The organism is Aquibium sp. ELW1220 (assembly GCF_030398385.1).
Lineage (GTDB): Bacteria > Pseudomonadota > Alphaproteobacteria > Rhizobiales > Rhizobiaceae > Aquibium.
Genome location: NZ_JAOAOQ010000014.1, coordinates 1 through 57,671 on the forward strand (window position 1 = coordinate 1; position 57,671 = coordinate 57,671).

The following is a 57,671-nucleotide window of genomic DNA, read 5'->3' on the forward strand; positions in this document are numbered from 1 at the left end:
TCCCAACATGCCGGAGCCAGACTTATGCGCCCTGATCCAGCGCTTCCAGGCGTTGATCCGCCAAAACAACCTCACCGCCGCCGTCCTCGCCGTCGGATAATAAATGAGGGGATACTTGAGGGTTGACCCAAGCAGCCTGCTCCAAAGCTCATGGGCAGAACTTTGAAGAACCGCGAAGAAATGCCAACTCTCACCTGATATTGCGATGATCTTGTGTGAAAACCTCATTCCAGCAGGGAGCATCGCAAAGCAAAAATGCGTCGATGTCTGGCCAGTTATCAGAACATTATTGTTGTTTCTTATCGCGTTGTAGAGATCGGCTGCTGAACGCGCATGCATCCACCATCTCTCTGGGTTTACAATCGATCCTTGGGTCAAACGAGAGGGCTTCACGCGCCTCTCAACAATTTCGATCAGATCAGGCCAATCAGAGGCGACTGATTCTGGGTAGTCGGCCGGCACGACGAACCGTGAGAGTGCGGCTTCGCGCTCTCGAACATTCATTGTCATCCAACTCTTGAGAGTGGGGTCGCGGCGATGTGGAAACGACCTAAAGTCAATTACGTAGCGGTGGTGCGCATGCGTGGGATCAGTATTGACCTCCTCACCACCAATGAAAGGAAAAATACGCTCGGAGTTTCGGGAGTCCTTCGCGATTAGTGATCGCATCATGTCGAGGCTCTCGGCCTCACCCTTCGCGGCAGCGACATCATCGAAGGTGAAGCCCATGCCGAGCACGTATGACCCTACAAACGCCTTGCCGGAATTGGCGACAAGGGCAGCAGGCGACGTATCGAGATCACCCTCGACCAGATAGGCCGAAATGCGGCGCACACGCCGCCTATCGAGCACGGGCGCAGCCGCCGCACCTTTCACGACGTGCACCACCGACACCACCACTGCTGCCTCGCCCGGCCATTTCAGCCGCCGCGTGGCGCGGGCGACTGCGCCGCCTTCCGCTATGATCCTGGTCAGACCCGTTGCGCGTGTATCGCCCTGGCCGATGGTGTTGGTGGCGATGAGGCCGAACGAGCCGCCCTGTCGCGAAAGGTGAAAGGCGCGCAGAAAGAAATGCGCCACCAGATCGGCATTGCCGTGCGCGCCCTCGTGCAGAGTCTGCAGCCAAGGCAGATAGTGGTCTCGATTTCCAGCGATGATGGTGTTCTTGCCGGCAAACGGAGGATTCCCGACAATGGCGTCGAACCCCGGATTGCCGGCACGCGCCCGCGGATCGAACACCTCAGGAAACTCCACCGGCCAGTGGAATGGCCGCAGGGCGGCCTTACCTATAGTAAGGCCAGCGGAACGATCCGCGATTCGATCGAACCAGTCCGATGCGCTGATGTTGGTCTGCACGATCTTCTGGAAGTCTACCAGTGCAGCGATCCGAGCCTTAGGTTTGCCTGCTGAAAAGAACGCGGCAAGCACGCCGTCACCTACGAGCCGCGCCATATCGAGCCGCGCGTCGACGATGCGCAACTGTGCCCCAAGCTCGGCGGCGCTCGCCCATTCCGCCCGCTTCTGGATGTCGAAACGCAGCCTTTCGGCTTCCTTCAGATGGTCGGACACGAGCTTTCCGACGAAGGTCGGTTGCTTCGTCGTGTCCCAGTGCGTCGCGGCGATCTGATCCTTGGTCAGCCCGACCAGACTGTCGCCGGACTTCAGCGCGTGGTCGACGAAGGTGAACTCATGGTCGCGCGCGAGCGTAGCCAGCCACAACGACAGCTTGGCGAGGTCGACAGCCCGCGGATTCCGGTCGACGCCGTAGAGGCAACGCTGCGCCACCAGCCGGCGGGCATGGAGCGGCTCGTCCTCGTCCGGCGGAATGGTAGGCCGGGTCTGCGGCCAGCGCGCCCAAGCCAGCACCAGACGATCGCCCAGCGCACGGCAGGCCTCCACCAGGAAGGCACCCGAGCCCATGGCGGGGTCGCACACCTTGAGCGACAGCACGTCTTCCGGCTTTGCGTCCGGTCCGATCCGCTCGAATGCAGGCTCGAGCGCATGCTGCACGATGGGGGCGGTCAGCGAGCGCGGCGTGTAGTGGCTGCCCGTCCGCCGCCGCTCGTCGGTCGGCTGCAGGAGCGGCGTACCGGCGGCGGCGACTGCAGCGCCCGGCGAGGCACGTTCATCGACAATGGGAGTCAGCGCCGCGACCAGCTCGTCGATCGTGCCCGCCTCCTTCAACGCCTTGCCGACCTTGTCCGTCACCTTGCCCCGGTCAGCCTCATCCTTCAGGAACTTCGCACGGTCGTTCGGCTTTGCCGCGAGCAGCCGGTTCAGGTCGACGAAGACCGGCGTCCGGTCGTGTTTGCCCGCCCGAATGGCCAGCGCCGGGCCGTCCATCGTCTCCACCGTGAATCCCATCACGGTCTCGTAGACGCTGCCGATCTGCTCGACGTCGAGCGTGCGGTAGGAGAGCTTCTCGCCGCTCAGCACCAGCAGGCGGTCGAGCACCTTTGCCACGCATTCGTCCGACACCTCGGCCGGCTTCGGGGGATCCTTCGGATCGTCCTGGCCCTGCAGGAAAGGAAAGGCCGCGGGATCGAACAGCTTGCCGCCACGCCCGCGAATCCAATCGCCGGAACGGTCGCCCTGATGCACGAGCCGGAACAGCGCGAGCAGCCGCGCCCAGGCGCCACGCCGAAGGTGCATGGTCAGCTCATGCCGTGCGCGATCCTCTGCCAGGCGCGCATGCAACGTCCGGACGCCGTAGCCCTGGTCGTAGAGCCGCCGTGCCTCCGCGTCGGTACGTGACGGGATCAACTCGCGATCCTCGGCATAGAGCAGGAAGACAAGGCGCAGCAGCACCGTCAGGAGGCCATCATAGACATGCTCGGGCCGTTCGCGTGCGAGCCGCTCCATGCGCGCGCGGTCGGCGTCATGAATGCCGCGCATCAGCTCGTGCAACGCACCGAGTACCTGTGCGGCGAGCTTGGTCGACACCTCGGCCTGCTCGTCCCGGCTCTTCTGGAGTAGTGCCGGGAGACGGCGTTCCGGCGCGTCGTTGTGCAGCCGGAAGGAGGAGAGGAGCAGCTTCAGGCCGCCGAGCATCGGCCTTCCGCCGACCTCGCCCAGCGAGCGCAGAGGGAAGCGCAGCCAGCCGCTGGTCTCCCCGCGTGGGGCGTGGATCAGGCGCAGTTCGCCGTCGGTCATAAGGATTCCCGTCCGGACCTGCCGATCCTTGCACAGGCGCTCCAGCCGCTGATGCGGCGTCGCTTCCCAGCCTTCCAGCGCGCCGCGCCCGTCCGGATCGACGCCCGCCGCCTCGATCCGAACCAGCATCTGCCAGCCGCCTTCGGGATCGGCGACCGCCCAGTGCGGCGCGATCTCGATGTCGCTCTCCTCAATGCGGAGAACCAGCTCGTCGGGGATCGGCGCGCCGCCGGGACTGCCCGCGACGCGGCCCGGCCGCCAGCCGAGAATATCGGCGAAGAAGGCCCATGGATCGAGAAGCGCAGGGCCGCTCTCCGTCTGCGACAGATGCGGCTTCACCGCCTCCGTATCGGAGCGCGTCTGCTGCTCTGGCACGAGGTCGTAGGCCTTCAGCACCACCGGGGCGACGACGAGGCCGACGGGCTGGACGTGGCCGAGCCATTCGTCGTTCGGATCAAAACCCGCCATGCTCAGTTCCCCTCCGGCCAGAGATAGACGAGACCGATGGTCTCCAGCCGGTCTGCCACCACGCCATAGGATTCGCGGACCCGCTTGGGCCCGGTCTCGATGTCGCTCGTCAGCCGATCGAGCTTCGCCTTCCAGTGCCGCCGATCCCGCCGCCGCTGCTCCACCTCCTCCACGATCTCGGGGAGAAAGCTCATCTGCCTGTCGTCGGGCTCGGCATCGGCTTTGGCGATACGGGATCGCTGGTCTTCGAGCAGGCGCTTCAACGAGGTCGCCTCCGCCTCGGCAATCTTGGCGAGATCCTTCGCCGCCTCGGCCTTGGCCTCTTCGGCGCGGGCGCGCAGCTCCGGTTCCAGATCGGCAGCGTCCTGAGCCGCGAACTGCCGGATGCGGTCGACGATCTGTGACGCGGGCACGCGCGCTGCCCGGAAGGCTTCCTCGAGCTGCACGAGCGTCGCCGCTTCGCGGGTCGGCCCGAACGGCTTCAGCGGCTTCGTGCCGCGTCCGGCTTCCGTCCACGCCGCGGTAACCAGGATGATTTCCTCGTGCAGGCGCGCCGCCCCGGGACCGTAAAGGGCCAGCCGACCGATCAGCACGACGCGCGGCTGGGCGCCAGGGCCGATGACTACGCTCGCCCGTGACAGGCCGGACGCGAATCCTTGTGCCAGGAAACGCGCGAGCAGCCGCCGCACAAGGCGATGTTCGAGATGCACCTGGACCACGCCTTCTGCATCAACGCCTGCCTCCGTTATCGCAGGCCGGAAGCTGAAGGAGCGGACCGGCGCGTCGCGACGCCAGTCCTTCAGTGTCTCGCCCCGCTTGCGCCGGCGGACCCGCAGGTCGTCCAGAGCCTCCGCCCAGCCCGCCGTCTGGAAGGCAGGTTCCGACGGGTCGAGGCGGAAGGTTGGGATCTCTCCGACCGCGCCATCGCGGTGTGCGTCGAGCGTGGTGCCCGTGCGGGTGAGCGCGACCGACATCACCGCTTTCAGGTCGTTGGGGTCCACGCCGACCCGTGCACGAGAATCCTCCAGCGCGGATCGGAGGTCATCGAGCTCCTTCGCCTGCCGGGCGCGACGCGCGACCACCGTGTCGTCCATTTCCTCGACGGCCGTCCTGGTCTGCTCGTCCGGGGTGTCGCCATCGCCCTCGATCTCGCGAGCGAGGCCGCTTGCGCCGCGGATGCCGTCCTGCATCAGCCGTCGGTTGATGCGTTCGGCGATGACCTGTCCGGCGGAACCGAGCTCGTCCTGGATCTTCTCCGTCTTGCGGACCAGCGCCTGCAGGACGACATCCTCCTCGCGCTGCTCGTAGATGAAATAGCGGCAATACACGACGGGAGAGGGCTGCAGCTTGCGGTCGATTCGGCCGTTGCGTTGTTCGAGCCGTGCAGGATTCCAGGGCAGGTCGACGTGGACCAGGTCGTGGCAACGCATCTGCAGATTGATGCCCTCCCGCGCGGCATCGGTGCAGATCAGAATTCGCAACGGGTCTTCCGCCGGATCGGCGTTGAAGCGGCGCTTCAGCTCTTCGCGGCGATCCGTCGAGGTGGCCCCCGTGAAGCAGGCAATGCGATCGTCAGGCGCGAGATCGTCGAGCGCCTCCTGGAGCCGCTTTTCCATCCAACGGCGGGTATCCTCGTATTCGGTGAAGAGGATGAGACGGCGCTCGTTCCACCGCCCGCCGGGAGCCATGTTCTCGCGAATCCACTGGGCGAGGCGAACGACACGAGCATCCGGCTCCTGTGCGTGCCGACGCGCTACCTTCAGCATCTCGTCGACCATAGCGAGATCGGAGACGGCGGCCGTGGCCATGCCAGCCGCTTCCGCGGCCGCGTTCTCCTCCTGATCCAGCAGCAATTCGGCGGCAGCCTCGTCCTGCGGTTCTTCCTCTATCTCCGCAGCCTGGCCGAGCCCACTTGCCGCTAAGCTCGCCGTTTCCCCGTCGCCCGCACGCAGAAGGCCTTTGCGATGCACCTCCAGCGTCCTGGCGAAAGCCGCGATCGACGAAAGGAGCCGCTGCTGCAGGCCGACCAGCGTCAGCCGCACATATCCGGCCTGTCTGGGCGGAAGCCCCTCCGCCTTCGCCCGCACCGCGTCCGCATATCCGCGCAGCATGGAGGCAAGCACGAGTTCGGGTGCGGTCCGCGGCAGGTCGGCGATCCGGATGGGCTCGACCTTTCGGAGCGGAAACCGCTCTCCGAAATGGCGTAGGTCGGACTTCAGCCGTCGAACCATGACCGGGTCCAGATCCTTCGGCCGGACCGGCACGCCGCGGGTGAATCGCTGCGGGTCGAGGATCTCGAGCAGCGCCGAGAAGGAATTCGAATGGCCGTTGTGAGGGGTTGCCGACAGGAACAGACGGTGCTCGAAGCGATCAGCGAGGCCGCGCACGACGCGCGTGAACTGGCTTTCAATCGCATACTTCATCCCGCTTGCAGGCGCGGCGTGGTGCGCCTCGTCCAGAATCAGCAGCGACCGCGGCCGGAAATCCCCGAGCAGGTCGCGCAGTCCTGCGACATAGGTCTCGTCGGTCAACAGCGAATGCGACAGGATAAAGCGCGAGCCCGACGACCATGGTTCGGCACCGTATCCGCGTTCCCGTCGCAGCACGTTCAGATGCTCTCGATCGACGATGGTGAACGACAGGCCGAACTTGGTCTCCAGTTCATCCTGCCACTGGCGCACCGTTCCTGCCGGAGCGGCCACCAGAACGAAGTCAATACGGTGCCGGAGCAACAGTTCGCGGAGGACGAGCCCTGCTTCGATCGTCTTGCCTGCGCCGACGTCGTCGGCGATTAGCAGGTTCACACGAGGTAGGCGCAGCGCCTTGCGAAGGGGTAGGAGCTGAAACGCGTCGAGATGGATACCGGCGCGGAATGGAGCCTGGAAAAGCTCTCTGTCCGACGACGTTGCCGTGTTCCACCGCAGGGTCTTGAGATAGGCTGAGAAGGTCGAAGGATCGTCGGTTCCTTGCTTGGCGATCTGTCCCCAGCCCTCATCACCGAGCACTTCGGCATCGAGTTCCGCGTTCCAGAGGATCTCTACCGTCTCGCCCGCGGCGTCGTCGTCGATACAGGCGAGGCGCACGACGGGGAATTTCGCGTCCTGCGGTCCGCTCTCGACCAACCAGCGGCGCGAACGAACGCGGACGAACTCTCCAACGGATGGTGTCATGATTCCCTGCCCCCCTACGAGGCAGAGATAGCACACCAACCTGGCCGTGTATCAACAGCATCGGCTTAAACCGCCGTGGAACGAACGCAGTCGAAGGCAAGAGCATTGGCTACTGCGGGCACCCTTCAAGACAAGCCTCGGCTGGTGAAGAGCCACTCAACAACGCCGTGGACTATTCCGGCGCGAAGCATTCGATATCTTTGCCACATTCCGGTCGATTGCAGCAGTTGACTGGACGGCATTGCCGAAGTCGGCGCCCAGGCGAACATCGCCACTTACCAGAGAAAGCCCGATCCCGGCTCATGACGTGAGGTATCGTGCAAGCCGACCGGGACGGGCGTTCCTAGGCTTGTAGGGGCCGCGCAGTCGTTTGGCGGCGAGGCCCGAAGGGTGCCCTCGGCTGTTTCGAATTGCCAACTGCAATCACCGCGCCGAGCCATACAGAGCGCGCGCGCCGCGACGAAATGTGCGCGGCTGTGCTGAGTTGCGCGTGCCCAGCCTGACATTCAACGGATGTGCCATACTCGGTAAGTTCTGCCCGTCGACCAGAAGGCCGGAAGAACCGTTGAGAAGGCGAAACCGGGCGATGTTTCTCATACCAAACAGTGCGCATGCTCCCATGGTGCCCCCGGCAGGAATCGAACCCGCGACCTTCGGTTTACAAAACCGCTGCTCTACCAGCTGAGCTACAAGGGCATCGGCGTTTCGTTAGCATAATTCGCACGCCAGTAAAGGGGTGACTGGCGGCCGCGGGGGTGGATGGGCGGGGGATTGCGGGGCGGGAGGCCGCGCGCGGATTTCGCAGGCCGGCGCGAAGCCGCGCGCGGCGGCGCTCTGGATCCCGGGTTCCGTTGCGCGGACCCGGGATTACGCCGAGGGGGGACGCCGCGGCGGCGGGCCGTTCCCTCCGCGTCATCATCCTCAAGCGAAGCAGGCCGAAGGCCGTTGCGCAGAACCGGGGATTCATGCCTCGGCGGCGGCGACGCAGAGGTCGATGGAAAGTGGGGTGGCCTGGAGGGTGACCTTACCGGACCGGGTGCATTGCCGGCGAGGCATGGATCCCGCATGCGACCTTCTTCGCTCCGCTCGAACGTCGTTGCGGGATGACGAAGCGGAGGGGGTGGCGCTGCGGGACGCGGAGGGGGAACGTGATGCCGATTCCATCACGCTTGGCGGTGGGTCCCGCCGGGGCGGGCCGCTCGTGTTGCCCGTCCCGGAATTGCCGCGTGCGGCGGAGGATCGGGTGGCGCGGCCGTGCTTTCCCCCGGCGGCCCGCCATGCTAACCCGCCCGGGCCGCCTGTCACGGGCGGCGGGCGGAGAGAGCATGCACATGACGTTGCCGACCCTGGCGTTCATCGCGTCGGAGACCGAGCAGGCCCAGGAGGCCGCGCAGCGGCTTTCGGCGCTCTATGGCCAGGAGCGGCCGGAGGATGCCGAGGTGATCGTGGCGCTGGGCGGCGACGGCTTCATGCTGCAGACGCTGCACGCCAACATGAATGCCGGCTGCAAGATCTACGGCATGAACCAGGGCACCGTCGGGTTCCTGATGAACGAATACCGCGAGAACGACCTGCGCGAGCGGGTGGCGGCGGCGATCGCCGAGACGATCCGGCCGCTCCGGATGCAGGCGATCACCGCGGACGGCGCCGAGATCGACGCGCTGGCGATCAACGAGGTGTCGCTTCTGCGGCAATCCTATCAGGCAGCCAAGATCCGCATCACCATCGACGACCATGTGCGGCTGGACGAGCTGATCTGCGACGGCGTGATGGTGGCGACCCCGGCGGGCTCGACCGCCTACAATCTTTCGGCGCAGGGACCGATCCTGCCGCTCGACGCGCCGCTTCTGGCGCTGACGCCGGTGAGCGCGTTCCGGCCGCGGCGCTGGCGCGGGGCGCTGATCCCCAACCGCTCGACGGTGCGCTTCGACGTGCTGGAAGCCGACAAGCGGCCGGTGAACGCGGTGGCCGACCACACCGAGGTGAAGTCGGTGATCTCGGTGACGATCCGCGAGACGTCCGACGCGACGGCCACGATCCTGTTCGACGCCAGCCACTCGTGGGACGAGCGCATCCTGGCCGAACAGTTCCGCTACTGAGCGCAGAAACGCCCGGATCAGACGCGCAAGGGAACCCAAGTGCCCGGTTTCCGTTAAGCTTTCGGTCGTGCGGACGCTGCGAAAGGTTGACTTTTGCCGCATTGCACCGTAACGGCACTGACGCATTGCGCAAAAGCGCCCGGTCCGCCGCGCACCTCCGACGCGGCCCGCACAGATTAAAGACAATCGATATCGTGTCATCAGACGACCAGAACGCTCCGGAAGCGGTGAAGTTTTCAGACCTCGGCCTGTCGGCCAAGGTGCTCGCCGCCGTCACCGACGCCGGTTACACCATCCCCACCCCCATCCAGGCGGGCGCCATCCCGCATGCCGTCGCCGGCAAGGACGTGCTGGGCATCGCCCAGACCGGCACCGGCAAGACGGCCGCCTTCGTGCTGCCGATGATCACGCGCATCGAAAAGGGCCGCGCCCGGGCGCGCATGCCGCGCACGCTGATCCTCGAGCCGACGCGGGAACTCGCCGCGCAGGTGGAAGAGAACTTCATCAAGTACGGCAAGAACCACCGGCTCAACATCGCGCTGCTCATCGGCGGCGTGTCGTTCGACGAGCAGGAAAAGAAGCTGGAGCGCGGCGCCGACGTGCTGATCGCGACGCCCGGCCGCATGCTCGACCATTTCGAGCGCGGCAAGCTGCTTCTGACCGGCGTCGAGATCCTCGTGATCGACGAGGCCGACCGCATGCTCGACATGGGCTTCATCCCCGACATCGAGCGCATCTGCAAGCTGATCCCGTTCACCCGCCAGACGCTGTTCTTCTCGGCCACCATGCCGCCGGAGATCACCAAGCTGACCGAGCAGTTCCTGCAGGCGCCGGTGCGCGTGGAGGTGTCGAAGGCCGCCTCGACGGGCGTCAACATCACGCAGCGCCTGGTCAAGTCCGGCAACAAGGGCTGGGACAAGCGCGAGGCGCTGCGCAAGCTGATGCGCGACGAGGACGAGAACCTCAAGAACGCGATCATCTTCTGCAACCGCAAGGTGGACGTGTCGGAACTGTTCCGCTCGCTGGTGCGGCACGGCTTCGACGCCGGCGCGCTGCATGGCGACATGGACCAGCGCGCCCGCATGGCGATGCTGGCGGGCTTCCGCGACGGCAAGCTGCGCTACCTCGTGGCCTCGGACGTCGCCGCGCGCGGGCTCGACATTCCCGATGTCAGCCACGTGTTCAATTTCGACGTGCCGATCCATGCCGAGGACTATGTCCACCGCATCGGCCGCACCGGCCGCGCCGGCAGGCTCGGCAAGTCCTTCACCATCGTGACCAAGTCGGACGCGAAATATCTCGACGCGATCGAGAAGCTGACCGGCAACAAGATCGAGTGGCACGACGGCGACCTGTCGACCGTGGTGCAGAGCGAAGGCGAGGACGACGCGCCGCGCCGTGGCCGCGGTGCGCCCAAGCGCGCCACCGGCCGCCGCGAGCGCGACGATGGCGGACGCGAGCGCGGCCGCAGCCGCGACCAGGCTCCACGCGGAGACCGGCCCGCCCGCGCCGAAAAGCCGGCCGAGGAGAAGGTCGAGCGCAAGGCCAGGGTAGAGCGCGAGGACAGACCCGTGCGCAGCCCCGTGGCCGAGGCCGTGGCGGAATCGGTGCAACTCGACGTCGGGAACGAGGCGGAAGCCGCGCCCGTCGAGCGCCGCGAGCGTAAGGACGCCATCCGCAGCGAGAACACCGCCCGCCGCAGCGCCCCGCCGCGCCCGGCACCGCCGGCCGCCCGTGCGCCCGCCAATTCGAACCGGCACCGCCGCAACGACGACATGAATGACGGCACCGTCGGCTTCGGCGACGACCTGCCGGACTTCATGAAGGTGGTGGTGAAGGTCTGAACTCCGGCGAGCCGCCTCGTGCGGTTCGCATGCGCTGCGCAACAGCGGCACTCCGTCGCCGCATCGCCGCCGTCGTTGTGACGCCCGACACGGCGATCAATGCCTCCTTCCCGTAGTGTGCTCCGACGTCAAGCCGGTATCCGGGCGAACCTGTCCGGGCGGACGGCGGTCCGGAGGGCAGCATGGTCGAAGGCATTTCGGGCGGTCGCGTCGCGCAACTCGTCCAGAAGTACGAGAAGCTGACCAAGGATGTCTCGGACGAGACGCCGAAGGGAAGCGGCATGTCGACCGGTTCGCGCAACCGCCTCTCCGAGCTGATGCAACTGCCCGCGTCGAAGCTCGACAATGCGCTAAAGAACGAACTCGCCGGACTGCAGCGCAGCTACGACAATCCCGGCCTGCTGAAGCTCGCGCAGACCGTGCAGCAGAAGGGCGGCGTTCTCGGCGAACACGCCGTCGCCCTGACGACGATCGCGGACGACCGCGACATCTGCATCTGCATCCGCGGCGTCAATCCGCTGGCGACCGGTCTCGTCGAAAGCGGGTTCGGCACCAAGGACATGTCGATCAAGGCGAAGAGTTCGAACCTGCCGCCGCTCAACGGCCTGATCCCGGTCGACCAGCGATACGGGAAGAAGGGCAACGATCCCAGCGACGTGGCGAAGTTCAACGACAAGAACCATCATGCCATCGAGGACAAGGTCGCAACGTCGGTCGACGCCAAGATGCCCAGGGAGCGGCTGGACATGCTGGCGAAGGAAACGGGTTCGCTGCGGATCGAGAAGCATGCGCCCGGGCTGGCCGGGAACGAACTCCTTCTCACCGGCAACGACTTCAAGACGACGGACAAGCCGAAGGGCGAAGACTTCCACTTCATCGCCGTCGAGGAGGGCGGGGAAGTCACGATCTACGCGGCCAAGCAGGGGAAGGACGGCAACTGGTCGAAATCCGACGCGCCGATCCAGGTGATGGGCAATCGCGACGGCAAGCCGGTCACCGCTGATTACGATCTGGCGCTTGTCGCGCCGCGGATCAAGGACCTCGGCTCCGAGCACATGAGCACGCTCAAGATGACCTCCTTCTCCGAGGTGAGCCGCCGCACCGCCATCGTCGAGCGATTCATGAAGCCGGTGGAAACGGCGTTGAACGAATACAGGGAGGCGGCGGCAAGCGGCGATACGGGACGTATCGACATCGCAAGGGAGAAACTCGGCAAGCTGACCGGAGGCCTGAGCGACAAGGAGGACAGCGCGATCCGGGAGGGGGCGCCGTCGCGCGAGTTTGTCGCCGATCTGTCCAGGCGCGCCGCCGAGAAGCAGTTCCTGACCCAGACCGTGCCCCAGGCGCTGGCACAGAACCAGGAGCGCTATGAAGCGACACCGGAGAACGTCGACATCGCACGAGGCGAAATTCTCGACTGGATGGCGCCGACAACCGGCAGCCCCCTGAGCGGTTCGGAATTCCGCGAGGCCTTCTTCGCCAGGACCGGCGTGGACCTGCGCGCCGACACCAGGTACGAAACGATCATCGAGAACTACCCCAACCTCAATGCGGGCGAACTCGACCTGCTGTCCAGGGTGCTCGGCGCCTCCATAGAGGGTACGGCAACCCGCGACCTCGGCATCGTCTCGCGGTTCGTCCGGGACCTCATTCCCGAACTCAACCAGACGGTTGGCCAGACCGGAGGCCGGGAGGTCTTCCACCACGGCGACGACAGCGGCAACCCTTACAGCGTCGAGAAGGACAACTTCCCGATGACGGTCATCCTGCCGAAAGGCGCCACGCGCGGCGGAGAGCCGATCCGGGTGGTCGAGAACGCCGATCAGTTCCTGGAACTCGCCAAGGATCTGAAGCGGCAGGGCTACGCCGTCCCCGTGAACGAAATGTGGAACAGCCGCACGGAGCTGATGTCGGTGCGGACGGAGAGCTTCACCGAAGCACGCAACCAGCTCGCGCAGCACCTCGGCGCGACGGTCCAGGACATGATCAAGCTCGCCCATCTGAGCAGGCCGGTCTGACCGCGGCGCGGCTGCAGCCTGCTTCGTCGCCCACTCCGCCTTCGTCGTCGCGGGCGACGCCGGCGCCGCCACATCCCTCGTCATCCCGGATACCTCGTCCTCCGCTGCGCTCGGAGGCCGTTCCGGAGTGACGATGCGAAGGAACTGGCCCACCACCCTTGCGCCACTGGCGGGTAGAACGCGGACGCCTCCTCCGCCATCGTCGCGTCGGGGCGTGCTTCGCTCCGGGAGGATTTTCGTGACCCAGGCCGCCACCCCTTCGCCCGGCCGCGCCTATGCGCCGGACGGGCCCTATTCCTGGTTCCGGCTGGGCATCGCCATGCTGCTCGGCACGATCGGCAGCGTCGGCATGTGGGCGATCGTGGTGATGCTGCCGGCCGCGCAGGCGGAGTTCGGGGTGGGGCGCGGGGAAGCGTCGCTGCCCTACACGCTGACGATGGTGGGCTTTGCCATCGGCAACGTGGTGATCGGCCGCTTCGTGGACCGGATGGGCGTGGCCATACCCGTGGCGGTCGCGGCGGTCATTTCGGCGATCGGCTTCGCGGCGGCGGCCTTTGCGCCGAGCGTCTGGATGCTGGCGGCAGCACAGCTCCTGATCGGGATCGGCACGGCGGCGACCTTCGGGCCGCTGATGGCCGACGTCTCGCGCTGGTTCGAGAAGCAGCGCGGCATCGCGGTGGCGGCATCGGCGACCGGCAACTATCTCGCCGGGGCGATCTGGCCCTTCGTGGTGCAGTACGGGCTGGAGAACGGCGGCTGGCGCATGACGTCGCTGGGGATCGGCCTCTTCTGCGTGGTGACGATCGTGCCGCTGTCGATGCTGCTGCGCGGGCAGGCGCCGGAACCGGCGGGCGGCGCGGGTTTGGTTCCCAAGCCGAAATTCACCATCGACCTGTCGAACCGTGCGCTGCTGACGCTGCTGATCGTCGCCGGCTTCGGCTGCTGCATGGCGATGGCGATGCCGCAGGTGCACATCGTCGCCTATTGCGCCGACCTCGGCTTCGGCGTGGCGCGCGGTGCCGAGATGCTGTCGCTGATGCTGGCCGCCGGCATCGTCAGCCGGCTCGCCTCGGGCTATGTCGCCGACCGGATCGGCGGGGTGAAGACACTGCTGATCGGCTCGGTGCTGCAGGGCCTGTCGCTTCTGCTCTACATCCCCTTCGACGGACTGGCCTCGCTCTACGTCGTCTCCTTCGTCTTCGGGCTTTCGCAAGGCGGCATCGTGCCCTGCTACGCGATCATCGTGCGCGAATACCTGCCGCCGCGCGAGGCCGGCGAGCGGATCGGCATCGTCATCATGGCGACGATCGCCGGCATGGCCGTCGGGGGCTGGATGTCGGGCGCGATCTACGACTGGACCGGCTCCTACGCCGCCGCCTTCCTGAACGGGATTGCCTGGAACGTGCTCAACGTGGCGGTGATGGTGGCGATCCTGATGCGGACGCGGACGCGCAGGGACGTGGCGTTCGCGTGAGGATGGGGTGGCGACGACCCCGAGGGTCCGCAGGAATGGCGCTGCCGCCGGAACTGCCGATCTCCCCCCTCGTGGGGGAGATGGCCGGCAGGCCAGAGGGGGGCGCCGTAGAGTGAGGCGGTGGTGGGGGCCAACGGCGTCGGGCAGTCAATGGGTTAATTCCGCGCTCCGTCGCGCCCCCCTCTGCCTGCCGGCATCTCCCCCACGAGGGGGGAGATCACGCTCTCCGCCGGCTTCGCAAGGAGCGCGCCCCCTCCACCATGCTTCGCAGGGGAGTATTTGCGTTCAGAACGCCTTGAAGGTCAGCGTCGTCAGCGTGCGGAAGATGCCGGGGACGTCGGCGACGTTCTCGTCGATGAACTTGCCGATGTCGACGTCNCGTTCTCGTCGATGAACTTGCCGATGTCGACGTCCTCGGGGATGTAGAGCTTCATCAGGAGGTCGTAGTCGCCGCTGGTCGAGTATAGCTCGGACGCGATCTCGCGCTCGAAGAGCGCGTCCGCGACGGCGTAGGTCTTGCCGGGGATGCACTGGACCTGGACGAAAACGGCTCGCATGGGCACTCCATCTGCTGGGCGGCCAAGGTCGATCCGGCTGCCGCGCGGCGACCTTCGGCGGATCGGGTCAGCCTGTCAACAGCGTGCGCGTCAGCGCATGCGACGGATCGGCCAGACCGTCGATGACGTTGAAATGGTGGCGGTCGGGCTCCTCGACGATAGCGGTCTCGGCGCCGAGCCCGGTCCAGACATTGGCGAGCAGCGCGTTCTGGCGGATGAACTCGGCGCGCTCGCCCGCACCCACCCAGCAGCAGATGCGCGTGCCGGGCAGCGGCTCGAGCAGCGCCGGGCTCTCGGCCGCAGCCTCGGCGGCATCGACGCGCAACGTCTCGTTCATCGCCAGCCGCATCAGCGGGCGCAGATCATGCACGCCGGAAATGGAGACGACGTTGCGGATGCGCTCCCGCACGGCGGCGGGCAAGGGCGAATTCGCGCAGACCATGCGCGAGGCGAGGTGGCCGCCGGCGGAATGGCCGGTGAGGAAGATCGGGCCGGGCACGGTGCCCGCCGCATGCTCGATCGCGCGGCCGACCTGCCCGGTGATGTCGGCGATGCGCACGTCCGGGCAGAGCGAATAGGACGGCATTGCGACGGCAAAGCCGCTCTCGACGCAGCCCTTCGCCAGATGCGACCAGAGGCTGCGGTCGAAGCGCATCCAGTAGCCGCCATGGACGAAGACGACGAGGCCGGTCGCCGCGATCGCCGGCAGGAAGAGATCGTAGGCGTGGCGCTCGGCCTCGCCATAGGCGATGCCGAGCTGCGCGCGGCCGGCCTCCGCCATTTCCTCGCGATAGGCGCGCGCGGGCTCCACCCAGGCGGCCGGCCAGCGGTCGCCGCCCGGAATGTTGGGGCCGTTGGCATAGGCGTCGTCCCAATCGGCGATCTGGCGGTGGATCATGGTACTCTCTCCCTGACGGCGGCGGACCGCCCTGCCCTTTGGCCGGATTGTAGCGGCTTGTCGAGCGCAGGGAACCGGCCGGCACATTTTTTCGGGCGGTGCCGGAGGCATCACTTTCTTCCTCGCGCTGACGGCAGGCAAGCGGCATCGCGCGCGACCGACCGTCATCCTCGGCCTTGTGCCGAGGATCTGCCCCGGCCTCGGGTTTCACGCATTCCCTGCGACGCGGCGGAGTGCCGGGACGCGCTGGACCCTCGACGGTCGGCAGATCCTCGGCACAAGGCCGAGGATGACGGCCGGTGGCGGCCTTCGATCGTCGAGCCGTCGCGACTTTCGACCGTCCGAGCACGGCCTCGGCCAATCACCGGAGCTATCGGAGTCAAATCCTTCAATCTTGAAATTTCAAGCTTGAAATATCCAGAGGCCGCTGTCATGCTGCCTCCACAGTCAGGCGATGGAGGTATGGGCGAGATGAAGATCGCGGTCCTTGGCGGTGGCCCCGCCGGCCTCTATTTCGCCATCTCGATGAAGCTGCGCAACGCGGCGCATGACGTCACCGTCATCGAGCGCAACAAGCCGGACGACACGTTCGGCTGGGGCGTGGTGCTGTCGGACGAGACGCTGGACAATCTCGCGACGAACGATCCCGTCAGCGCCGAGCGCATCCGCGCGCATTTCGCCTACTGGGACGACATCGCCGTCTTTTACCGCGGCACGCGCACGGTGTCGTCCGGGCATGGCTTCTGCGGCATCGGCCGCAGGCAGCTTCTCGTGCTGCTGCAGGAGCGGGCCCGGGAACTCGGCGTGGAGCTGGCCTTCGAGACCGAAGCGCGCGAGCCGCAATACTACATGGAGCGCTACGACCTCGTCGTCGCCTCCGACGGGCTGAATTCGAAGACGCGCACGGCCTTCGCCGACGTGTTCAAGCCCGACATCGAGATGCGGGCCTGCAAGTTCGTCTGGCTCGGCACGCAGCAGAAGTTCGACGACGCCTTCACCTTCGTCTTCGAGGAGACGGAGAAGGGCTGGGTCTGGGCGCATGCCTACCAGTTCGACCCGGACACGGCGACCTTCATCGTCGAGTGCAGCCAGGAGACCTGGGACAATTACGGCTTCGGCGCGATGTCGAAGGAGGAGTCCATCGCCACCTGCGAGGCGATCTTCAGGGACCATCTCGGCGGGCATCCGCTGATGTCGAACGCCAACCACGTGCGCGGCTCGGCCTGGATCAATTTTCCGCGCGTGCTCTGCGAGCGCTGGTCGCACGAGAACCTGGCGCTGATGGGCGACGCAGCGGCGAGCGCGCATTTCTCCATCGGCTCGGGCACCAAGCTGGCGGTCGAGAGCGCGATCGCGCTTGCCGACTACGTGACGTCGGAGGCGACGCTTTCCGCCGCATTCGAAAAATACGAGGCGGCGCGGCGCACCGAGGTGCTGAAGCTGCAATCGGCGGCGCGCAATTCGCTGGAATGGTTCGAGGACATCGAGCGCTACCTGAACCTCGACCCGGTGCAGTTCAACTATTCGCTGCTCACCCGCTCGCAGCGGATCAGCCACGAGAACCTGCGGCTGCGTGACAAGGAATGGCTGGCGAGCGCGGAGAGCTGGTTCCAGCACCAGGCCGGCAGCACCGGCAATGCGGCGCGCGCGCCGATGTTCGCGCCGTTCAAGCTGCGCGACATGGAGCTTGCAAACCGCGTCGTCGTCTCGCCGATGGCGCAGTACAAGGCCGTCGACGGCTGCCCAACCGACTGGCACTTTTCCCACTATGCCGAGCGCGCCAAGGGCGGCGCGGCGATGGTGACGATCGAGATGACCTGCGTGTCGCCCGAAGGCCGCATCACACCCGGCTGCCCCGGCTTCTATGCGCCCGGGCACGAGGCGGCGTGGAAACGGCTGGTCGATTTCGTCCATGCCGAGACGGAGGCGAAGATCTGCGCCCAGATCGGCCATGCCGGCGCCAAGGGCTCGACGCAGGTCGGCTGGGAAGACGCGGATTGCCCGCTGCCCGAGGGCAACTGGCCGCTTCTGTCGGCCTCCGCGGTGGCCTGGTCGGAGGGCAACGCGGTGCCGAAGGCGATGGACCGCGCCGACATGGACATGGTGCGCGACCAGTTCGTGGCGTCGGCGCAGATGGCTGAGCGCTGCGGCTTCGACATGATCGAGCTGCACATGGCGCATGGCTACCTGCTGTCGTCTTTCATCACGCCGGTGACGAACCTTCGCACGGACGAATATGGCGGCAGCCTGGACAATCGCATGCGCTATCCGCTGGAGGTGTTCCGCGCCGTGCGGGCCGTCTGGCCGGAGGCAAAGCCGATCTCGGTGCGCATCTCGGCCAATGACTGGGTGGGCGAGGACGGTGTCACGCCGCAGGAGGCAGTGGCGATCGCGCGGATGCTGAAGCAAGCCGGCGTCGACATTTGCGACGTCTCGGCTGGGCAGACCTCGACGCGGGCGAAACCGGTCTATGGCCGGATGTTCCAGACGCCCTTCTCCGACCGCATCCGCAACGAGACCGGCATGGCGACCATGGCGGTGGGCAACATCTACGAGCCCGACCACGTCAATTCCATCCTGATGGCCGGCCGCGCCGACCTCGTCTGCCTCGCAAGGCCGCATCTGGCGGATCCCTACTGGACGCTGCATGCGGCGGCGGCGCTGGGCGATCGCGGGGTGGCATGGCCGAAGCCGTATCTCGCCGGCCGCGACCAGCTGTACCGGCTGGCGGAGCGGCAGGAGCAGGTGGGGGGGAAGGTGTGATGGGGATGCGAGTCGCGGACTTGAGCGGGTTGGGAGCTCTACGGCGCCTCCCTCTGGCCTGCCGGCCGGGGCGAGCCACCGGTCTCGCCCGTCCTTCGGACCCCCCACGAGGGGGGAGATCGGCAGCTTCGGCGGCGCGCCTGATCTCCCCCCTCGTGGGGAAGATGCCGGCAGGCAGAGGGGGGCGCGACGGAGCTCGGCTGTCGAGAATCCACGCCGCGAGGCCCCGCCGATGACCATCTCCCTCCCCCACGCCCTCGTCACCGGCGGCGCGACCGGCATCGGCAAGGCGACCGCGCTCGCGCTCGCCGAAGCGGGCGTCGAGGTCACCATCTGCGGCAGGCGCGCGGAGCCGCTCGAGGCGGTCGCGGCCATGCATCCGCGCATCCACGCCATGACCGCCGACGTCACCGACGAGGCCTCCGTGGAGGCGCTGTACCGCAAAGCCGAAGCCGCACGCGGGCCGATCGAGATCGTCGTCGCCAATGCCGGGATCGCGTCGAGCGCGCCGGCGCACAAGACGACGCTCGCCGAGTGGAACCGCATCATCGAGGTCAACCTGACAGGCGCGTTCCTGACCGTCCGGCCGGCACTCGCCGGCATGGCGGAGCGCATGCGCGGACGGCTGATCTTCATCGCGTCGGTGGCCGGCCTGCGCGGCTCGGCCTATGTCGCGCCCTACGTCGCCTCCAAGCATGGCGTGGTGGGGCTGATGCGGGCGCTGGCGGCGGAGCTCCTGAAGACCGGCGTCACCGTCAACGCGATCTGCCCCGGTTACGTCGAGACAGAGATGCTGGAAGAATCCATCGCCCGCGTGATGGAAAAGACCGGGCGGAGCGAAGAGCAGGCGCGCGAGGGCTTTGCCGCCTTCAACCCGAACCAGCGGCTGATCAAGCCCGAGGAAGTGGCCGCCGCGGTGCTGTGGCTGGCCAGCGACGCCGCGATCTCGGTGACCGGGCAGCCGGTCGCGATCTCGGGGGGCTGACGATGGTCGACGCGCCCCTGGCGACGCTGGACGCACCGCCGGCCTCCAAGGAGCGGCTGAGGCTGTGGATCCGGTTGCTGCGCGCCTCGCGCATCGTCGAGAACGAGCTGCAGGGGCGGCTGAAGCGCGAATTCGAGACCACCCTGCCTCGCTTCGACGTGATGGCGGCGCTGAACCGGGCGCCCGACGGCATGCTGATGAGCGACCTGTCGCGCTATCTGCTGGTGTCCAACGGCAACGTCACCGGCATCGTCGACCGCCTGGTCAGCGACGGCTACGTGGCCCGGACGCGGCGCGACGGCGACCGCCGCACCTCGATCGTGACGCTGACCGAGCAGGGTACGGAAGTGTTCCGCGCCATGGCCGCCGAACACGAGGGCTGGATCGACGAACTGCTGGGCGGCATCGGCGAACAGGACGCGCGGCGGCTGTCGACGATGCTGAAGACTTTCCGCAGCAACTGGGAGGACGAACATTGACCGCAATGGCCGGGCTGACCCCGCAGCATTTTCTCTGGGAGGCGAAGGACGGCGTGGCGCAGGTGCGCCTCAACCGCCCCGACCGCAAGAACCCGCTCACCTTCGAGAGCTATGCCGAACTGCGCGACACGTTCCGGGCGCTCGCCTATGCCGACGATATCGACGTGGTGGTGTTCCTGCCCAATGGCGGCAACTTCTCCTCGGGCGGCGACGTGCACGAGATCATCGGGCCGCTGACGAAGATGGACATGAAGGGGCTGCTGGCCTTCACCCGCATGACCGGCGACTTCGTCAAGGCGATGATCCATTGCGGCAAGCCGATCATCTCGGCGGTCGACGGCGTGGCGGTGGGCGCGGGCGCCATCATCACCATGGCCTCCGACATCCGGCTCGCGACGCCCGAGGCCAAGACCGGCTTTCTGTTCACCCGCGTCGGGCTCGCCGGCTGCGACATGGGCGCCTGCGCGATGCTGCCGCGAATCATCGGCCAGGGCCGCGCGGCCGAACTGCTCTATACCGGCCGCACGATGAGCGCCGCCGAGGGCGAGCGCTGGGGCTACTACAACCGGCTGGTCTCGGCCGAGGCGCTGGAGGCCGAGGCGCTCGCGCTCGCCGCATCGATCGCCGCCGGGCCGACCTTCGCGCACGGCATCACCAAGACGCAGCTCAACCAGGAATGGTCGATGAGCCTCGACCAGGCGATCGAGGCCGAAGCGCAGGCGCAGGCGATCTGCATGCAGACGGGGGATTTCCGCAGGGCTTACGAGGCATTCGTTGGCAAGGTGCAGCCGGTGTTTGCGGGGGATTGAGGGATGGGAGGCTTCGGAATTCGCTCGACTTGCGAACCTCGCGTTCCGTCGCGCCCCCCTCTGCCCTGCCGGACGGGGCGAGCCACTTGTCTCGCCCGTCCTTCGGACCCCCCACGAGGGGGGAGATCGGCGGTCGCGTCGACTTTCGCCAGCCGCGAACGTTGCATGGGAAGCGTCGTCGTTGAAGCTGCCGATCTCCCCCCGTGTGGGGGAGATGTCCGGCAGGACAGAGGGGGGCGCCGTAGAACGCCGACGTCAATCCCGGGAGGGCCGCACTATGCCTGACCGCTCCTTCCTCGCCTGGCCCTTCTTCGAAGACCGCCACCGCGCCCATGCCGAGCGGCTCGAGGCCTGGTGCACTGCAAAGCTCCCGGTCGACCACCACGATGTCGACGCCGCCTGCCGCAAGCTGGTGGCGGCGCTCGGCCGCGACGGCTGGCTGATGCCGACGGCGGTCGACCCCGCCGCCCCAGGTCCGCTCGACGTGCGCATGCTCTGCCTGACGCGCGAGACGCTGGCGCGGCATGACGGGCTGTCCGATTTCGCCTTCGCCATGCAGGGGCTGGGGACCGGGGCGATTTCGCTCTTCGGCTCGCCCGAACAGCAGCGCTGGCTGGAGAAGACCCGGCGCGGCGAGGCGATCTCGGCCTTCGCGCTGTCGGAGCCGCGATCGGGCTCGGACGTCGCCAACATGGACATGACGGCCACGCGCGACGGCGGCGACTACGTGCTCACCGGCGAGAAGACCTGGATCTCGAACGGCGGCATCGCCGACGTCTACACCGTCTTTGCCCGCACCGGCGAGGCGCCGGGCGCGCGCGGCATCTCCTGCTTCCTGGTGCCGGCGGGCACGCCGAGTCTCACCGTCGCCGAGCGGCTGGAGGTAATCGCGCCGCATCCCCTGGCCAGGCTCTCCTTCGACGGCGTGCGGGTGCCGGCGTCGGCCATGATCGGCAAGCCGGGCGACGGCTTCCGCATTGCCATGTCGGTGCTCGACGTCTTCCGCTCGACGGTCGGCGCGGCGGCGCTCGGCTTCGCGCGGCGTGCGCTCGATGAATCGCTTTCCCGCGCCAACAGCCGGGAACTGTTCGGTAAACCGCTTTTCGACCTGCAGATGGTGCAGGGCCATCTGGCCGAGATGGCGCTCGACGTCGACGCCTCGGCGCTGCTGGTCTACCGCGCCGCCTGGACGAAGGATTCGGGGGCTGCGCGGGTGACGCGCGAGGCGGCGATGGCCAAGCTCTTCGCCACCGACCGGGCGCAGGCGGTGATCGACGCGGCGGTGCAGTTGCATGGCGGCGACGGGGTGCGCAAGGGGCACATCGTGGAGAGCCTGTATCGGGAGATCCGGGCGCTCCGGATCTACGAGGGGGCGTCGGACGTGCAGAAGGTGGTGATTGCCAGGCAGGTGATGGGGGGGCTCGCGGAATGATCCTCTTCGACGGTCGCGTTCCTTCGCGCCCCCCTCTGTCCTGCCGGACATCTCCCCCACAAGGGGGGAGATCGGCCGTCGCGTCGGCCTTCGCCAATCGCCGACGTCGCAAGGAAGGCGGCGCCGCCGCCGCTGCCGATCTCCCCCCCTGTGGGGGAGATGTCCGGCAGGACAGAGGGGGGCGCCGTGGAGTGCCGGCATCCGCAGGTGCCGTATTCGCCCGGACACATCTCGTGGGAGCAAAGCCATGATCCTCGGTCCTTCCGCCCACACCGACACCTTCGCCCGCGACAACCTGCCCCCGGCCGACCAGTGGCCCGACCTCCTGCTCGGGGGCTTCGACTATCCGGAGTGGCTGAACGCCGGCGTCGAGCTCTCCGACCGCATGGTCGAGCGGGGCTTCGGCGACAACACGGCGCTGATCGGCAATGGCCGTCGGCGGACCTACAAGGAGCTGTCGGACTGGACCAACCGGCTGGCGCATGCGCTGGTGGAGGACTACGGCGTAAGGCCCGGAAACAGGATCCTGATCCGAGGACCGAACAACCCCGCGGTCGTCGCCTGCTGGCTCGCGGCCACCAAGGCCGGGGCGGTGGTGGTCAACACCATGCCGATGCTGCGGGCGGGCGAGCTTGCCAAGATCGTCGACAAGGCCGAGATCGCGCTGGCGCTGTGCGACACGCGGGCGCTGGACGAGATGGTGGCCTGCGCCAAGCAGAGTTCGTTCCTGAAACAGGTGGTGGGTTTCGACGGGACGGCCAACCACGACGCCGAACTCGACCGCGCGGCGCTCGACAAGCCGGTGCGCTTCGAAGCGGTGAAGACCGGCCGCGACGACGTGGCGCTGCTCGGCTTCACCTCCGGCACCACCGGCGTGCCGAAGGCGACGATGCATTTCCACCGCGACCTTCTGATCATCGCCGACGGCTATGCGAAGGAAGTGCTCGGCGTGACGCCCGACGACGTCTTCGTGGGCTCGCCGCCGCTCGCCTTCACCTTCGGGCTGGGCGGGCTCGCGATCTTCCCGCTGCGCTTCGGCGCGGCGGCCGCGCTGCTCGAGAACGCCTCGCCGCCGAACATGGTCGAGATCATCGAGAAGTACCGCGCGACGATCAGCTTCACCGCGCCGACCGCCTATCGCGCGATGCTGGCTGCCATGGACGAGGGCGCCGACCTGTCGTCGCTGAGGATCGCGGTGTCGGCCGGCGAGACGCTGCCGGGGCCGGTGTTCGAGGACTGGACGCGGAAGACCGGCAAGCCGATCCTCGACGGCATCGGCGCGACCGAGATGCTGCACATCTTCATTTCCAACCGGCTCGACGACCGGCATCCGGCGACCACCGGGCGGCCGGTGACGGGATACGAGGCGAAGATCGTCGACGACGGCATGAACGAGGTGCCGCGCGGCACGGTGGGCAAGCTCGCGGTGCGTGGCCCGACGGGTTGCCGCTACCTCGCCGACGACCGCCAGGGCGAGTACGTCAAGGCGGGCTGGAACATCACCGGCGACGCCTTCCTGCAGGACGAGGACGGCCGCTTCCACTTCGCCGCCCGCGCCGACGACCTGATCGTCTCGGCCGGTTACAACATCGCCGGGCCCGAGGTGGAGGCAGCACTGCTGTCCCATCCCGACGTGTCGGAATGCGCGGTGATCGGCGTGGCCGACGAGGCGCGCGGGCAGATCGTGCAGGCGCATGTGGTTCTGGTCGCCGGCTGCGCGCCGGACGAGGCGACGGTGAAGCGGCTGCAGGACCATGTGAAGGCCACCATCGCCCCGTTCAAGTATCCACGCTCGGTGATCTTCACCGATGCGCTGCCGAAGACGCAGACGGGCAAGATCCAGCGCTTCAGGCTGCGGGAGATCGAGCGATGACGGGGATGGCGGTGGAGCAGCAGAGGGCGGCTGGATTGTCTTGCCTGTCGGCATCGGCGGGGCGGGTCCCCGTGTTCGGCAGGTTTCCTCGGTGGGATGGTTCGTCGTCGGATGGACCGTCTTTCCTGCACGGTCGCGTACCCCCACCCCTTACCCCTCCCCACAAGGGGGAGGGGGAATGGCGGGCGTCGCGGCTTGCCGCCCACGAGATCGACGAAGCGTCAACGCCGGCGCCCCCCTCCCCCTTGTGGGGGTCCGTAGGACGGGCGAGACAAGCGGCTCGCCCCGGCAGGGTAAGGGGTGGGGGTAACGCCCTGCATCACGACAACCAATGCCGCAAGGGCAATCTCCCAGGCCGCGGCAACCATCCGGGCCGAAACACCCAGGGCGGTCACCGCCCTCGCCACCCGGCCCATCCCCGCACACGCATGGCGGCAGTGTACCCATGACCGATTTCGACGCGACCCGCGCCCTCTTCGACCTGCCCGACGGCGTCCTCTATCTCGACGGCAACTCGCTCGGGCCGCTGCCTCGCGCTGCGCGGGAGCGAGTGGCGCGGGAGGTGTCGCATGGCTGGGGGACGCTGCTGATCCGCGGCTGGAACGAGGCCGGCTGGATCGACCTGCCGCAGGTGGTGGGCGACAAGATCGCCCGGCTGGTCGGCGCGCCGGCGGGCTCGGTGGTGGCGGGCGATTCCACGTCGGTGAATCTCTTCAAGGCGTTGACGGCGGCTCTTTCGCTGTCGGGCGAACGCAAGGTCGTGCTGTCGGACAGCGGCAACTTCCCGACCGACCTTTATGTCGCGCAGCAGGCGCTGGCGGCGCTCGGCCGCGGCCACGAACTCAGGATCGTGGCGCCCGATGAGGTCGACGGCGCGATCGACGAGACGGTGGCGGTGCTGATGCTGACGCAGGTCGACTATCGCAGCGGCCGGCTGCACGACATGGCGGCCCTGACCGCGAAGGCGCATGCGGCGGGTGCGGTGACCGTCTGGGACCTCGCCCATTCGGCGGGCGCCCTGCCCGTCGACCTTTCCGGCGCGGGCGCCGACTTCGCCATCGGCTGCGGCTACAAGTATCTGAACGGCGGCCCCGGCGCGCCGGCCTTCATCTACGTCCGCCCCGGGCACGCCGAGCAGGTCTCGCCCGCGCTCGCCGGCTGGATGGGCCATGCCGCGCCCTTCGCCTTCGATCTCGGCTACGCGCCTGCCGCCGGCGTCAACCGGATGCGGGTGGGAACGCCGCCGATCCTGTCGATGGCCTCGCTCGACGCCGCGCTCGACGTCTGGGACGGCGTGTCGATGGCCGACGTCCGGGCGCGGTCGATCGAGCTGTCGGAGACCTTCGTCGCCGAAGTGGAGGCGCGCTGCCCGCAGCTGACGCTCGCCTCGCCGCGCGATCCGGAGTTGCGCGGCAGCCAGGTGTCGTTCGCCTTCTCCGAGGGTTATGCGGCCATGCAGGCGGCGATCGCCAATGGCGTGGTCGGCGATTTCCGCGCTCCCGACATCATGCGCTTCGGCTTCACGCCGCTCTATGTCGGCCTCGACGACGTGCTTCGCGCCGCCGCGACGCTGGAGCGCGTGATGGGCGAGCGGCTGTGGGATCGTCCGGAATTCAAACAGCGGGCCAAGGTGACATGAGCGCTCCACACGATCCCTCGACGGAAGGCGCGGTGACCGATTTCGCGCGGCGGATGTCCTATTCGGACTATCTGAAGCTCGACGGCATTCTGGCCGCGCAAGCGCCGCTGTCGTCGTCGCCCGACGAGATGCTGTTCATCATCCAGCACCAGACGTCGGAACTGTGGATGAAGCTCGCGATCCACGAACTGACGGCGGCGATGGCGGCCATCGCGCGCGACGATCTGCGCCCGGCCTTCAAGATGCTGAGCCGGGTCTCGCGCATCTTCGAGCAGCTGAACGGGGCCTGGGACGTGCTGCGCACCATGACGCCCAGCGAATACACGCGCTTCCGCTCGGCGCTCGGCCAGTCGTCGGGCTTCCAGTCCTGGCAGTACCGGGCGATCGAGTTCCTGGCCGGCAACCGCAACCTCGCGATGCTGAAGCCGCATGGGCACGACGCGACGACGACCGCAGTGCTCGAGGGAATTCTCGCCAGGCCCAGCCTCTACGACGAGGCGATCCGGCTGCTCGTCCGCGAAGGCTTCGACCTGTCGGACGAACCGGAGCGGCCGGTGCTGCGCGAGCAGCGGGTGGCGAGCGATGTCGTGATGGGTGCGTGGAAGGCGGTCTACCAGGACCCGGAGCGCCACTGGGCGCTCTACGAACTGGCCGAGAAGCTGGTGGATTTCGAGGACTATTTCCGCCGCTGGCGCTTCAACCACGTGACGACGGTCGAGCGGATCATCGGGCTGAAGCGCGGCACCGGCGGCACCGGCGGGGTTTCCTACCTGCGGCGGATGCTTGAGGTGGAACTCTTTCCGGAATTGTGGAAAGTCAGGACGGAACTTTGAGCGGCGGAGAGCCGCCGAAGCAGGGAATGCCGGACACAGGTCGCGCAAGGCGGCAGCCGGACAAAAGCCAGAGGGCAAGAAAAGGGAGACTGACCATGAACAAGATCATTGCGGCGGGGCTGTTGGGCCTCGGCATGAGCGTGAGCGGGCTGGCGTTTGCCGAGCCAGTCAAGATCGGCATGATCACCACGCTGTCGGGCGGCGGCGCCGGTCTCGGCATCGACGTGCGCGACGCCTTCGCGCTCGCCATGAAGCAGGCGAACAATCCCGACGTGACGGTCGTCACCGAGGACGACGCGATGAAGCCGGAGATCGCGGTGCAGATCGCCGACAAGATGATCCAGAGCGAAAAGGTCGACATCCTGACCGGCATCATCTGGTCGAACCTCGCCATGGCGGTCGTGCCGAGCGTCACGGGCCAGGGCATCATCTACCTGTCGCCGAATGCCGGCCCCTCGCCGCTGGCGGGCGCCAACTGCAACGCCAATTACTTCAACGTCGCCTACCAGAACGACAATTTCCACGAGGCGATGGGCGAATACGCGAACGCGGACTACAAGAAGGTGTTCATCCTGGCGCCGAACTATCCGGCCGGCAAGGACTCGCTCACCGGCTTCAAGCGCTTCTACAAGGGCGAGCTCGCCGGCGAGGTCTACACCCAGCTCGGCCAGACCGACTATGCGGCCGAAATCGCGCAGATCCGTGCCTCGGGCGCCGACGCGGTGTTCTTCTTCCTGCCGGGCGGCATGGGCATCGCCTTCACCAAGCAGTGGGCGCAGTCGGGCGTCGACCTGCCGCTGATGGGTCCGGCCTTCTCGTTCAGCCAGGACGTTCTGCCGGCGATCGGCGATGCCGCCCTCGGCGTCAAGAACTCGGCCTCCTGGTCGCACGACCTCGACAACGCGGCCAACAAGGCCTTCGTGGCGGCCTTCCAGGCCGAGTACAGCCGCCTGCCCTCGGTCTACGCCGCGCAGGCCTATGACACCGCGAACCTGATCCTGTCGGCCATGGGCAAGGCGTCGATCTCCGACAAGGACGCCTTCAGGGCGGCGCTGAAGGAGGCCGACTTCGACAGCGTTCGCGGCTCCTTCAAGTTCAACACCAACCAGCACCCGATCCAGAACATCTACGTGCGCGAGGTGGTGAAGGAAGGCGACGTGCTGACCAACAAGATCATCGGCACCGCCTTCGAGAACCACGAGGACGCCTACGCCAAAGACTGCAAGATGTGACGGCCGCCTTCTCCCCGCCCGCGGGGAGAAGGTCCCGGCAGGGGATGGGGGGCGGCGCAGCGTGCATCGCCTTGACGGGCGACGCCTCGCCTCCGCACGACCCAACGCGGCCCCTCACCCTTACCCTCTCCCCGCAGGCGGGGAGAGGAATCGTCCACGCCGCGAGCGGCACCGCAGACAGAGCCCATTCGAGTTCCCGCAACCGTGCAAACCGCCCTCCTCATCGAGCAGATCCTCAACGGCCTGCAGTTCGGCGTCATGCTGTTTCTGATGGCGGCCGGGCTGACGCTGATCTTCGGCGTCATGGGGCTGATCAACCTCGCGCACGGCTCGCTCTACATGGTGGGCGCCTTCGCCTGCGCGACGGTGGCGGCAGCCACCGGCTCGTTCTGGCTCGGGCTGATCGCCAGCCTGGCGGCAGCGGCGGCGGCCGGCGCGCTCATCGAGGTCACGGTGATCCGGCGGCTCTACGACCGCGACCATCTCGACCAGGTGCTCGCGACCTTCGCGCTGATCCTGGTCTTCTCGGAAGGCACGCGCTGGGTGTTCGGCTCGATCCCGCTCTATCTCAACATCCCGCCGCTTCTGTCCGGCGCCATTCCGCTGCCCGGCGGTTCGGCCTATCCGCTCTATCGCGTGGCGATCATCGGCGTCGGGATCGCGGTGGCGGTCGGGCTGCATCTGCTCATCACCCGCACCCGGCTCGGCATGCGCATCCGCGCAGGCGAGAGCGACCGGGAGATGATCGGCGCGCTCGGCGTCGACATCCGCACGCTCTACACCGTCGTCTTCGCGCTCGGCGCGGCACTTGCCGGGCTTGCCGGCGCCCTGGTCGGCGCGATCCAGTCCGTGCAGGTGGGCATGGGCGAGCCTGTGCTAATCCTCGCCTTCGTCGTCATCGTCATCGGCGGCATCGGCTCGATCCACGGCGCGCTCGTCGGCGCGCTGCTCGTCGGGCTGATCGACACGCTCGGGCGCTTCCTCCTGCCGGTGGCGCTCGCCGCCTTCATGGGGCCGTCGGCGGCGGCCAGCATCGGCGCCTCGCTCGCCTCGATCCTGATCTACGTCTTCATGGCGCTGGTGCTGGCGATCCGCCCGCGCGGCCTGTTTGCCGCTGCCGGCTGAGGTGAGACCGTGAGCCGCGAAACCCTGATCAGCCTCGTCATCGTGCTCGCGCTGCTCGCCATACCGCTCTGGGCGACGGCGGTGGGCGAGACCTTCTACATCACGCTCGCCACCCGCATGGCGATCCTGGCGCTGGCGGCGGTCGGCCTGAATATCGCGCTCGGCCTCGGCGGGCTTGTCTCCTTCGGCCATGCGGCGTTCTTCGGTATCGGCGGCTATGCCGCCGGCATACTGGCCAGCCACGCCTTCAACATGGAGCCGCTGCCCTTCGGCCTGCCTGGAACCAATGCCATGCCGGTGATCTGGGCCACGGCCATCGTGGCGTCGGGGCTCGTGGCGTTGGCAATCGGCGCCATAAGCCTGAGGACCGCGGGCGTCTACTTCATCATGATCACGCTCGCCTTCGCACAGATGATCTTCTACTTCGCCATCTCCTGGCCGGCCTATGGCGGCGAGGACGGTCTGTCGATCTTCGTCCGCAACCAGTTTCCAGGCGTCAACACGCTGGACGGGCTCACCTTCTTCTTCGTCTGTTTCGGGCTGCTCATGGCCGGCCTGCTGCTGTTTTCCCTGCTGCGCGATTCGCGCTTCGGCGCAGCGCTGCAGGCGGCGCGGCAGAACGAGCGGCGGCTGGCAACCGTCGGCATCGCGCCCTATCGCATAAGGCTCGCCGCCTTCGTCATCTCGGCGATGGTGACCGGCGTGGCAGGCGCGCTGTTTGCCGACCTCAACCGCTTCGTCAGCCCGTCAATGCTGTCGTGGCACATGTCGGGCGAACTGATCGTGCTGATCATCCTCGGCGGGGTCGGACGGCTGGCCGGGCCGGTGGCGGGCGCGATGCTCTACGTCGCGTTCGAATATTTCCTCGGCGGCATCACCGAGCGCTGGCAGCTGTTCCTCGGCCTGCTCCTGCTCGCCGTGGTGCTGTTTGCGCGCGGCGGCGTCGTCGGACTTCTGGCCGGAAAGGCACGCCATGGCTGAGCCGGTCCTGCAGCTTTCGAACCTGACCAAGACCTTCGGCGCGCTGAAGGCGACGGACGACGTCTCGCTCGACCTGCGACCCGGCGAGATTCACGCGCTGATCGGGCCGAACGGCGCCGGCAAGTCGACGCTGATCCACCAGATCGCCGGCAGCCTCAAGCCCGACACGGGCACGATCCGCTTTCTCGGTCGCGACGTCGGCGCGCTCGGCGTGCCCGAGAGGGCGCGGATCGGGCTCGGACGAACGTTCCAGATCTCCTCGCTGACGCCGGAATTCTCCGCGCTGCGCAACGTGATGCTCGCAGTCCAGGCGCGCCAGGGCACGAGCTTCCGCTTCTTCCGGCCGGTAATGCGCGACCGGTCGCTGACCGAGCCCGCGATGGCGATGCTGGAGCGGGTCGGGCTGGCGGACCGCGCGACGATCCCCGCCGCCGAACTGTCGCATGGCGAGCGGCGGCAGCTCGAAATCGCCATCGCGCTGGCGCTGGGCTCGAAGGCCTTCCTGCTCGACGAGCCGATGGCCGGCATGGACCCGGAAGGCTCCAAGACTCTCACCGGCTTCCTCGACCAACTGCGGCAGGAGGCGCCGATCCTGCTCGTCGAGCACGACATGGACGCCGTCTTCGCGCTGGCCGACCGCATCTCGGTGCTGGTCTACGGCCGGGTGATCGCGACCGGCAGCGTGAGCGAGATCCGCAACGACGCCGAGGTACGCCGCGCCTACCTTGGAGAGGAGGCATGACGATGCTCCTCGACGTTTCCGGCATCGAGACCTTCTATGGCGCGAGCCAGGCGCTGTTCGGCGTCGACCTCACGGTCGGCGAAGGCGAAGTGGTGGCGCTGATGGGCCGCAACGGCATGGGCAAGACTACGACGATCCGCTCGATCTGCCGGCTCAATCCGCCGCGCAAGGGGCGCATCGCCTTCGACGGCCGCGACACCGCCGGCCTGCGCGCCTTTCGGGTGGCGCGGCTGGGCATCGGCCTGGTGCCGGAAGGCCGCCGCTGTTTTCCCAACCTCACCGTGCGCGAGAACCTCGTCGCGGCCGCACGGCCGGGCCAGTGGACGCTTGCGCGCATCGAGACGCTGTTCCCGCGGCTCGCCGAACGGCGCGATCAGTTCGCCTCGACGCTGTCGGGCGGCGAGCAGCAGATGCTGGCGATCGGCCGGGCGCTGATGACCAATCCGCGGCTGCTGATCCTCGACGAGGCGACGGAGGGGCTGGCCCCGGTCATCCGCCACGACATCTGGGCCTCGATCCGGACCCTTAAGGCCGAGGGACAGTCGATTCTCGTCGTCGACAAGACGATGGCCGAGCTTCTGCCGGTCGCCGACCGCTGCACCATCATCGAGAAGGGCCGCACCGCCTGGACCGGCGTGCCGGCCGCCCTCACCGACGACATTCGCGACCGCCTTCTTGGCGTCTGACTGGAGGAAAACCCCAATGGCGAACACGCCCGAATCGCGGGAACTGCACCCGTCGCACTGGAAGCCGGCCAAGGGCTATGCCAACGGCATGCTCGCACAGGGGCGCACCGTCTGGGTCGGCGGGCAGATCGGCTGGAACGGCGACCAGGTGTTCGAGACCGACGACTTCGTCGGCCAGGTGCGCCAGGCGCTGGAGAATATCGCCGCCGTGCTCGCGGAGGCCGGCGCGGAGCCGCGCCACCTGGTGCGGCTGACCTGGTTCGTCACCGACAAGGCCGAGTATCTCGCCCGGCTGCCCGAGATCGGCCAGGCCTACCGCGCGGTGATGGGCAAGCATTTTCCGGCGATGACCATGGTGCAGGTGGTGGCGCTGATCGAAGACCGCGCCAAGGTGGAGATCGAGGCGACGGCGGTGCTGCCGGGGTGAGGATACCGCCTTCGTTCGCCCGTTGAAGCGCCCGCGCCCGCCTTTTTCCTTGCAAATTTAAAATCCTGCTTTAAATTTACAAGGATGTTTCGGCGCATTCACCTCGATCGCGTTCTGGCGGCTCTGAATGGGCGCGCCGCGGTCGCCCTGCTCGGTCCGCGCCAGGTCGGCAAGACGACGCTCGCCCTCGAGATCGCCGAGCGCATGCCCTCCGTCTACCTGGACCTGGAGCGGCCCTCCGATCTTGCGAAGATCCAAAACGCCGACCTCTATTTCGAGAGCATTCCCGACCGGCTGATCATCCTTGATGAGATCCAGCGATTGCCGGACCTGTTTCCGGTGCTGCGCAGCCTGATCGACATCAACCGGCGTCGCGGACGCCGGACAGGTCAATTCCTCCTCCTGGGATCGGCCGGCAACGAGCTGCTGCGCCAGTCGTCGGAGTCGCTCGCGGGCCGCATCGCCTATATCGACCTCCCGCCGCTCAACCTGCTCGAAGTGGGCAGCGATCGCATGGACGCATTGTGGACGCGCGGCGGCTTTCCCGAAGCGTTCCTCGAGCAGGCGGAGAGTTTCGACTGGCGCCTCGATTTCATCCGCACCTACCTCGAAAGGGACATTCCATCGCTGGGGCCGCGCATCGCGGCGACCACGCTTCGCCGCTTCTGGACGATGCTGGCGCATCACCAGGGACAGATCTTCAACGCCTCCAATCTCGCCGGCTCGCTGGGCGTGACCAGCCCGACGGCCGCGAGCTATCTCGACCTTATGGTGGACCTGCTCCTCGTCCGCAGGCTGCAGCCATGGTTCACGAATGTCGGCAAGCGGCTGGTCAAGAGTCCGAAGACCTATGTCCGCGACAGCGGGATCGTGCACGCCCTGCTCGGGCTGAAGGATCGCGACGACGTCCTTGGCCATCCGGTGGCGGGCGGCAGCTGGGAGGGCTTCGTCATCGAGAACCTTCTTGCGGTCGCCCCCAATGGTACGGAGCCCTCTTTCTACCGGACCAGTGCCGGGGCAGAGATTGACCTGCTGCTCCGCTTCGGCAAGGAACTCTGGGCGATCGAGGTGAAGCGCAGCAGCGCGCCTGCACTCACGAAGGGCTTCCACCACGCCTGCGACGACGTCAAGCCGACGGCCCGGTTCCTGGTCTATCCGGGCACCGAGGCCTTTCCACTGCGCGACGAGGTGACGGCGCTCCCGCTCGCAGACCTCATGAACCGCCTTCGCGCGCACGGGTGAACGGGCCCTCTGGCCCAACATCCGCCCGTCGGCGCGGGCTTGCGGCACCGTCCGAGCTTTGCCACAGACGGGCGATGAACGATCAAGCCTCACTTCCGAAGGCAGCGCTCTGGATGGGCGGCTGGCTTGCGCTGATGCTGACCATGACGGTGGCGGGGCGGGAAGCCACGCGCGAGCTCGACGTCTTCCAGATTATGGTCATGCGCTCGGCCATCGGGCTCGTGCTGCTGATGCCGCTGGTCATGCTGGCGGGCGGCTTCCGGACGCTTCGCACGACGGCGTTCTTCCAGCATGTCGGCCGCAACGTCGTCCACTACACCGGCCAGTATCTCTGGCTCTATGCGCTGGCGCTGATCCCGATCGCGCAGCTGATCTCGATCGAGTTCACTATGCCGATCTGGACGGCGATCCTGGCCGCGCTCTTCCTCGGCGAGCGCATCGGCTGGCGCAAATCGGCGTCGATCGCGCTCGGTCTCGCGGGCGTTGCGATCATCGTGCGACCGGGCGCCGACACGATCAATCTCGGCCAGCTGCTGGCGCTTGCCTCGGCAGTGACCTTCGCGATCTCCGTGATCATGGTCAAGGCGCTGACGCGGCGCGACAGCGTCACCACCATCATCTTCTGGATGCTGGTCATCCAGTCGGTACTCGGGCTGGTGCCCGCGCTCCTGGTCTGGAAGACGCCGACGGCGCAGGACTGGCCCTGGGTGCTGCTCGTCGCCTTCTGCGGCACCTTCTCGCATTACTGCATGGCGCGGGCCATGGTGCACGCCGAGGCGACGATTGTCGTGCCGATGGACTTCCTGCGCGTGCCGCTCGCCGCCGTCGTGGGCTATCTCGTCTATGCCGAGGCGATCGACGTCTTCACGGCACTCGGAGCAGCGCTCATCCTGTTCGGCAACATGCTGAACCTGCGACGCGGCGGGACGGCACGCATCCCCCCTAAATGACGCAAGGGACGTGGGGATAAGCCCCGAAAGCAGGCGCGCAAGCCGGCTTTTCCTTGTCAAGCGCCGCTGGGCCAGTCTATCACCGGGCTCATCCGGGACGAGGAAAACAGGCGCAGCAAGCGCCGCGCCCGGCTGAAGGGAGTCCGGCGCGCGCATGCCGACCATCATCGACGTCCAGGACGTGTCGAAGCGCTTCGGCAACGTGCTTGCGGTCGACCACTGCTCGCTGTCGGTCGAGAAGGGTTCGATCACCGGGCTGATCGGTCCCAATGGCGCGGGCAAGACGACGCTGTTCAACATGGTGGCGGGCGCTTTCGCCCCCTCGTCCGGCCGGATCCTGCTCGACGGCGAGGATGTGACCGGGCTGAAGGCGCACGAGCTGTTCGGGCGCGGCCTGCTGCGCACCTTCCAGATCGCGCAGGACTTCTCCAACATGACGGCGATCGAGAACCTGATGATGGTTCCGGCCGGCCAGACCGGAGAGAGCCTGTTCTCGGCCTGCTTCCGCCGCGGCGCCGTGATGGCGCAGGAAGCCGACGTGCGCCGCCGCGCCGAGGAGGTGATCGACGTCATCCGCCTCGGCCATGTGAAGAACGAGAGGGCGGGCAATCTCTCGGGCGGGCAGAAGAAGCTGCTCGAACTTGGCCGCGTTATGATGGCCCAGCCCCGTGTCGTGCTGCTCGACGAGATCGCGGCCGGCGTCAACCGGACGCTGCTCAACGACCTCGCCGCCGTGGTGCAGCGGCTCAACCGCGAGGAGGGCCTGACCTTCTTCGTCATCGAGCACGACATGGACCTGATCGCCAGGCTCTGCGACCCCGTCATCGTGATGGCGGCGGGCAGCGTCATGATGCAGGGGCCGATGTCGCAGATCCGCAACGATCCGGAAGTGATCGAGGCCTATTTCGGCGGCTCGCCGGCCGCGGAGGCGAACTGATGCCCCTGCTCGAGATGACCAACATCCATGGCGGATATGGCGGCGCCAACATCCTCAACGGCGTGTCGATCGCCATCGATGCAGACCAGATCGGCGTCATCGTCGGCCCCAACGGCGCCGGCAAGTCGACGACGCTGAAGGCGCTGTTCGGGCTCTTGAAGGTCGGCGAGGGCAGCGTCGTCTTCGACGGCAGGACGGTCACCAACATGGCGCCGGAGAAGCTGGTGCTGGAAGGCCTGTCCTACGTGCCGCAGGAGTTCAACGTGTTTCCGACCATGTCGGTGGAGGAGAACCTGGAGATGGGCGCCTATGTGCGCCGCGACGGCTTCCGCCACCTGATCGACCAGGTCTACGGCTTCTTCCCGCCGCTGAAGGACAAGCGCCGCCAGCCGGCCGGCGAACTGTCGGGCGGACAGCGCCAGATGGTGGCGATCGGCCGCGCGCTGATGACGGAGCCGCGGCTGCTGCTGCTGGACGAGCCGACCGCCGGGCTGTCGCCGCGCTACATGGGCGAGATCTTCGACCGCATCATCGCGGTCAACAAGGCAGGCGTCGGCATCCTGATGGTGGAGCAGAACGCCCGCCAGGCGCTGGCGCTGGCGCATCGGGGCTTCGTGCTGGCCGGGGGCCAGAACCGCTTCACCGGCACCGGCGCGGAGCTGCTCGCCGATCCGGACGTGGCGAAGAGCTTTCTCGGCGGAGGAGCCGACCATGCCTGAGGCCGGGCTGCTCGCCATCCTGCCGATGAACGAGATCGTGTTCTTCCTGAACAAGGTCGTCATCGCCGGTTTCATCATCGGCTCGGTCTACGCGCTCGGCGCCGTCGGGGTGACGCTGATCTTCGGCATCCTGCGCTTCGCGCATTTTCCGCATGGCGACATGATGACGGCCGGCGCCTTCGTGGCGCTGGTGCTGCTGTGGATTTTCCCCGGCGCAGGTGCTGCGGTCGGGCTGCCGACGGCCTTCGTGCTGATGCCGATCGCCATGGCGGTCACCGCGCTCTTCGCGGTCGGTCTCGACCGGACGTTCTACCGGCCGATGCGAAAGGCCGGGGTGAAGCCCGTCGTCATGGTCATGACCTCGATCGGCGTCATGCTGATGATGCAGGGGCTGCTGCGGCTCTTCGCGGGAACCGGCACGCGCCAGCTCTATGTCGACACCGACGCCAAGGACATCTACCGCATCCCGCTCGGCGGCCGCGACCTCGTGATCACCGAGCCGCAGCTGCTGCTCTTCGCCACCACGATCGTCGCGGTCGTGGCGCTGCACCTGTTTCTCACCCGCTCGCGCATGGGCAAGGCGATGCGTGCCGTCTCCGACAATCCGGATCTCGCGCGCGTCTCGGGCATCTCGATCGACCACGTGGTGCGCACCACCTGGCTGATCGCGGGGGCACTCGCGGCGGCCGGCGGCACGCTGCTCGCGCTCGACGTGACGCTGAAGCCGGACCTCTCCTACAACATCATCCTGCCGATCTTCGCGGCCGCCATCGTCGGCGGCGTCGGGCAGCCCTACGGGGCGATCGCCGGCGGGCTGCTCGTCGGCTTCAGCGAGACGCTGGCGGTGTTCAACTGGTCGGTGCTGCTGCGTCCGCTGCGGCCCTACCTGCCCGAGTTCATCGAGATCCCGGCCAAGCTCGCCTTCGTGCCGACCGAATACAAGATCGTCGTGCCCTTCTTCATCCTGGTCGCGGTGCTGATCTGGCGGCCGACCGGCATCTTCAAGGGGAGGGTCAACATTTGAGCCCGTCGCTGCGCGAAGCCGGCCTCTTCGCCGGACTTGCCCTCCTCGTCGCCGGCATCTTCGCCTGGCTCGGCGCCGCCTATGGGGTGCGGATGCTGGCGGAAGCCGCCTGCTACGCCATCATCGCGCTCGGCCTCACCATCCAGTGGGGCTATGCGGGCCTGTTCAACGTCGGCCTGATGGGCTTCGTGGCGATCGCCGCCTTCACCACGGTGCTCGTCTCCTTCCCGGTCAACGACGCCTTCTGGCAGGGCGACGGGCCGGTGATGCTCGGCCAGGTCGCGCTGACCCTCGTGATCGGCGTCGCCGTGACGATCCTTTTGTCGCGCTCGACCCGGATCGGCCTGCCGAAGGGCCTGCGCACGGCGCTGACGCTGGTGGCCGCCGCGATCACCTATCTCGCGGTGCAGGGCCAGCTCGATCCGGCCGCGACGCTGATCGAGCGGGAGGCGGGCTTCGTCGGCGGCCTCGGCCTGCCGGTGTGGATGGGGTGGGTGGCCGGCGGGCTTGTGGCCGGGCTGCTCGGCTGGGCGATGGGGCGCATCACGCTCGGGCTCAGGGCCGACTATATGGCGATTGCCACGCTCGGCATCGCCGAGATCGTCAAGGCTTTCCTCAAGAACGCCGACTGGCTGACGCGCGGCACGCTGACCGTCTCTCCCCTGCCCTGGCCGGTGCCGACGCCGCAGGAACTCGGCTTCGTCGCTTCGCGCTCCGCCTACCTGGCGGTGACGGCGGTGATGATCGTCGTGCTCTACGTGCTGCTGGAGCGGGCGTGGCATTCGCCCTGGGGCCGGATGATGCGGGCGATCCGCGACAACGAGGTCTCGGCAGCGGCCATGGGCAAGGACATCAACCGGCGCCGGCTGGAGATGTTCATCGTCGGCAACTTCATCATCGGGCTCGGCGGCGCGGCGCTGATCACCTTCACGACGATCTTCGACCCGTCATCCTTCGCGCCGCTCAACCACACCTTCCTGATCTGGGTGATGGTGATCCTCGGCGGCGCCGGCAACAATCTCGGCGCCATCTTCGGCGCGCTGCTGGTCTACGTCATCTGGATCATGTCGGAGCCGGTGGCGGTGTTCCTGTTCACCACCGCCGAACAGTGGGGCGAAAGCCTGTTCGGATGGGAGGCGCCGTCCGACCTCTACACCCGCGCCCTGCAGATGCGCGTCTTCGTCATCGGGCTGACGATCACGCTGGTGCTGCGCTTCGCGCCGAAGGGTCTCTTGCCGGAGAAGGTGGTCAAGTACGACTGACGCAGCACAGCGCGCGGGTCAGGCCGGCTCGCGCTCCCGGCGCAGGCGGGCGACCTGGGCGGCAACGATCATCTCGATGACGTCGAAGGGCACCTCGGTTCCCAGCGGGAAGCGGACCGTGTCCTTCCAGTCCCGCCACGGCGCGACCTTCTCCTCGAAGTCGGCGGAGCCGCGGTAGACCGGATAGAGGCCGACATGCTTCTTCCAGGCGGCATAATAGACGATGCTGGACCCTTCGAGCAGAGCGGTGGGCATGCCATAGCGGATCGCCTCCTGCGCACCGGGGGCGGCTGCGGCGATCAGTTCCCTGATCCGGCCCATGATCGAGCGCGGGAGGTCGGGAAGCGATTCAAGGTAAGTGTCTACGGAATCGAACGTCTTTGCCATGGCCATGCCCCGATCACGGTGGCCGGATCATAAGCAGGCTTCCGGCTGAACGTCCATCGGATCGTTGCGCCCGGCGGCTTTCGCAGCGGCATCGCGGCGTGGCTGCAACGGTCGCCGGACCGGGCCCGCGACGATCACGCCGGTACCGTGCTTCGCGCCGGAGGGGCTGCTGGCGAAGAAGGTGGTGACGTGGCGTCGAAGGTGGTCGCTTGCCGCGACTGCCCGGCTCGGCTATTTTTTTGGCCGGGAGCATAGCAGGAACCATCATGTCCAGCATCGTCACGGTTCCGGAGCGGAAGGCCAGAGAGACAGAGCGTCGTCGTCAGGCGGCCGCTGCGGTCATCGAGGATCTCCGGGATTTCGTCAGAGCGCACGGCGGCCGGTTCTACGTGTTCGGTTCGGTTGCCGAAGACAGGCTGCGCTACAACAGCGATGTCGACATCCTCATCGACGTTCCTCCAGCCTTCGAACGTGCGGCATGGGAGCATGCGGAAGAAGCCGGACGACGCCACCGCATCGCCGTCGACATCCTGACGACGGCCTACGCCTCGCCGGCTTTCGTCGATCGCGTGAAGTCGTGCTCGATCGTGATCGCATGAGCGACGCACGCTGGTCGGACGTCGGAGCCGCCTGCCATTCCGCGGTCCTGCATTTCCGCAATTCGCTCGAACTCTACGAGCGCGGCGGCTTCGATGCGCCGGGTCTCGAAGGCTACATGGCTTCGATGGCGATGATGCATGCCATGCAGGCAGGACATACGTCGGCGGAAGCCGCGCTCAAGCGCATCCTGGACATCCTCGGCGAGGAGCGGCCGACCGGAGAGGACTGGCACGAGACGCTGATCCTGAGGCTGGCTCGGCCGATGGAGGGCAGCCGAAAACGGCCGGCCGTCCTTTCGCGCGAGACTGCGGCGGCGCTGCAGGAGACGCGGCGCTTCCGCCACATCGCCGCGCACGGGTACGACCGCTTCGACCCCGGTCTCGCCGCGCCATCCTTGCGGGCGGCGCGTGACATCGCAGAAAGGATGGAGGCCGAGATCAAGCGCTTCAGAGAGATCGTCGACCCCGACCAGGGCTGACGACCTTCGACAGCACTGCACTTCCCAAAGGAAAGGCCCGGGCGGTCGCCCGCCCGGGCCTTCTGTCTCGTCCGCAAGCCAGGCCTTACTTGACTTCGCCGACTTCCTTGAAGCCCTTGCCCTCGACGACCATCTCGATGATGACGCCCGGAACGTCGCCGGCGGCGTCGAACTCCTGCGCGCCCGAGGCGCCCTCGTAGTTGATGTCGGTGCCTTCGGCGAGGAGCTTCTTCGCCTTCTCCCATTCACCCGGATAGATCGGCTCGCCCGGCGCGGAGGCCACTTCGCGCAGCGCCGCGCTCAGGCCCTCGCGACCGGCCGAGCCATTCTTCTGGATCGCGAGCGCGAGCAGGAAGGCGGCGTCGTAGGACTGCGGGCCGAAGGAGGCCTCGGGATCGATGCCGCCCGCTTTGGCGAGGTCGGCATAGAGCGACGTGCCCGGGGTCTCGGCGCGGCCGATCTTGGTGCCGATGAAGCCGTCGAGCTTGCCTTCGCCGATGGCGGTGACGAGGCTATCGCCGACCATGCCGTCACCGCCGGCGAAGTTGGCGAAGTCGCCGCTCTCCAGCGCCTGGCGGACGATGGTCTGGCCCGAGCCGTCGACATAGGCGAGCACGACCAGCATGTCGGCGCCCGACGAGGCGAGCGAACCGATTTCGGCGCGGTAGTCGGCCTTGCCGTCCTCATGCGCCTCGTTGGCCGCGACCGTGCCGCCAAGCGCCTCGAAGGACGACTTCAGCGCGTCGGCATAGCCCTTGCCGTAGTCGTTGTTGACGTAGGTGACCGCGATGGTGTCGTGGCCCTTGGCCTTGAGGATCTTGGCCAGCACCTCGCCCGAATAGGCATCCGACGGAGTGGTGCGGAACAGGAGGTCGTTGTCCTGCACGGCGGTCACCGCCGGCGAGGTGGCGGACGGCGACACGATGACGACGTTGCCGGGAATGGCTGCGCTGTTGGCGGCCGCGATCGTCTCGCCCGAGCAGAGCGGACCGACGAGTGCCGTCACGTTCTCGGCGTTGACCATTCGGTCTGCGGCGTTGGAGGCCGCGGTGGCGTCGATGCAGGTGGAATCGGCCGAGACGATCGACAGCTGGCCGTCGAGGATGCCGCCCTGGGCGTTGACGTGGTCGACGGCCAGCTTCGCGGCGTCGAAGATCGGCGGCACGAGGCTTTCGATCGGGCCGGTGAAGCCGCCGAGGAAGCCGAGCTTGACGTCCTCGGCCTGTGCGGCACCGGCCGCGACGAGCGCCGTCGTCGCGACGGTCGCGGCGATCAGGCTGCGAAACGCGTTACGCATGAAGATTCTCTCCCATATGTCCGTGAATGTCTGTCCGGGTTCCGGACTGCCGTTCCCGCACGCCGGACCTGCGGCGGAAACCGTGGCGCGATATTGGAAGGGCGAATTTCGTTTGTAAAGCACAACCGGGCGGCCGCGCGCGGCGCGCGCCCTGCCGCAGAGGCAGGAGCGCGCCGACGAACCCCTTGACGAATGTAATAACATTACACTATGTCGGAGGGGCCGGAGCGGTCCCCTCTCCTCCCCCCGCGCGGATGGCCCGGCGCAGTCGTACAAGGAGCACGAGATGCGTTCGTTCATGCTTGCCCTCGCGGGCTCGGTCTTCCTCGCCCCGGCCATGCATTCCGGCGCGGCCGCCGAGCCGCTGAAGGTGGTCGCCAGCTTTTCCATCATCGGCGATCTCGCCCGCAACGTCGGCGGCGACCGGATCGAGCTGACCACATTGGTCGGTCCCAACGGCGACGCGCATGTCTACGAGCCGCGGCCGGCCGATGCAGCCGCCGTCGCAAGGGCCGACGTCGTCCTGATCAACGGCCTGCATTTCGAAGGCTTCCTGTCGCGGCTGACGGAGGCCAGCGGCAAGGACGTGCCGGTCGTGGAACTGACGCGCGGCGTGACGCCGATCGCGATGGACGAGGACGGTCACCATCACGAGGACGGCGATGGGGAAGAGGCCAAGGCCGACGACCACGGGCACGACCACGCCGAGGGCGAGGACGACCACGCGAAGGAAGCGGCGGACGGGCACGACCATGACGAGGCCGGACATGGCCATGAACACGAGGGCGGCGTCGATCCGCATGCCTTCCAGTCGGTGCCGAACGTGACGATCTATGTGCGCAACATCGCCGATGCCTTCTGCGACCATGATCCGGCGGGCTGCGACGGCTATCGCCAGAACGCCGCCACCTACACGGCCAGGCTCGACGCGCTCGATGCCGAAATCCGCGCGATCATCGGCTCGATCCCGCAAGACAAGCGCAGGGTGATCACCTCCCACGACGCCTTCGGCTATTTCGCCGCCACCTACGGCATCACCTTCCTGGCGCCGGAGGGGATCTCCACCGAGGCGGAGGCGTCGGCCACCGATGTCGCCGCGCTGATCCGCCAGATCCGCGAGGACAAGGCGTCGGCCGTCTTCGTCGAGAACATCACCAACACGCGGCTGATCGAGCAGATCGCCAGCGAGACCAAGCTGACGATCGGCGGCACGCTCTATTCGGACGCGCTGTCGGATGCCGACGGCCCGGCCGGCACCTATATCGACCTGATGCGCCACAATGCCGAGACCATCGCGGGCGCCATCTCCGGCAGCTGAACGCTCTCCGCAACCTCGGGGCGGTTCGCAGATGCGACCGCCCCCTTTCTTACGCAAGACGTGTCGCCGAGCCGGGCGACGTCACAGCGCGATCGCCGTCTCCTGCTTGATCTCCTTCAGCACCAGATTGGTGCGCACTGTGGCGACGCCGGGCAGGCGGAACAGGAATCGTTCGAGAAACTCGTTGTAGGCGGCGAGGTCGGCGCAGACGACGCGCAAATGGTAGTCCGCCTCGCCGGTGGTGGCATGGCAGTCGAGCACCTCGGGGCGGCGGCGCACCTCGGCGATGAAGGTCTCGACGTTCCGCCCGTCATGGCGCGTCAGCGTGACGTGGACGATGGCATGGAATGTCCTGCCGATGCGCGCCGGATCGACGATGGCGCAATAGCGGCGGATGATGCCGGCATCCTCCAGCGCCTTCACCCGCCGCCAGCAGGCCGAAGCCGACATGCCGGCGATCTCGGCGAGTTGCTGGTTCGACAAGCGGCTGTCGGCCTGCAGGGCGTTGAGGATGCGCCGGTCCGCGTCGCCGATCTCGTCCATGAAGAAGACCTTCTCCGAGAATTTTCACCATCTGGGTGGGATATAGCGGCTGAACGTTTCGCAGACGAGCCGTACGGCGACCATTCTGGTGACTTTTTCCGATCGTCGACGGGTAAAATGATCCGGATACCCAATGGGAGGTCCCATGACGGCACACGACCCCATCCGCGATCTGTCCCGCTATCGCCTGCAGGACCGCTACACGCAGCCGGCGGGCCGCGTGTTCATGACCGGCACGCAGGCGCTGGTGCGCGTCGTCCTCGACCAGGCGCGGCGCGACCGGGCGGCAGGCCTCAACACCGCCGGCTTCGTTTCGGGCTATCGCGGCTCGCCTTTGGGCGGGCTCGACCTCGAGCTCTGGCGCTCGAAAAAGCTGGTGGAGGAGAACCGGATCGAGTTCCTGCCCGCCGTCAACGAGGATCTGGCGGCCACGGCGGTGCTCGGGTCGCAGCAGGTCGAGATCGATCCGAACCGCACCGTCGATGGCGTGTTCGCGCTGTGGTACGGCAAGGGACCGGGCGTCGACCGCGCCGGCGACGCGCTGAAGCACGGCAATGCCTACGGCTCCTCGCCGCATGGCGGCGTGCTGGTGGTGGCGGGCGACGACCATGGCTGCGTCTCGTCCTCGATGCCGCACCAGTCGGACGTCGCCTTCATGGCCTGGTTCATGCCGACGCTGAACCCGGCGAGCGTGGCCGAGTATCTCGCCTTCGGAGCGTGGGGCTACGCGCTGTCGCGCTTTTCCGGCATGTGGGTCGGGTTCAAGGCGATTTCGGAGACGGTCGAGTCCGCGGCCTCGGTGGAGCTTGCGCCCGATCGCGTCTTTGCGGTGCCCGACTTCACGCCGCCTGCCGGCGGGCTGCACTATCGCTGGCCGGATCTCCCCGGCCCGCAGATCGAGGAGCGGATGGAGGCCAAGAAGCAGGCCGTCTTCGCCTTCGCCGAGGCAAACCCGATCGACCGCCCCCTCCACGACATCGGGGACGCCCGCTTCGGCATCGTCACCACCGGCAAGGGCCATCTCGACCTGATGGAAGCGCTCAGGCTGCTGGGCATCGGCGAGGCGGAGTGCCGCGACCTCGGCATCGACGTCTACAAGGTTGGCATGGTCTGGCCGCTGGCGCGGCGCGACGCGCTCGATTTCGTGCGCGGCAAGGAGGAGGTGCTGGTCCTCGAGGAGAAGCGCGGAATCATCGAGAGCCAGCTGAAGGAATATTTCTACGACTGGCCCGGCCACAAGCCGCGCGTGATGGTGGGCAAGCGCGACGAGACGGGCGACCGGCTGGTGCCGTGGACGGGCGAATTGTCGCCGCGGCTGCTCGTGCCGATCGTGGCGAAGCGGCTCGAAGGGCTGTTTCCCGGCCGGGGCTTTGCGGAACGGGCGGCGGAGATCGGCGGCGAGACCATTCCGGCGATCTCGGTGCCGGGCGCGACGCGCACGCCCTATTTCTGCTCGGGCTGCCCGCACAACACCTCGACCAAGGTGCCCGAAGGCTCGAAGGCGCTGGCCGGCATCGGCTGCCACTTCATGGCAAGCTGGATGGACCGGGAGACGACGTCGCTGATCCAGATGGGCGGCGAAGGCGTGAACTGGGCGGCCTCCTCGCGCTTCACCGGCAAGGGTCACGTGTTCCAGAACCTCGGCGAAGGCACCTGGTACCACTCCGGCTCGATGGCGATCCGCCAGGCGGTCGCGGCCGGCGCCAACATCACCTACAAGATTCTCTACAACGACGCCGTGGCGATGACCGGCGGCCAGCCGGTGGACGGGCCGGTCTCGGTGCAGGCGATCGCCCAGTCGGTGCGGGCGGAGGGCGTGGAGCGCATCGCGCTCGTCTCCGACATGCCGGAAAAATTCCAGCCGGGCGACTTTCCCTCTGGGACGACGATCCACCACCGCCGGGAGCTCGACGCGGTGCAGCGTGAGCTGCGCGAGATCGCCGGCGTCACGGCGCTGATCTACGAGCAGACCTGCGCCACCGAAAAGCGGCGGCGGCGCAAGCGCGGCACGATGGAGAACCCGAAGACCTTCGCGGTGATCAACGAACTCGTCTGCGAGGGCTGCGGCGACTGTTCGGTGGAATCCAACTGCCTGTCGGTGGAGCCGGTCGAGACCGAATTCGGCACCAAGCGGCGCATCAACCAGTCGTCCTGCAACAAGGACCTGTCCTGTCTCAACGGCTTCTGCCCGAGTTTCGTGACGGTGGAGGGTGCGACGCGCAGGAAGAAGAGCGGCGCGGGGATCGACTTCGAAGCGCTGGCGGCCGGCCTGCCCGTGCCCGACCTGCCGTCGCTCGACAAGCCTTTCGATCTTCTGATCACCGGCGTCGGCGGCACCGGCGTCGTCACCATCGGGCAGCTGGTGACGATGGCGGCGCATCTGGAGGCGAAGGGTGCGACGGTGCTCGACTTCACCGGCTTCGCGCAGAAGTTCGGCCCCGTGCTTTCCTTCGTGCGGCTGGCGCGGTCGCCCGACGCGATCCATCAGGTGCGGATCGATGCCTGTTCGGCCGATGCGTTGATCGGCTGCGACGTGGTCGTGTCGTCCTCGCCCAAGGCGTCTGCGACCTACCGGCCGGGCATGAAGGCGGCGGTGAACCTGGCGAAGATGCCGACCGGCGACATCGTGCGCCGGCGCGACGCCGACCTCGCCGTCGACCGGCGGATCTCCGCCATCGCCAGCGTGACCGGACGGCAGGCGCTGACGGCGGTGGACGCCAACCACCTCGCCGAGAAGCTCTTCGGCGACAGTGTCTTTGCGAACGTGATGATGCTCGGTTTCGCCTGGCAGCAGGGGCTGGTGCCGGTGTCGCTGGCCGCACTCGGCCAGGCGATCGAGCTCAACGGCGTGGCGACCGAGACCAACCACCGCGCCTTCCTGGCCGGGCGCGTGGCGCAGGCCATGCCCGAGCGGCTGGACGGCCTGCTGGCGCCGAAGACGCCGGCGAAGGAGACGCTCGACCAGATCGTGACGCGGCGCGAGGCCTTCCTGACCGACTACCAGGATGCAGGCTACGCCGCGCGCTACCGCCGGACGGTGGATCGCGTGCGCCGGCTCGAGCGCGAGATCGGCAGCGAGCGGCTGACGGAGGCCGTGGCGCGGTCGTTGTTCAAGCTGATGGCCTACAAGGACGAGTACGAGGTGGCGCGGCTGCATGTGCAGACGGGCTTCGCCGAGCGGCTGGCACAGGAGTTCGAGGGTGATTTCCGCATCGTGCACCATCTGGCGCCGCCCGTGCTGCCGGCCGGCCACGATGCGCGGGGGCGGCCGCTGAAGCGCGCCTTCGGCCCCTGGATCCGCCTGCCCTTCCACGTGCTGGCGCGATTGAAGCGGCTCCGCGGCACCGTCTTCGATCCCTTCGGCCACACGGCCGAGCGGCGCATGGAGCGGGACCTGATCGGCTGGTACGAGTCGAAGGTGGACGCGGCGCTGGACCGCCTCACCCGCGACGACCACGCCCGCCTCGCCGAGGCGCTCGCGCTGCCGATGCAGATCCGCGGCTACGGGCCTGTGAAGGAAGAGGCGGCGGTGCGGATCAGGGCCGAGGTGGAGCGGATGCTGCCGAACGAGCCACGCCGATTGCCACGGTGATTCCGCATGGCCGTGCAAGCCACTGACATTGAACAACTTCCGTGTGGTCCAATGCCGTCCGGACGCTAGCCTTCCGACTGCGCCGCAAAAATCGATGTCGAGACTTCACAGATAAAACGTTGACAATTTGTCATCGTGTGACAGGATCGTGATCGACAACGCCGACGCGGGGAAGCGCATGGGTCCGGACGGATCGAGCAGCGGGACGAGACGTCCGATCGTGGTGATCGGCGCCGGCATCGTCGGCGTCTCGACCGCCATCTGGCTGCAGCGCGACGGCCACGACGTCATCCTGATCGACCGCGGTGAGCCAGGATCCGCCACGAGCTACGGCAATGGCGGCGTGCTGGCTTCCGCCTCGGTCGTGCCCGTCACCGTGCCGGGCCTGCTCGCCAGGGCGCCGCGGATGCTGTTTGATCCCGACCAGCCGCTGTTCCTCAATTGGTCCTACCTGCCGCGGCTCCTGCCCTGGCTGCGCCGCTATCTCGCGCATTGCACGCCGGAGGCAGTGAACCGCATCGCCGATGCGCTGCTGCCGATCGTTGGCGACAGTCTCGCCGACCACCAGGCGCTGTCGGCCGGCACCGGTGCGGAACGATGGGTTCGACCGTCCGACTACGTCTACATCTACAGGGACCGTGCCCATTACGAGGGTGATGCCTTCGGCTGGGGCATCCGCAGGGCGCGGGGCATCGCCTGGGACGAGATCGAGGGCGCGGCGCTGCTGGACTACGACCCTGCGCTGTCGGCTTCTCTCGGCTTTGCCGCAAGGTTCCCGAACCACGGCACGATCACCGATCCCGGACGCTATGTGCAGGATCTGGCCACCCATGTCGTCGCCAGCGGCGGACGGCTGGTGAAGGGGGAGGTGACCGACATCGTGCGCGAGAACGGGCGGGTGACCGGCGTGCGGGCGGGCGGGGAGACGATTGCCTGCGCGGCCGCCGTTCTGGCCACCGGGGTCTGGTCGAAGCGGCTTTGCGCGACGCTCGGGCTCGACGTGCCGCTCGAAAGCGAGCGCGGCTATCACGTCGAGCTGTGGGAGCCGTCGGTCACGCCGCGCAACCCGATGATGATCGCTTCCGGCAAGTTCGTGATGACGCCGATGGACGGACGGCTGCGGCTGGCGGGCATCGTGGAGTTCGGCGGGCTCGACGCGCCGGCCTCGCGCGCGCCCTTCGACCTCCTGATGAAGAACGTGACGGCCGCCCTGCCCGGCCTGACCTTCCGGAACAGGACCGAATGGATGGGACATCGGCCGGCACCGGCCGATTCGATTCCGGTCATCGGCGAGGTCCCCGGCGCGCGCGGCGCCTATCTCGGCTTCGGCCACCATCATGTCGGGCTGACGGGCGGTCCGAAGACCGGCCGCATCCTGGCGCAACTCGTTTCGGGGCGAACCCCGAACATTGACCTTGCACCCTATGCGCCTTCGCGCTTCCAATAGGACAGGGACAGACGACCACAGGGAACTTCATCCAGCAACCACAACAATGGGAGACAAGACCATGATGAAGAGCTTCAAGACACTGCTCGCCGCCACCGCCCTTGCCGGCATGGCCGCCAATGCCGCCACGGCGGAAACCTGGGACATGCCGATGGCGTACCCGGCCACCAACTTCCACTCGGAGAACGCAACGACCTTCACCGCCTGCGTGAAGGACGCCACCGGCGGGGCGCTCGACATCGTCACCCATCCGGGCGGCTCGCTGTTCTCCGGCGCCGACATCAAGCGTGCGGTGCAGACCGGCCAGGCGCCGATCGGCGAGCGGCTGCTGTCGGCCCATGCCAACGAGAACCCGCTGTTCGGGGTCGATTCGATCCCCTTCCTCGCCACCTCCTTCGCCGATTCGAAGAAGCTCTGGGAGGCGGCATTGCCGCAGCTCGAGAAGGTGCTGGCCGACCAGAACCTGGTCTACGTCTATTCGGTGCCGTGGCCGCCGCAGGGCATCTACGCCAAGAAGGACCTGAACGCGGTGGCCGACATGGCCGGCATCAAGTTCCGCGCCTACAACGCCGCGACCGCCCGCATCGCCGAACTGGCCGGCATGTCGCCGGTGCAGATCGAGGCCGCCGAACTCAGCCAGGCGCTGGCGACGGGCGTGGCCGAGGCCTTCATCTCGTCGGGCTCCACCGGCGTCGACTCGAAGGTCTGGGAGAGCCTGACGCATTTCTACGACGTGCAGGCATGGCTGCCGCGCAACGTGATCGTGGCCAACAAGGACGCCTTCGCGGCGCTCGACGAGGCCACCCGCACGGCCGTGATGGACTGCGGCGCTGCCGCCGCCGAGCGCGGCGCCACGAAGTCGGAGGAGCTGACCGCCGGCTACCTGAAGACGCTGGCCGACAACGGCATGAAGGTTGCCGGTCCAAGCGAACAGCTGCGGTCCGACCTCGCCGCCTTCGGCGCGACCATGACGGACGAATGGGTGAAGGCAGCCGGCGACGACGGCAAGGCCATCATCGACGCCTACAAGGCGAAGTAACCGCCCGCGGTTTTCCATGACGCGATCCGGCCCGGGCTTCAGGGCGCGGGCCGGATCGCCCATTCCAACCGGGGTACCGACATGGCTTCCGCAATCCGCCGCGCGCTCGACGCGGTCTACGATCTTGCCGCCATGCTCGCGGCCCTCTGCCTGGTGCTCATCCTGGCGGTCATCGTTCTCCAGATGGCCTCGCGGTGGACCGGCATTCCGTTTCACGGATCCTCCGAATATGCCGGCTACCTGATGGCGGCGGCCTCCTTCCTCGCCTTCGCGCATGCGCTGAACCACGGCGCGCACATCCGCGTCAGCCTGCTGCTCGGCGCGCTCGGGCGGTTCCGCTTCTGGGGCGAGCTCTGGGGCCTGGCGATCGGCACGGCGGCGAGCTGCTATCTCGCCTGGTACGCGGTGCGAACGGTGCACCTGTCGATCCGGTTCAACGACATCAGCCAGGGCCAGGACGCGACGCCGATCTGGATCCCGCAGCTGCCGATGGCGGCCGGCGCGATCCTGCTGGCCGTCTGTTTCGCCGACAATCTGATCACCCTCATCGCCCGCGGCCGGGACAACATCCGCGCCTCGGCGATCGAAGACGCGGCGGAGTAGGCGCGGTGGAACAGCTACTCCCGATCGGCATCTTCCTCTTCGTCCTGTTTCTCCTGCTCGGCACCGGCGTCTGGGTGGGGCTGGCCCTGCTCGGCGTCGCCTTCGTGGGCATGGAGCTCTTCACCACGCGGCCGGCCGGCGACGCGATGATGACCGTCATCTGGCGCTCGGCCTCGTCCTGGACGCTGACGGCGCTGCCGCTGTTCATCTGGATGGGCGAGATCCTGTTCCGGACGCGGCTGTCGGAGGACATGTTCAAGGGCCTGTCGCCCTGGATGGCGAAGCTGCCCGGCGGCCTGCTGCACACCAACATCGTCGGCTGCACCGTGTTCGCGGCCGTCTCCGGCTCGTCGGCGGCGACGCTGACCACCGTCGGCAAGATGTCGATCCCGGAGCTGCGCAAGCGCAACTATCCCGAAAAGCACGTCATCGGCACGCTGGCCGGCGCCGCCACGCTCGGCCTGATGATCCCGCCCTCGCTGACGCTGATCGTCTATGGCGTGACGATCAACGAATCCATCACCAAGCTGTTCATCGCCGGCATCGTGCCCGGCCTCGTGCTGGCTTCGATGTTCATGCTCTATGTCGTTGCCGTGTCGCGCTTTTCGCCCGATTACCGGCCCGACCCCGAGCCGGCGATGAGCTTTGCCGAGCGGGTGGCGAACTCGCGCTTTCTCATCCCGGTGCTGCTCCTGATCATGGCCGTCATCGGCTCGATGTATCTCGGTTTCGCCACCGCCACCGAAGCCGCAGCGATCGGCGTGGTTGGCGCGCTGGTGCTGGCCGCCGCGCAGGGCTCGCTGACATGGGCGACCTTCACCGAGAGCCTGCTCGGCGCGACCCGCACCTCGGCAATGATCGCGCTCATCCTGGCCGGTGCGGCCTTCCTGTCGCTGTCGATGGGCTTCACCGGCCTGCCGCGGCATCTGGCCGAGTGGATCGGCTCCATGCAGCTGTCGCGGTTCGAGCTCTTGATGGTGCTGCTCGTCTTCTACATCGTCATCGGCTGCTTCCTCGACGGCATCTCCTCGGTAGTGCTGACGATTGCCGTGGTGGAGCCGATGGTGCGCGCGGCGGGGATCGACATCATCTGGTTCGGCATCTTCATCGTCGTCGTCGTGGAAATGGCGCAGATCACGCCGCCGATCGGCTTCAACCTGTTCGTGCTGCAGGGCATGACGCGGCACGAGATGAACTACATCGCCAGGGCCGCCTTCCCGATGTTCCTGATCATGGTGGTAATGGTATTCGTGTTGATCGCCTTCCCCGGGCTCGCGACCTGGCTGCCCGACAACATGCGCCCCACAGCGGCCGGCTGACGGACGCGGAGAGCATGGACCTCGTCGCCTATACGGGCCTTCCGGCGCCCTGGCTTGCCGTCGTCGGGCTGATCATCGTCGCGGCAGCGATCGTGCAGCTGGGGCTCGGCATGGGCTTCGGCCTGACCGCGGCGCCGCTGCTGGCGCTGATCGACCCGGAGCTCGTGCCGGTGCCGACGCTGATCCTGGGCATGCTGAGCTCCGGCTGGGGCGCGTTGAGCGAACGCCGGGCGATCGCCTGGAACGAGGTCGCGACGGGCGCGATCGGCCGCGTGGCCGGGGTGGCGGCGGCGACCGGCGTGCTGGCCGTCCTGAGCGACGAGCGCGGCTTCTCGATCGCCTTCGGCCTGATGGTAGGCCTCGCCGTGGCGATGTCGGTGTTCGGCCGGCGCATCCCGTTCAACCGGCCCAACCTGATCGGGGTATCGGCACTGTCGGGCCTGATGGCCACCATAACCTCGGTCGGCGCGCCGCCGCTGGCGCTGATCTACCAGGACCGCCCCGCCGCGGAAGCGCGCCCGACGCTCGCCGCCTTCTTCGCGCTCGGCTGCCTGCTCGCGCTCGCCGGCCTGTGGATGAGCGGCCATGCCGGCCTCCGCGACGTGGCGCTGGCCGCGCTGATGCTGCCGCCGATGCTGGCGGGCATCGTCATCGCCCGGCGGCTGCGCGGGCGCTTCGACCGGCGCTACCGCCCGGCCCTGCTCGCCATGGCCGGCATGGCGGCGGTGCTGCTCGTCGCGCGGGGCATCGCATGACCGCCGCCGCGCTGCTCGCCTGGCCCGCCCGCCACGGCCGCAGCGTGCTGGTGGCGGGGCTGGTGGCGGGCATCCTGCTGCCGGGCGTGGCGCTCGCCATGCGCGACTGGATCGCGGAACTGGTGGCCGGGCTCCTGTTCATCGCTGCGCTTCGCGTTGGCCCGCGCCAGGCCTTCGGCGTGCTCTCCGACATCCGGGCGTCGATCGGCGTGGCGCTGATCTACCAGGTGGCGCTGCCGGTCGCCTTCATCGCGGCCTTCGGCCTCATCGGCTGGCACGGGCCGCTGGCGACGGGGCTGGTGCTGATGGCGGCGGCCGCGCCGATCTCGGGCAGCCCGAACCTGACGGTGATGACCGGCAACGATCCGGCCCCGGCGCTCAGGCTGATGGTTCTGGGCACCGCCATCCTGCCGCTCACGGTCGTGCCGGTGTTCTGGCTCGCGCCGCTGCTCGGCGAGGCCGGTGCGGTGGTCGGTTCGGCGGGCCGGCTGCTGGTCATCATCGGCGGCGCGGCGGGAGCGGCCTTCCTGATCCGCGGCTTCCTCGTCCCAAACCCCTCGCCCGCGGCCGTCGCTGCCCTCGACGGGGTGTCGGCGATCGCGATGGCGATCGTGGTGGTGGGCCTGATGTCGGCGGTGGGTCCGGCCATCCGCGAGAGGCCGGCCGACCTGGCGCTGGCGCTCGGCGCCGCATTTGCCGGCAATTTCGGCCTGCAGATCGCGGCGGCGACGATCCTCAGGCGGACGGCGCCGGAGCGGTTCGTGGCGCCGCTCGGCATCATCGCAGGCAACCGCAACATCGCGCTCTTCCTGACGGCGCTGCCGGCGGCCGTGACCGAGCCGCTGCTGCTGTTCATCGGCTGCTACCAGGTGCCGATGTACCTGACGCCGATCCTGCTTGGCCGGCTCTACCCGCCGCCCGCGCCGGACCGCGCCGATGCCTCAATCGGACCAGGGCGGCTTCACTGAGGCGAAGGCCTTCCAGCCGGACAGGAGCCGGTCCTCGGTCGCTTCGAGATCACGCGCCTGCCAGCCGCGGATCTCGCCGCAGGCGCGGTGGACCGCTGCCGGCGCATCGCCCGCGGCGAGCCTGTCCAGCAGCGGGTCGGTGGTGGCGATGTCGTTGTAGCGGCCGAGCCCGTCCTGCAGCCGCGACAGCGCCCGGGCGAAGGCCGCGGCCTTCTTGTCCTTCGTGCACAGCGGCAAGAGGAAGTCGCTGAGGTAGCGCAGCTTCTTCACCGCCAGGCGCACCTCGTGCCGCCCCTCTGCATCCAGCCTGCCGAACCGCCGGCCGCGCTTCAGCACCTTGCGGTGCTGCCGGTCGAGCAGGTCGCGGGCGAGGCCCGCCGCCGGTTCGGCCAGGCGCGCCAGCGTCTCGGGCGCGGCGCCTTCGCGCCAGCCGCGCAGTTCGATCCAGCGGGCGAGCGCCAGCGGCAGCCGCAGCGCGGCCCGGTCGTGGAAGGCGGCGCGGGCGCGGCCATAGCCATCCTCGCGCAGCGGGTTTGCGGTCGCGCGGACCGCGTCGAAGCCGGACGGATCGGCGCAGGCGGCCTCGACGGGCGGGACGGTTTCGGCCAGGAAGACGTCAAAGCCGCGCGCATCGCCCTGTTCGCCGGCGAGCCACTTCGCATCCGCGGCGAAATCCTGCGCCGCGGTACTTCCCGTCGCCCCGGCCATCACCTTGAGGATGGTGCGCAGGCGCCGCAGCGCGACCCGCGTCTGGTGGATGCCTTCGGCGTCGCGGCCGTCGAGCGCCGCCGGCCGGTTGTCCAGGAAATGCCGCAGCGCTTCCGACAGCATGGCCGCGAAAGCATCGTCGAGCGCGGCGGAGCGCGCGATCGCCGCCCGGCGCGGCTTGCGCCACGCCGGCGGCCGGTCGAAGGCGAGGTCGAAGCCCCGCGCCGCCTTCGAATAGAGGCTCATTTCGGCGGGACCACGCTCCAGCATGGCCAGCGCCACGTCGTAGAGCGCACTCACCTCGCCGGAGACGAGTTCGAGCTCGATCTCGCTCAGCGGCTCCGTGCGGCCGCCCGCCTCCACGGTGCCGGTGTCGACGGCAAGCTCGATGCAGGCGGAAGGCAGGTCGAGCTTGCGCGCCCGGCGGCGCACCCGGGTGGCAACGACCGCTTCGAGCGGCGCCTCGGCAACGATGTCGCGGAACGCCTGCGGCACGGCGTCCGGCAGGGCAGCGAGGTCGGGCATCTCTCCCGCGACGTCGACCTCCCACTCGCCGCGGCCGACGAGGCCGTCGGCCGCAGCGCCGCCGGCCGTCTTCACCGTCATGATCCGCCTGCGGCCGACGCTGCGCACGCGCAGCGCAAAGCCCGCCTTCGTCAGATCGCGGCCGGGCGTATCGAAATAGGTCGAGGCGAGGTTGCGCACCGTCCCGGCATTGCGCGATGCGGCCAGCACGATCTCCGCCGATGCGAGCGCGTCGAGGGCATCCGGCGGCGCCACCAGCTTGAGCTCCACCTCGCGCGCGGGCGCAGCGGGCACGGGCGCCCGGCGGGACGGCGTGGCCCGAGGCGGCCGGATGGTCTCGGTATTCGCGTCCAAAGCCTTCGCCGCCCTTTCGCTTGATCGTCCGGAAAGGTCGGGGTTTTCGGCAGGCGGGTCAAGGGTGACGACGAACGCGGCGCGCGATGGCGGCTGCAAACTGGCGTGCAAATCACGCACGCCGATCCGGAGTACCTATCCCGAGCCCATTGGCGGCCGTCCCGGCGGCGAGTGCGAGAACGGCGATTCTTCGTTGCAGCCGGTTTTGCAGCACATGGAACCAGACTTGAAGGCCCCCTAAGCGGCGGCCTCCGTCCTGTCGTCTTCGCCGTGCGAAGCGTCGAAGATCGCCCTTATCTCCGCGGCAATCTCGGCGAAGGCGGCGGTGCCCATCAGCCGGGGGTGGCGGGGCCGCTCGAAGGGCACGTCGACGATGCGCGCGATGCGGCCGGGGCGCGCGCTCATGACGACCACGCGGTCCGACAGGAACACCGCCTCCTGGATGCCGTGGGTGACGAACAGGACCGTCTTCCTGTTGGCCGACCAGATGCGCTGCAGCTCGATGTTCATCTGCTCGCGCGTCAGTGCGTCGAGCGCGGCGAAGGGCTCGTCCATCAGCAGCAGGCGCGGGTCGTGGATCAGCCCGCGCGCCAGCGCCACGCGCTGCTGCATGCCGCCCGACAGTTCCGAGGGAAAGCGCTGCTCGAAGCCCTTCAGGCCGACCATCTCGATGAGACGCATGGCCTCGTCGCGGTAGTCGGCCACGCGGCGTCCCTGGACGTCGACGGGCAAAAGGACGTTGCTCATCACCGACAGCCAGGGCAAGAGCAGCGGCTGCTGGAAGACGATGCCGAAATCCGGCCGCGGCGCAGTGACGTCGCTGCCGCCGACGACGATGCGGCCCCAGCTCGGCGAGAGCAGCCCGGCCACCATGCGCAACAGGGTCGTCTTGCCACAGCCGCTCGGGCCGAGCAGCGACACGAACTCGCCGGCGCCGACCTCGAAATTGACCGTCTCCAGGGCAATCAGCGGCTTGCCTTCCCGCGTCTGGAAGGTCTTGCCCACGTCCTGAAAGCGGATGGCGTCTGACACGAGCGTCATCGTTCGGTCTCCCGTCTGGAGGAAGGGCCGGCGGCCTTGGCCGCCGGCCGGGCGTCTCAGTTGGCGGCCTTGGCCGCGGCGGCGATCGGCGCCGGGTCGAAGTCGGTGTAGGCATCGGCGAAGCGGTTGTCGAAATAGATGGACGGGTCCTTCGCTTCCTTGATCAGGCCGACCTCCAGCAGGTAGGCTTGGATCTTGGCGTAGATCGCGGCGTCCTGGCTGCCCCAGGCGAAGTCGTCGGCGTTCTCGTCGGCGGCCATGTCGCGGATCTGGGCCGACAGGATGGCCAGGTCGCGCTCCATGGCGGCCTTGTCGTTCAGGTCTTTGGGCGCGCGGTCGGGCGAATAGGACCAGAAGGCGCGCACGGCGGCTTCCGGATTGTTCTTCAGGTAGACGGTCGCCTTGGCGGTGGCGCGGCCGAGACCCGCGATGATGTCGGGATTGGCCGCGATGTAGTCCTCCTGCGCAAACAGGTTGTAGCTGTACTGGGTCCGCTCCGTTTCGGGCTGGGGCAGGATCCGCACGTCGTAGCCGGCGACCTTCATGCGGGCGACGCCGCCGGAGAAGCTGATCGACATGTCGACTGCGCCGCTCTTCAGCGCCTCGAAGCCGGGTGTGCCGTAGCCGGTGGCGATCAGCTGGATGTCGTTCATGCTCATGCCCTCGGCTGCCAGGCGATAACGCAGGTAGTTCACACTCCCCGAACCCAGGTCGCCAACCCCCACCGTCTTGCCCTTCATGTCCTTGAGCGACTGGACCGGCGAATCCGGCTTGACGATGAAGACGTTGGTGCCGCGGCGGCTGATCGCATAGAAGGAGACGAGCGGGATGGCGGCGTTGGCGCGCTGGATCATCACCGGATCCGGCTGGGCGACGCCGACATTGGCGCGCCCCGTCAGGAGAAGCTGCGCCGTCGCGGCCGACGACTGTCCTGGCACGATGTCGACGTCCAGCCCCTCCTCCTCGAAATAGCCGAGCTCCTTGGCCAGCGTGGCGAAGGGATAGCCGACGTTCAGGTCGGCCGTGGCGATGGCGTAGGTGACTTCCTTCAGATCCTGCGCCATGGCGGCGCCGGCGCCCATGAGCCCGATACCGAGGGCCGCCCCGAGCAGGGCCTTCATCAGCTTCTTCATGTCATTCCCCTTTGTTGTTACGTTCTTGAAGTGGCTACTTGTCGCGCGCCCGCCCCCAGAAAATCATCCGGTTGCCGACGAACTTGACGATCGAGTGGAGGGTGAACCCCGTCATGGAAAGCAGGATGAGACAGGCGAACTGGCCGGCCATGTCGAGATTCGTGTTGAAGGTCAGGATGCGGTAGCCGAGGCCGCCGACCGAACCCAGGAGTTCCGAGACCACGGCCGAGATCATGGCCATGACGATGGCAAGTTCGAGCCCCGCGAACAGCGGCGGCAGCGCGCTCGGAAGCTTGCAGCGCAGGAAGACGCGCCAACGCTTGCCGCAATAGGCGCGAAGCATGTCGAGCTGGTCGGGATCGGTCCGGTCGAGGCCCGATAGCGTGTTGATCAGCACCGGGAAGAAAACCGCCGCGACGACCAGCGCCACCTTGGATTCGATGCCGAAGCCGAACCAGATGAGAAACATCGGCGCCAGCGCCGACTTGGGCACCGACTGGAAGGCGATGATGTAGGGGTAGAGGATCGTCTTGACCGGCCGGAACTCGGAGATCGCCAGCGCGAGCAGGAAGCCGAGGCTGCTGCCGATCGAGAACCCGATCATCACCTCCTTCAGCGTGATGTAGAGGTCGCGCAGGAAGGTGCCGTCGGCGATGTTGACGACCAGCGATTCCCAGACCGCCAACGGCGTCGGGAAGACGGCCGGCGACACCTTGAAGTGGGTCACGTACCACTGCCAGAAGAACAGCAGCAGGATTGCGCTGGCGAGCCAGGCGAGGAAGCGCTTTGTCTCGACGGCGTAGCGTCCCTGAGTACGCTTCACGGCGGGCGTCGCCCGTGCAAATCCGCCGGTCCGGGACGCCGTATCCGTCATCGAAATGCCCCCACGGTCTCGAAACGCTGCTTCTGCCACCGCAGCGCGGCGGTCACCCCTTCCCGCTTGGAGATGCGGGTGAACTCGTTCTCCCCACTGGTCGACAGGCCGAGCGCCGACTTGTCCTCGCTCATCGCCACCAGCGCCGGGAGGCCCATCTGCTCGTACCAGCGCCGCTTGGCCTCCTTGTTTCGCACCAGCGTGCCTTCCGGCAGCAGGCAGAGATGGCGCACGACCTGGTCGACGCGCGCGTCGAGCTCGTCGGCCGGTACCATCTCGTTGATCATGCCCAGCCGGGCGGCCTCGGGCGCATGGACGTTGCGGCCGGTCAGCATGAGCTCGGTCAGCGCCTTCATGCCGATCATCCACTGCAGCACCGGAAACATGTTGCCGCCGCCGCCGAACTTGATCTCGGCGTCGCCGAAGAAGGCCTCGTCGGAGGCGTAGGTCAGGTCGCTGGCCATGCTCATCGCCATGCCGCCGCCGAGACAGGCGCCGCGCACCTTGGCGACGACGGGCTGCGGCAGCGCCCAGATCATCCGCAGCGTCTTGTAGGCGAGGCGGAAATGATACTTCCAGTAGGCCGGGGTCCGGGCCGGCATGTCCTCGCCTTCGCCCACGTCGTAGCCGGCCGAGAAGGCCCGTCCCTCGCCGGTCAGCACGACGACCTTGATGGCGGACGTGGCCTCGATGCGGGCGAGCGCGTCCTGGAGCTCGAGGTTCATCTGGTCGGTGATGGTGTTCAGCTTCCTCGGCCGCCGCAGCGTCAGGAGGCACGTCTCGCCGTTGGCGTCGACGTCGAAGGAGATGGCTGTGTATTCCGTCATGATCTCGTTCCCTCGCTGAGGATCAACCTGGCGTCCGCGACG

At 67.7% G+C, this 57,671-nt stretch carries 46 protein-coding genes, 1 tRNA gene and 1 pseudogene (1 of these 48 running past the window's edge); 34 read left to right on the forward strand and 14 right to left on the reverse strand.

The window, feature by feature from the left end; all coding sequences use genetic code 11:
• The 3 genes from N1F91_RS14165 to N1F91_RS14175 form a co-directional block, all read right to left on the reverse strand.
• Positions 1-3,621, reverse strand: a 3,621-nt coding sequence (locus N1F91_RS14165) for a DNA methyltransferase (protein WP_289992998.1), incomplete at its 3' end; no start/stop codon positions are given.
• 2 nt (positions 3,622-3,623) lie between these two features.
• Positions 3,624-6,791 (reverse strand): DISARM system SNF2-like helicase DrmD, encoded by a 3,168-nt coding sequence (gene drmD, locus N1F91_RS14170; RefSeq protein ID WP_289992999.1) that lies wholly within the window; start codon positions 6,789-6,791, stop codon positions 3,624-3,626.
• A 620-nt stretch (positions 6,792-7,411) separates the two neighbouring features.
• A tRNA-Thr gene (locus tag N1F91_RS14175) sits at positions 7,412-7,487 on the reverse strand.
• Positions 7,488-8,116: 629 nt separating this feature from the next.
• Between N1F91_RS14175 and N1F91_RS14180 the strand changes: the two genes are divergently transcribed.
• The 4 genes from N1F91_RS14180 (at position 8,117) to N1F91_RS14195 (ending at position 14,226) form a co-directional block, all read left to right on the forward strand.
• Entirely contained in the window at positions 8,117-8,890 is a 774-nt protein-coding gene (locus N1F91_RS14180) for an NAD kinase (RefSeq protein WP_289993000.1), read from the forward strand.
• Positions 8,891-9,084: 194 nt separating this feature from the next.
• Complete coding sequence (locus N1F91_RS14185) at positions 9,085-10,734, forward strand: DEAD/DEAH box helicase (RefSeq protein ID WP_289993003.1); 1,650 nt, start codon at positions 9,085-9,087, stop codon at positions 10,732-10,734.
• Between the two features lie 182 nt (positions 10,735-10,916).
• On the forward strand, positions 10,917-12,752 hold the full coding sequence (locus tag N1F91_RS14190; RefSeq protein ID WP_289993004.1) for an anthrax toxin-like adenylyl cyclase domain-containing protein: 1,836 nt from the start codon (positions 10,917-10,919) through the stop codon (positions 12,750-12,752).
• Between the two features lie 319 nt (positions 12,753-13,071).
• Positions 13,072-14,226: an MFS transporter gene (locus N1F91_RS14195; protein WP_289993148.1), complete on the forward strand. Its 1,155-nt coding sequence runs from the start codon at positions 13,072-13,074 to the stop codon at positions 14,224-14,226.
• Positions 14,227-14,511: 285 nt separating this feature from the next.
• Here N1F91_RS14195 and N1F91_RS14200 read toward each other — a convergent pair.
• Together N1F91_RS14200 and N1F91_RS14205 are read right to left on the reverse strand one after the other, a co-directional pair.
• Positions 14,512-14,783 (reverse strand): annotated as a pseudogene (locus tag N1F91_RS14200) (Lrp/AsnC ligand binding domain-containing protein).
• A gap of 67 nt (positions 14,784-14,850) precedes the next feature.
• Positions 14,851-15,681 carry an alpha/beta hydrolase gene (locus N1F91_RS14205; protein WP_289993005.1) on the reverse strand — a complete coding sequence of 277 codons (831 nt, stop codon included), beginning with the start codon at positions 15,679-15,681 and terminating at the stop codon, positions 14,851-14,853.
• A 471-nt stretch (positions 15,682-16,152) separates the two neighbouring features.
• Between N1F91_RS14205 and N1F91_RS14210 the strand changes: the two genes are divergently transcribed.
• The 20 genes from N1F91_RS14210 to N1F91_RS14305 all read left to right on the forward strand — a co-directional run bounded on the left by N1F91_RS14210 (position 16,153) and on the right by N1F91_RS14305 (position 37,821).
• Positions 16,153-18,444, forward strand: coding sequence for a bifunctional salicylyl-CoA 5-hydroxylase/oxidoreductase (locus tag N1F91_RS14210; RefSeq protein ID WP_289993006.1), 2,292 nt, complete (start codon positions 16,153-16,155; stop codon positions 18,442-18,444).
• Positions 18,445-18,676: 232 nt separating this feature from the next.
• Positions 18,677-19,429 (forward strand): SDR family NAD(P)-dependent oxidoreductase, encoded by a 753-nt coding sequence (locus N1F91_RS14215; RefSeq protein WP_289993007.1) that lies wholly within the window; start codon positions 18,677-18,679, stop codon positions 19,427-19,429.
• 2 nt (positions 19,430-19,431) lie between these two features.
• On the forward strand, positions 19,432-19,908 hold the full coding sequence (locus N1F91_RS14220; protein ID WP_289993008.1) for a MarR family transcriptional regulator: 477 nt from the start codon (positions 19,432-19,434) through the stop codon (positions 19,906-19,908).
• Positions 19,905-20,717 carry an enoyl-CoA hydratase family protein gene (locus tag N1F91_RS14225; RefSeq protein ID WP_289993009.1) on the forward strand — a complete coding sequence of 271 codons (813 nt, stop codon included), beginning with the start codon at positions 19,905-19,907 and terminating at the stop codon, positions 20,715-20,717. The genes N1F91_RS14220 and N1F91_RS14225 overlap by 4 nt, the downstream gene beginning before the upstream one ends.
• A gap of 277 nt (positions 20,718-20,994) precedes the next feature.
• The gene (locus N1F91_RS14230; RefSeq protein WP_289993010.1) at positions 20,995-22,149 is read left to right on the forward strand and encodes an acyl-CoA dehydrogenase family protein; all 1,155 of its coding nucleotides are present in this window, start codon (positions 20,995-20,997) and stop codon (positions 22,147-22,149) included.
• Positions 22,150-22,399: 250 nt separating this feature from the next.
• Positions 22,400-24,022: an AMP-binding protein gene (locus N1F91_RS14235; protein ID WP_289993151.1), complete on the forward strand. Its 1,623-nt coding sequence runs from the start codon at positions 22,400-22,402 to the stop codon at positions 24,020-24,022.
• Positions 24,023-24,467: 445 nt separating this feature from the next.
• Positions 24,468-25,661 carry a kynureninase gene (kynU, locus tag N1F91_RS14240; protein ID WP_289993011.1) on the forward strand — a complete coding sequence of 398 codons (1,194 nt, stop codon included), beginning with the start codon at positions 24,468-24,470 and terminating at the stop codon, positions 25,659-25,661.
• A complete protein-coding gene (kynA, locus tag N1F91_RS14245; RefSeq protein ID WP_289993012.1) occupies positions 25,658-26,494 on the forward strand; it encodes a tryptophan 2,3-dioxygenase in 837 nt (278 codons plus the stop codon). The genes kynU and kynA overlap by 4 nt, the downstream gene beginning before the upstream one ends.
• Positions 26,495-26,589: 95 nt before the next feature.
• Positions 26,590-27,726 carry an ABC transporter substrate-binding protein gene (locus N1F91_RS14250; protein ID WP_289993013.1) on the forward strand — a complete coding sequence of 379 codons (1,137 nt, stop codon included), beginning with the start codon at positions 26,590-26,592 and terminating at the stop codon, positions 27,724-27,726.
• Positions 27,727-27,930: 204 nt separating this feature from the next.
• Entirely contained in the window at positions 27,931-28,851 is a 921-nt protein-coding gene (locus N1F91_RS14255; RefSeq protein WP_289993014.1) for a branched-chain amino acid ABC transporter permease, read from the forward strand.
• 9 nt (positions 28,852-28,860) lie between these two features.
• Positions 28,861-29,832 (forward strand): branched-chain amino acid ABC transporter permease, encoded by a 972-nt coding sequence (locus N1F91_RS14260; protein WP_289993015.1) that lies wholly within the window; start codon positions 28,861-28,863, stop codon positions 29,830-29,832.
• A complete protein-coding gene (locus N1F91_RS14265; protein ID WP_289993016.1) occupies positions 29,825-30,574 on the forward strand; it encodes an ABC transporter ATP-binding protein in 750 nt (249 codons plus the stop codon). Before N1F91_RS14260 ends, N1F91_RS14265 begins: the two co-directional genes overlap by 8 nt.
• Entirely contained in the window at positions 30,571-31,260 is a 690-nt protein-coding gene (locus tag N1F91_RS14270) for an ABC transporter ATP-binding protein (protein WP_289993017.1), read from the forward strand. Before N1F91_RS14265 ends, N1F91_RS14270 begins: the two co-directional genes overlap by 4 nt.
• Positions 31,261-31,276: 16 nt before the next feature.
• The gene (locus N1F91_RS14275; RefSeq protein WP_289993019.1) at positions 31,277-31,687 is read left to right on the forward strand and encodes a RidA family protein; all 411 of its coding nucleotides are present in this window, start codon (positions 31,277-31,279) and stop codon (positions 31,685-31,687) included.
• 84 nt (positions 31,688-31,771) lie between these two features.
• The gene (locus N1F91_RS14280) at positions 31,772-32,929 is read left to right on the forward strand and encodes an ATP-binding protein (RefSeq protein WP_289993021.1); all 1,158 of its coding nucleotides are present in this window, start codon (positions 31,772-31,774) and stop codon (positions 32,927-32,929) included.
• Between the two features lie 74 nt (positions 32,930-33,003).
• The gene (locus N1F91_RS14285) at positions 33,004-33,879 is read left to right on the forward strand and encodes a DMT family transporter (RefSeq protein ID WP_289993022.1); all 876 of its coding nucleotides are present in this window, start codon (positions 33,004-33,006) and stop codon (positions 33,877-33,879) included.
• A gap of 154 nt (positions 33,880-34,033) precedes the next feature.
• Positions 34,034-34,816, forward strand: coding sequence for an ABC transporter ATP-binding protein (locus tag N1F91_RS14290; protein WP_289993023.1), 783 nt, complete (start codon positions 34,034-34,036; stop codon positions 34,814-34,816).
• Entirely contained in the window at positions 34,816-35,535 is a 720-nt protein-coding gene (locus N1F91_RS14295) for an ABC transporter ATP-binding protein (protein ID WP_289993025.1), read from the forward strand. Before N1F91_RS14290 ends, N1F91_RS14295 begins: the two co-directional genes overlap by 1 nt.
• Entirely contained in the window at positions 35,528-36,559 is a 1,032-nt protein-coding gene (locus N1F91_RS14300) for a branched-chain amino acid ABC transporter permease (RefSeq protein ID WP_289993026.1), read from the forward strand. Before N1F91_RS14295 ends, N1F91_RS14300 begins: the two co-directional genes overlap by 8 nt.
• The gene (locus tag N1F91_RS14305) at positions 36,556-37,821 is read left to right on the forward strand and encodes a branched-chain amino acid ABC transporter permease (RefSeq protein WP_289993027.1); all 1,266 of its coding nucleotides are present in this window, start codon (positions 36,556-36,558) and stop codon (positions 37,819-37,821) included. Before N1F91_RS14300 ends, N1F91_RS14305 begins: the two co-directional genes overlap by 4 nt.
• An 18-nt stretch (positions 37,822-37,839) precedes the next feature.
• Here N1F91_RS14305 and N1F91_RS14310 read toward each other — a convergent pair whose 3' ends face one another.
• Positions 37,840-38,208, reverse strand: coding sequence for a DUF1801 domain-containing protein (locus tag N1F91_RS14310; protein WP_289993028.1), 369 nt, complete (start codon positions 38,206-38,208; stop codon positions 37,840-37,842).
• Between the two features lie 209 nt (positions 38,209-38,417).
• On the opposite strand from N1F91_RS14310, the gene N1F91_RS14315 reads away from it, so the two are divergent.
• Both N1F91_RS14315 and N1F91_RS14320 read left to right on the forward strand, forming a co-directional pair.
• Entirely contained in the window at positions 38,418-38,807 is a 390-nt protein-coding gene (locus N1F91_RS14315) for a nucleotidyltransferase domain-containing protein (protein WP_289993029.1), read from the forward strand.
• Complete coding sequence (locus N1F91_RS14320) at positions 38,804-39,286, forward strand: hypothetical protein (RefSeq protein ID WP_289993031.1); 483 nt, start codon at positions 38,804-38,806, stop codon at positions 39,284-39,286. The genes N1F91_RS14315 and N1F91_RS14320 overlap by 4 nt, the downstream gene beginning before the upstream one ends.
• An 85-nt stretch (positions 39,287-39,371) precedes the next feature.
• On the opposite strand, the gene N1F91_RS14325 is transcribed toward N1F91_RS14320, so the two are convergent.
• A complete protein-coding gene (locus N1F91_RS14325) occupies positions 39,372-40,583 on the reverse strand; it encodes an ABC transporter substrate-binding protein (protein WP_289993033.1) in 1,212 nt (403 codons plus the stop codon).
• Positions 40,584-40,869: 286 nt separating this feature from the next.
• Between N1F91_RS14325 and aztC the strand changes: the two genes are divergently transcribed.
• Positions 40,870-41,901 carry a zinc ABC transporter substrate-binding protein AztC gene (gene aztC, locus N1F91_RS14330; RefSeq protein WP_289993035.1) on the forward strand — a complete coding sequence of 344 codons (1,032 nt, stop codon included), beginning with the start codon at positions 40,870-40,872 and terminating at the stop codon, positions 41,899-41,901.
• Positions 41,902-41,982: 81 nt separating this feature from the next.
• On the opposite strand, the gene N1F91_RS14335 is transcribed toward aztC, so the two are convergent.
• A complete protein-coding gene (locus N1F91_RS14335) occupies positions 41,983-42,444 on the reverse strand; it encodes an Lrp/AsnC family transcriptional regulator (RefSeq protein ID WP_289993037.1) in 462 nt (153 codons plus the stop codon).
• Between the two features lie 145 nt (positions 42,445-42,589).
• Between N1F91_RS14335 and N1F91_RS14340 the strand changes: the two genes are divergently transcribed.
• The 7 genes from N1F91_RS14340 (at position 42,590) to N1F91_RS14370 (ending at position 52,167) form a co-directional block, all read left to right on the forward strand.
• Complete coding sequence (locus N1F91_RS14340) at positions 42,590-46,036, forward strand: indolepyruvate ferredoxin oxidoreductase family protein (protein WP_289993039.1); 3,447 nt, start codon at positions 42,590-42,592, stop codon at positions 46,034-46,036.
• 148 nt (positions 46,037-46,184) lie between these two features.
• Entirely contained in the window at positions 46,185-47,483 is a 1,299-nt protein-coding gene (locus tag N1F91_RS14345; protein ID WP_289993040.1) for an FAD-dependent oxidoreductase, read from the forward strand.
• A 61-nt stretch (positions 47,484-47,544) separates the two neighbouring features.
• The gene (locus N1F91_RS14350; protein ID WP_354670544.1) at positions 47,545-48,522 is read left to right on the forward strand and encodes a TRAP transporter substrate-binding protein; all 978 of its coding nucleotides are present in this window, start codon (positions 47,545-47,547) and stop codon (positions 48,520-48,522) included.
• Positions 48,523-48,603: 81 nt separating this feature from the next.
• A complete protein-coding gene (locus N1F91_RS14355; RefSeq protein WP_289993041.1) occupies positions 48,604-49,125 on the forward strand; it encodes a TRAP transporter small permease in 522 nt (173 codons plus the stop codon).
• A gap of 5 nt (positions 49,126-49,130) precedes the next feature.
• Positions 49,131-50,444: a TRAP transporter large permease subunit gene (locus N1F91_RS14360; RefSeq protein WP_289993043.1), complete on the forward strand. Its 1,314-nt coding sequence runs from the start codon at positions 49,131-49,133 to the stop codon at positions 50,442-50,444.
• 14 nt (positions 50,445-50,458) lie between these two features.
• Positions 50,459-51,199 (forward strand): TSUP family transporter, encoded by a 741-nt coding sequence (locus N1F91_RS14365; RefSeq protein WP_289993045.1) that lies wholly within the window; start codon positions 50,459-50,461, stop codon positions 51,197-51,199.
• The gene (locus N1F91_RS14370; protein WP_289993046.1) at positions 51,196-52,167 is read left to right on the forward strand and encodes a hypothetical protein; all 972 of its coding nucleotides are present in this window, start codon (positions 51,196-51,198) and stop codon (positions 52,165-52,167) included. The genes N1F91_RS14365 and N1F91_RS14370 overlap by 4 nt, the downstream gene beginning before the upstream one ends.
• Here N1F91_RS14370 and N1F91_RS14375 read toward each other — a convergent pair.
• The 6 genes from N1F91_RS14375 to N1F91_RS14400 all read right to left on the reverse strand — a co-directional run.
• Entirely contained in the window at positions 52,141-53,694 is a 1,554-nt protein-coding gene (locus tag N1F91_RS14375; RefSeq protein ID WP_289993049.1) for a CYTH and CHAD domain-containing protein, read from the reverse strand. The genes N1F91_RS14370 and N1F91_RS14375 overlap by 27 nt on opposite strands.
• 297 nt (positions 53,695-53,991) lie before the next feature.
• Positions 53,992-54,795, reverse strand: coding sequence for an ABC transporter ATP-binding protein (locus tag N1F91_RS14380; RefSeq protein WP_289993050.1), 804 nt, complete (start codon positions 54,793-54,795; stop codon positions 53,992-53,994).
• Between the two features lie 56 nt (positions 54,796-54,851).
• Positions 54,852-55,928 (reverse strand): ABC transporter substrate-binding protein, encoded by a 1,077-nt coding sequence (locus N1F91_RS14385; protein ID WP_289993052.1) that lies wholly within the window; start codon positions 55,926-55,928, stop codon positions 54,852-54,854.
• Positions 55,929-55,962: 34 nt separating this feature from the next.
• Positions 55,963-56,751 (reverse strand): ABC transporter permease, encoded by a 789-nt coding sequence (locus tag N1F91_RS14390; protein ID WP_289993053.1) that lies wholly within the window; start codon positions 56,749-56,751, stop codon positions 55,963-55,965.
• A 47-nt stretch (positions 56,752-56,798) separates the two neighbouring features.
• Complete coding sequence (locus N1F91_RS14395) at positions 56,799-57,629, reverse strand: enoyl-CoA hydratase/isomerase family protein (RefSeq protein WP_289993055.1); 831 nt, start codon at positions 57,627-57,629, stop codon at positions 56,799-56,801.
• Positions 57,626-57,671: the end of an acetate--CoA ligase family protein gene (locus N1F91_RS14400; RefSeq protein ID WP_289993058.1), read on the reverse strand. 2,147 nt of this gene lie beyond the right edge of the window; only the last 46 of its 2,193 coding nucleotides appear in the window; its start codon lies beyond the right edge, outside the window; its stop codon occupies positions 57,626-57,628. Before N1F91_RS14400 ends, N1F91_RS14395 begins: the two co-directional genes overlap by 4 nt.

Coding starts and splice junctions, on each gene's coding strand:
- N1F91_RS14210 (WP_289993006.1), top strand. CDS start 16,153: ATGAAGATCGCGGTCCTTGGCGGTGGCCCCGCCGGCCTCTATTTCGCC.
- N1F91_RS14335 (WP_289993037.1), bottom strand. CDS start 42,444: ATGGACGAGATCGGCGACGCGGACCGGCGCATCCTCAACGCCCTGCAG.
- N1F91_RS14180 (WP_289993000.1), top strand. CDS start 8,117: ATGCACATGACGTTGCCGACCCTGGCGTTCATCGCGTCGGAGACCGAG.
- N1F91_RS14290 (WP_289993023.1), top strand. CDS start 34,034: ATGCCGACCATCATCGACGTCCAGGACGTGTCGAAGCGCTTCGGCAAC.
- N1F91_RS14220 (WP_289993008.1), top strand. CDS start 19,432: ATGGTCGACGCGCCCCTGGCGACGCTGGACGCACCGCCGGCCTCCAAG.
- drmD (WP_289992999.1), bottom strand. CDS start 6,791: ATGACACCATCCGTTGGAGAGTTCGTCCGCGTTCGTTCGCGCCGCTGG.
- N1F91_RS14365 (WP_289993045.1), top strand. CDS start 50,459: ATGGACCTCGTCGCCTATACGGGCCTTCCGGCGCCCTGGCTTGCCGTC.
- N1F91_RS14285 (WP_289993022.1), top strand. CDS start 33,004: ATGAACGATCAAGCCTCACTTCCGAAGGCAGCGCTCTGGATGGGCGGC.
- N1F91_RS14190 (WP_289993004.1), top strand. CDS start 10,917: ATGGTCGAAGGCATTTCGGGCGGTCGCGTCGCGCAACTCGTCCAGAAG.
- N1F91_RS14300 (WP_289993026.1), top strand. CDS start 35,528: ATGCCTGAGGCCGGGCTGCTCGCCATCCTGCCGATGAACGAGATCGTG.
- N1F91_RS14380 (WP_289993050.1), bottom strand. CDS start 54,795: ATGACGCTCGTGTCAGACGCCATCCGCTTTCAGGACGTGGGCAAGACC.
- N1F91_RS14205 (WP_289993005.1), bottom strand. CDS start 15,681: ATGATCCACCGCCAGATCGCCGATTGGGACGACGCCTATGCCAACGGC.
- N1F91_RS14350 (WP_354670544.1), top strand. CDS start 47,545: ATGATGAAGAGCTTCAAGACACTGCTCGCCGCCACCGCCCTTGCCGGC.
- N1F91_RS14395 (WP_289993055.1), bottom strand. CDS start 57,629: ATGACGGAATACACAGCCATCTCCTTCGACGTCGACGCCAACGGCGAG.
- N1F91_RS14340 (WP_289993039.1), top strand. CDS start 42,590: ATGACGGCACACGACCCCATCCGCGATCTGTCCCGCTATCGCCTGCAG.
- N1F91_RS14280 (WP_289993021.1), top strand. CDS start 31,772: ATGTTTCGGCGCATTCACCTCGATCGCGTTCTGGCGGCTCTGAATGGG.
- N1F91_RS14195 (WP_289993148.1), top strand. CDS start 13,072: ATGCTGCTCGGCACGATCGGCAGCGTCGGCATGTGGGCGATCGTGGTG.
- N1F91_RS14325 (WP_289993033.1), bottom strand. CDS start 40,583: ATGCGTAACGCGTTTCGCAGCCTGATCGCCGCGACCGTCGCGACGACG.
- N1F91_RS14230 (WP_289993010.1), top strand. CDS start 20,995: ATGCCTGACCGCTCCTTCCTCGCCTGGCCCTTCTTCGAAGACCGCCAC.
- N1F91_RS14275 (WP_289993019.1), top strand. CDS start 31,277: ATGGCGAACACGCCCGAATCGCGGGAACTGCACCCGTCGCACTGGAAG.
- kynA (WP_289993012.1), top strand. CDS start 25,658: ATGAGCGCTCCACACGATCCCTCGACGGAAGGCGCGGTGACCGATTTC.
- N1F91_RS14355 (WP_289993041.1), top strand. CDS start 48,604: ATGGCTTCCGCAATCCGCCGCGCGCTCGACGCGGTCTACGATCTTGCC.
- N1F91_RS14310 (WP_289993028.1), bottom strand. CDS start 38,208: ATGGCAAAGACGTTCGATTCCGTAGACACTTACCTTGAATCGCTTCCC.
- N1F91_RS14270 (WP_289993017.1), top strand. CDS start 30,571: ATGACGATGCTCCTCGACGTTTCCGGCATCGAGACCTTCTATGGCGCG.
- N1F91_RS14295 (WP_289993025.1), top strand. CDS start 34,816: ATGCCCCTGCTCGAGATGACCAACATCCATGGCGGATATGGCGGCGCC.
- N1F91_RS14320 (WP_289993031.1), top strand. CDS start 38,804: ATGAGCGACGCACGCTGGTCGGACGTCGGAGCCGCCTGCCATTCCGCG.
- aztC (WP_289993035.1), top strand. CDS start 40,870: ATGCGTTCGTTCATGCTTGCCCTCGCGGGCTCGGTCTTCCTCGCCCCG.
- N1F91_RS14265 (WP_289993016.1), top strand. CDS start 29,825: ATGGCTGAGCCGGTCCTGCAGCTTTCGAACCTGACCAAGACCTTCGGC.
- kynU (WP_289993011.1), top strand. CDS start 24,468: ATGACCGATTTCGACGCGACCCGCGCCCTCTTCGACCTGCCCGACGGC.
- N1F91_RS14385 (WP_289993052.1), bottom strand. CDS start 55,928: ATGAAGAAGCTGATGAAGGCCCTGCTCGGGGCGGCCCTCGGTATCGGG.
- N1F91_RS14250 (WP_289993013.1), top strand. CDS start 26,590: ATGAACAAGATCATTGCGGCGGGGCTGTTGGGCCTCGGCATGAGCGTG.
- N1F91_RS14215 (WP_289993007.1), top strand. CDS start 18,677: ATGACCATCTCCCTCCCCCACGCCCTCGTCACCGGCGGCGCGACCGGC.
- N1F91_RS14370 (WP_289993046.1), top strand. CDS start 51,196: ATGACCGCCGCCGCGCTGCTCGCCTGGCCCGCCCGCCACGGCCGCAGC.